The sequence below is a fragment of the Cupriavidus sp. FW306-01-F10A genome (assembly GCF_058782785.1).
Genome location: NZ_JBYSYA010000010.1, coordinates 1 through 54,128, shown reverse-complemented (window position 1 = coordinate 54,128; position 54,128 = coordinate 1). Strand labels below are relative to the sequence as shown.

General features: G+C 68.7%; 57 protein-coding genes (1 of these 57 running past the window's edge). 31 read left to right on the top strand and 26 right to left on the bottom strand.

What is annotated here, in order from left to right:
- The 8 genes from AC3WLF_RS16250 to rfaE2 form a co-directional block, all read left to right on the top strand.
- Positions 1-664: the 3' portion of a Bug family tripartite tricarboxylate transporter substrate binding protein gene (locus tag AC3WLF_RS16250; protein ID WP_492320773.1), read on the top strand. Its footprint begins 335 nt before the window's first position; 664 of the gene's 999 nt are visible here — the last part of the coding sequence; the start codon falls outside the window, past its left edge; its stop codon occupies positions 662-664.
- 82 nt (positions 665-746) lie between these two features.
- Complete coding sequence (locus AC3WLF_RS16245) at positions 747-1,727, top strand: fumarylacetoacetate hydrolase family protein (RefSeq protein WP_492358500.1); 981 nt, start codon at positions 747-749, stop codon at positions 1,725-1,727.
- Between the two features lie 118 nt (positions 1,728-1,845).
- Positions 1,846-2,679, top strand: coding sequence for an enoyl-CoA hydratase/isomerase family protein (locus AC3WLF_RS16240; RefSeq protein WP_492320775.1), 834 nt, complete (start codon positions 1,846-1,848; stop codon positions 2,677-2,679).
- 74 nt (positions 2,680-2,753) lie between these two features.
- A complete protein-coding gene (phaM, locus tag AC3WLF_RS16235; protein ID WP_492320776.1) occupies positions 2,754-3,545 on the top strand; it encodes a polyhydroxybutyrate granule multifunctional regulator PhaM in 792 nt (263 codons plus the stop codon).
- Positions 3,546-3,581: 36 nt separating this feature from the next.
- Positions 3,582-4,847 carry a patatin-like phospholipase family protein gene (locus tag AC3WLF_RS16230; protein ID WP_492320777.1) on the top strand — a complete coding sequence of 422 codons (1,266 nt, stop codon included), beginning with the start codon at positions 3,582-3,584 and terminating at the stop codon, positions 4,845-4,847.
- A gap of 200 nt (positions 4,848-5,047) precedes the next feature.
- Positions 5,048-5,911 (top strand): ferritin family protein, encoded by an 864-nt coding sequence (locus AC3WLF_RS16225; RefSeq protein ID WP_340525810.1) that lies wholly within the window; start codon positions 5,048-5,050, stop codon positions 5,909-5,911.
- Between the two features lie 404 nt (positions 5,912-6,315).
- Positions 6,316-6,561, top strand: coding sequence for a hypothetical protein (locus tag AC3WLF_RS16220; protein WP_492320778.1), 246 nt, complete (start codon positions 6,316-6,318; stop codon positions 6,559-6,561).
- A gap of 102 nt (positions 6,562-6,663) precedes the next feature.
- Positions 6,664-7,158 (top strand): D-glycero-beta-D-manno-heptose 1-phosphate adenylyltransferase, encoded by a 495-nt coding sequence (gene rfaE2 / locus AC3WLF_RS16215; protein WP_010811504.1) that lies wholly within the window; start codon positions 6,664-6,666, stop codon positions 7,156-7,158.
- Between the two features lie 15 nt (positions 7,159-7,173).
- Here rfaE2 and AC3WLF_RS16210 read toward each other — a convergent pair whose 3' ends face one another.
- The 3 genes from AC3WLF_RS16210 to AC3WLF_RS16200 are packed head-to-tail and all read right to left on the bottom strand — an operon-like array spanning position 7,174 to position 9,646.
- Positions 7,174-7,884 carry an SPOR domain-containing protein gene (locus AC3WLF_RS16210; protein WP_492358499.1) on the bottom strand — a complete coding sequence of 237 codons (711 nt, stop codon included), beginning with the start codon at positions 7,882-7,884 and terminating at the stop codon, positions 7,174-7,176.
- Positions 7,885-7,925: 41 nt separating this feature from the next.
- A complete protein-coding gene (locus tag AC3WLF_RS16205; protein ID WP_492358498.1) occupies positions 7,926-8,768 on the bottom strand; it encodes a type III pantothenate kinase in 843 nt (280 codons plus the stop codon).
- Positions 8,765-9,646 (bottom strand): biotin--[acetyl-CoA-carboxylase] ligase, encoded by an 882-nt coding sequence (locus AC3WLF_RS16200; protein ID WP_492357221.1) that lies wholly within the window; start codon positions 9,644-9,646, stop codon positions 8,765-8,767. Before AC3WLF_RS16200 ends, AC3WLF_RS16205 begins: the two co-directional genes overlap by 4 nt.
- Before the next feature lie 171 nt (positions 9,647-9,817).
- Here AC3WLF_RS16200 and AC3WLF_RS16195 point away from each other — a divergent pair, with 171 nt between their 5' ends.
- The 5 genes from AC3WLF_RS16195 (at position 9,818) to AC3WLF_RS16175 (ending at position 14,713) form a co-directional block, all read left to right on the top strand.
- Positions 9,818-10,954 carry an MlaE family ABC transporter permease gene (locus tag AC3WLF_RS16195; protein ID WP_492357220.1) on the top strand — a complete coding sequence of 379 codons (1,137 nt, stop codon included), beginning with the start codon at positions 9,818-9,820 and terminating at the stop codon, positions 10,952-10,954.
- A complete protein-coding gene (locus AC3WLF_RS16190) occupies positions 10,951-11,805 on the top strand; it encodes an ABC transporter ATP-binding protein (protein ID WP_492353297.1) in 855 nt (284 codons plus the stop codon). Before AC3WLF_RS16195 ends, AC3WLF_RS16190 begins: the two co-directional genes overlap by 4 nt.
- Positions 11,802-12,743 (top strand): MlaD family protein, encoded by a 942-nt coding sequence (locus AC3WLF_RS16185; RefSeq protein ID WP_492320784.1) that lies wholly within the window; start codon positions 11,802-11,804, stop codon positions 12,741-12,743. Before AC3WLF_RS16190 ends, AC3WLF_RS16185 begins: the two co-directional genes overlap by 4 nt.
- A 70-nt stretch (positions 12,744-12,813) precedes the next feature.
- On the top strand, positions 12,814-13,443 hold the full coding sequence (locus AC3WLF_RS16180; RefSeq protein WP_492320785.1) for an ABC-type transport auxiliary lipoprotein family protein: 630 nt from the start codon (positions 12,814-12,816) through the stop codon (positions 13,441-13,443).
- A 19-nt stretch (positions 13,444-13,462) separates the two neighbouring features.
- Entirely contained in the window at positions 13,463-14,713 is a 1,251-nt protein-coding gene (locus AC3WLF_RS16175; protein WP_492320786.1) for a VanZ family protein, read from the top strand.
- Positions 14,714-14,716: 3 nt separating this feature from the next.
- Here AC3WLF_RS16175 and pcp read toward each other — a convergent pair whose 3' ends face one another.
- From pcp to AC3WLF_RS16130, 9 genes are all read right to left on the bottom strand, one after another.
- On the bottom strand, positions 14,717-15,367 hold the full coding sequence (gene pcp / locus AC3WLF_RS16170; RefSeq protein WP_492353298.1) for a pyroglutamyl-peptidase I: 651 nt from the start codon (positions 15,365-15,367) through the stop codon (positions 14,717-14,719).
- Positions 15,368-15,382: 15 nt separating this feature from the next.
- On the bottom strand, positions 15,383-16,333 hold the full coding sequence (locus AC3WLF_RS16165; protein ID WP_492320788.1) for a DUF979 domain-containing protein: 951 nt from the start codon (positions 16,331-16,333) through the stop codon (positions 15,383-15,385).
- Positions 16,334-16,343: 10 nt separating this feature from the next.
- Complete coding sequence (locus tag AC3WLF_RS16160; RefSeq protein WP_492320789.1) at positions 16,344-17,072, bottom strand: DUF969 domain-containing protein; 729 nt, start codon at positions 17,070-17,072, stop codon at positions 16,344-16,346.
- 100 nt (positions 17,073-17,172) lie between these two features.
- A complete protein-coding gene (pxpA, locus tag AC3WLF_RS16155) occupies positions 17,173-17,913 on the bottom strand; it encodes a 5-oxoprolinase subunit PxpA (RefSeq protein ID WP_492320790.1) in 741 nt (246 codons plus the stop codon).
- 55 nt (positions 17,914-17,968) lie between these two features.
- Entirely contained in the window at positions 17,969-18,988 is a 1,020-nt protein-coding gene (locus AC3WLF_RS16150) for a 5-oxoprolinase subunit C family protein (protein ID WP_492320791.1), read from the bottom strand.
- Positions 18,985-19,632, bottom strand: a complete 648-nt coding sequence (pxpB, locus tag AC3WLF_RS16145) for a 5-oxoprolinase subunit PxpB (protein ID WP_010811490.1) — start codon at positions 19,630-19,632, stop codon at positions 18,985-18,987. Before pxpB ends, AC3WLF_RS16150 begins: the two co-directional genes overlap by 4 nt.
- 241 nt (positions 19,633-19,873) lie before the next feature.
- Positions 19,874-20,869 carry a lipoyl synthase gene (gene lipA / locus AC3WLF_RS16140; protein WP_010811489.1) on the bottom strand — a complete coding sequence of 332 codons (996 nt, stop codon included), beginning with the start codon at positions 20,867-20,869 and terminating at the stop codon, positions 19,874-19,876.
- A 40-nt stretch (positions 20,870-20,909) separates the two neighbouring features.
- A complete protein-coding gene (gene lipB, locus AC3WLF_RS16135; RefSeq protein ID WP_492320817.1) occupies positions 20,910-21,665 on the bottom strand; it encodes a lipoyl(octanoyl) transferase LipB in 756 nt (251 codons plus the stop codon).
- A 170-nt stretch (positions 21,666-21,835) separates the two neighbouring features.
- Positions 21,836-22,204 (bottom strand): DUF2917 domain-containing protein, encoded by a 369-nt coding sequence (locus AC3WLF_RS16130; protein WP_492358497.1) that lies wholly within the window; start codon positions 22,202-22,204, stop codon positions 21,836-21,838.
- A 248-nt stretch (positions 22,205-22,452) separates the two neighbouring features.
- Between AC3WLF_RS16130 and AC3WLF_RS16125 the strand changes: the two genes are divergently transcribed.
- Positions 22,453-23,409, top strand: a complete 957-nt coding sequence (locus AC3WLF_RS16125; RefSeq protein WP_492320793.1) for a transcriptional regulator GcvA — start codon at positions 22,453-22,455, stop codon at positions 23,407-23,409.
- 1 nt (position 23,410) lies between these two features.
- Here the strand turns inward: AC3WLF_RS16125 and AC3WLF_RS16120 are convergent, their stop codons facing one another.
- The 7 genes from AC3WLF_RS16120 to AC3WLF_RS16090 all read right to left on the bottom strand — a co-directional run bounded on the left by AC3WLF_RS16120 (position 23,411) and on the right by AC3WLF_RS16090 (position 31,582).
- Complete coding sequence (locus AC3WLF_RS16120) at positions 23,411-24,490, bottom strand: tyrosine recombinase XerC (RefSeq protein WP_492358496.1); 1,080 nt, start codon at positions 24,488-24,490, stop codon at positions 23,411-23,413.
- Positions 24,491-24,515: 25 nt separating this feature from the next.
- On the bottom strand, positions 24,516-25,202 hold the full coding sequence (locus tag AC3WLF_RS16115; protein WP_010811484.1) for a DUF484 family protein: 687 nt from the start codon (positions 25,200-25,202) through the stop codon (positions 24,516-24,518).
- A 151-nt stretch (positions 25,203-25,353) separates the two neighbouring features.
- On the bottom strand, positions 25,354-26,496 hold the full coding sequence (rodA, locus tag AC3WLF_RS16110; RefSeq protein WP_010811483.1) for a rod shape-determining protein RodA: 1,143 nt from the start codon (positions 26,494-26,496) through the stop codon (positions 25,354-25,356).
- 11 nt (positions 26,497-26,507) lie between these two features.
- A complete protein-coding gene (gene mrdA / locus AC3WLF_RS16105; protein ID WP_492358495.1) occupies positions 26,508-28,814 on the bottom strand; it encodes a penicillin-binding protein 2 in 2,307 nt (768 codons plus the stop codon).
- 53 nt (positions 28,815-28,867) lie between these two features.
- On the bottom strand, positions 28,868-29,380 hold the full coding sequence (mreD, locus tag AC3WLF_RS16100) for a rod shape-determining protein MreD (protein WP_492353007.1): 513 nt from the start codon (positions 29,378-29,380) through the stop codon (positions 28,868-28,870).
- Positions 29,377-30,342 (bottom strand): rod shape-determining protein MreC, encoded by a 966-nt coding sequence (mreC, locus tag AC3WLF_RS16095; protein ID WP_010811480.1) that lies wholly within the window; start codon positions 30,340-30,342, stop codon positions 29,377-29,379. Before mreC ends, mreD begins: the two co-directional genes overlap by 4 nt.
- A gap of 196 nt (positions 30,343-30,538) precedes the next feature.
- Entirely contained in the window at positions 30,539-31,582 is a 1,044-nt protein-coding gene (locus AC3WLF_RS16090; RefSeq protein ID WP_008648066.1) for a rod shape-determining protein, read from the bottom strand.
- 601 nt (positions 31,583-32,183) lie between these two features.
- Here AC3WLF_RS16090 and gatC point away from each other — a divergent pair.
- From gatC to tam, 6 genes are all read left to right on the top strand, one after another.
- Positions 32,184-32,483 (top strand): Asp-tRNA(Asn)/Glu-tRNA(Gln) amidotransferase subunit GatC, encoded by a 300-nt coding sequence (gatC, locus tag AC3WLF_RS16085; RefSeq protein WP_035819367.1) that lies wholly within the window; start codon positions 32,184-32,186, stop codon positions 32,481-32,483.
- A gap of 91 nt (positions 32,484-32,574) precedes the next feature.
- Complete coding sequence (gene gatA / locus AC3WLF_RS16080; RefSeq protein WP_492353006.1) at positions 32,575-34,080, top strand: Asp-tRNA(Asn)/Glu-tRNA(Gln) amidotransferase subunit GatA; 1,506 nt, start codon at positions 32,575-32,577, stop codon at positions 34,078-34,080.
- Positions 34,077-34,553, top strand: coding sequence for a hypothetical protein (locus tag AC3WLF_RS16075; protein ID WP_492353005.1), 477 nt, complete (start codon positions 34,077-34,079; stop codon positions 34,551-34,553). The genes gatA and AC3WLF_RS16075 overlap by 4 nt, the downstream gene beginning before the upstream one ends.
- 17 nt (positions 34,554-34,570) lie before the next feature.
- Positions 34,571-35,656: a dienelactone hydrolase family protein gene (locus AC3WLF_RS16070; protein ID WP_492353004.1), complete on the top strand. Its 1,086-nt coding sequence runs from the start codon at positions 34,571-34,573 to the stop codon at positions 35,654-35,656.
- 89 nt (positions 35,657-35,745) lie between these two features.
- Entirely contained in the window at positions 35,746-37,203 is a 1,458-nt protein-coding gene (gatB, locus tag AC3WLF_RS16065) for an Asp-tRNA(Asn)/Glu-tRNA(Gln) amidotransferase subunit GatB (protein WP_492320799.1), read from the top strand.
- Positions 37,204-37,279: 76 nt separating this feature from the next.
- Complete coding sequence (tam, locus tag AC3WLF_RS16060) at positions 37,280-38,050, top strand: trans-aconitate 2-methyltransferase (protein ID WP_492320800.1); 771 nt, start codon at positions 37,280-37,282, stop codon at positions 38,048-38,050.
- Between the two features lie 4 nt (positions 38,051-38,054).
- Here the strand turns inward: tam and AC3WLF_RS16055 are convergent, their stop codons facing one another.
- Together AC3WLF_RS16055 and AC3WLF_RS16050 are read right to left on the bottom strand one after the other, a co-directional pair.
- Positions 38,055-38,441 carry a VOC family protein gene (locus AC3WLF_RS16055; protein WP_010811473.1) on the bottom strand — a complete coding sequence of 129 codons (387 nt, stop codon included), beginning with the start codon at positions 38,439-38,441 and terminating at the stop codon, positions 38,055-38,057.
- 31 nt (positions 38,442-38,472) lie between these two features.
- A complete protein-coding gene (locus tag AC3WLF_RS16050; RefSeq protein ID WP_492353003.1) occupies positions 38,473-38,910 on the bottom strand; it encodes a PaaI family thioesterase in 438 nt (145 codons plus the stop codon).
- Between the two features lie 174 nt (positions 38,911-39,084).
- On the opposite strand from AC3WLF_RS16050, the gene AC3WLF_RS16045 reads away from it, so the two are divergent.
- From AC3WLF_RS16045 to AC3WLF_RS16020, 6 genes are all read left to right on the top strand, one after another.
- Positions 39,085-39,903 (top strand): CHAD domain-containing protein, encoded by an 819-nt coding sequence (locus AC3WLF_RS16045; protein ID WP_492353002.1) that lies wholly within the window; start codon positions 39,085-39,087, stop codon positions 39,901-39,903.
- Positions 39,904-39,975: 72 nt separating this feature from the next.
- Positions 39,976-41,403: a tRNA uridine-5-carboxymethylaminomethyl(34) synthesis GTPase MnmE gene (gene mnmE / locus AC3WLF_RS16040; protein ID WP_492320804.1), complete on the top strand. Its 1,428-nt coding sequence runs from the start codon at positions 39,976-39,978 to the stop codon at positions 41,401-41,403.
- Between the two features lie 105 nt (positions 41,404-41,508).
- A complete protein-coding gene (locus AC3WLF_RS16035; protein WP_492320805.1) occupies positions 41,509-42,753 on the top strand; it encodes a glycosyltransferase in 1,245 nt (414 codons plus the stop codon).
- Between the two features lie 41 nt (positions 42,754-42,794).
- Complete coding sequence (locus tag AC3WLF_RS16030; protein ID WP_492358494.1) at positions 42,795-43,364, top strand: OB-fold putative lipoprotein; 570 nt, start codon at positions 42,795-42,797, stop codon at positions 43,362-43,364.
- Positions 43,365-43,396: 32 nt separating this feature from the next.
- Positions 43,397-43,600, top strand: a complete 204-nt coding sequence (locus tag AC3WLF_RS16025; RefSeq protein ID WP_492320807.1) for a hypothetical protein — start codon at positions 43,397-43,399, stop codon at positions 43,598-43,600.
- Between the two features lie 139 nt (positions 43,601-43,739).
- Positions 43,740-44,282, top strand: coding sequence for an Sbal_3080 family lipoprotein (locus tag AC3WLF_RS16020; protein ID WP_492320808.1), 543 nt, complete (start codon positions 43,740-43,742; stop codon positions 44,280-44,282).
- A gap of 88 nt (positions 44,283-44,370) precedes the next feature.
- Here the strand turns inward: AC3WLF_RS16020 and AC3WLF_RS16015 are convergent, their stop codons facing one another.
- The 3 genes from AC3WLF_RS16015 to AC3WLF_RS16005 all read right to left on the bottom strand — a co-directional run bounded on the left by AC3WLF_RS16015 (position 44,371) and on the right by AC3WLF_RS16005 (position 47,491).
- Entirely contained in the window at positions 44,371-45,345 is a 975-nt protein-coding gene (locus tag AC3WLF_RS16015; RefSeq protein ID WP_492320809.1) for a M14 family metallopeptidase, read from the bottom strand.
- 110 nt (positions 45,346-45,455) lie between these two features.
- On the bottom strand, positions 45,456-46,424 hold the full coding sequence (locus tag AC3WLF_RS16010) for a Bug family tripartite tricarboxylate transporter substrate binding protein (protein ID WP_340525200.1): 969 nt from the start codon (positions 46,422-46,424) through the stop codon (positions 45,456-45,458).
- A gap of 122 nt (positions 46,425-46,546) precedes the next feature.
- Positions 46,547-47,491 carry a LysR family transcriptional regulator gene (locus tag AC3WLF_RS16005; RefSeq protein WP_492320810.1) on the bottom strand — a complete coding sequence of 315 codons (945 nt, stop codon included), beginning with the start codon at positions 47,489-47,491 and terminating at the stop codon, positions 46,547-46,549.
- Positions 47,492-47,589: 98 nt separating this feature from the next.
- On the opposite strand from AC3WLF_RS16005, the gene AC3WLF_RS16000 reads away from it, so the two are divergent.
- On the top strand, positions 47,590-48,420 hold the full coding sequence (locus AC3WLF_RS16000; RefSeq protein WP_492320811.1) for a MerR family transcriptional regulator: 831 nt from the start codon (positions 47,590-47,592) through the stop codon (positions 48,418-48,420).
- Between the two features lie 103 nt (positions 48,421-48,523).
- Here the strand turns inward: AC3WLF_RS16000 and AC3WLF_RS15995 are convergent, their stop codons facing one another.
- Both AC3WLF_RS15995 and AC3WLF_RS15990 read right to left on the bottom strand, forming a co-directional pair.
- Positions 48,524-49,228, bottom strand: a complete 705-nt coding sequence (locus tag AC3WLF_RS15995) for a tetratricopeptide repeat protein (protein WP_492320812.1) — start codon at positions 49,226-49,228, stop codon at positions 48,524-48,526.
- 154 nt (positions 49,229-49,382) lie between these two features.
- Positions 49,383-50,354: a magnesium and cobalt transport protein CorA gene (locus AC3WLF_RS15990; RefSeq protein WP_492320813.1), complete on the bottom strand. Its 972-nt coding sequence runs from the start codon at positions 50,352-50,354 to the stop codon at positions 49,383-49,385.
- Positions 50,355-50,584: 230 nt separating this feature from the next.
- On the opposite strand from AC3WLF_RS15990, the gene minC reads away from it, so the two are divergent.
- The 4 genes from minC to AC3WLF_RS15970 all read left to right on the top strand — a co-directional run bounded on the left by minC (position 50,585) and on the right by AC3WLF_RS15970 (position 54,012).
- On the top strand, positions 50,585-51,385 hold the full coding sequence (gene minC / locus AC3WLF_RS15985; RefSeq protein ID WP_492320814.1) for a septum site-determining protein MinC: 801 nt from the start codon (positions 50,585-50,587) through the stop codon (positions 51,383-51,385).
- Between the two features lie 67 nt (positions 51,386-51,452).
- A complete protein-coding gene (gene minD, locus AC3WLF_RS15980; RefSeq protein WP_013955180.1) occupies positions 51,453-52,268 on the top strand; it encodes a septum site-determining protein MinD in 816 nt (271 codons plus the stop codon).
- 21 nt (positions 52,269-52,289) lie between these two features.
- Positions 52,290-52,544 carry a cell division topological specificity factor MinE gene (minE, locus tag AC3WLF_RS15975; protein WP_010811451.1) on the top strand — a complete coding sequence of 85 codons (255 nt, stop codon included), beginning with the start codon at positions 52,290-52,292 and terminating at the stop codon, positions 52,542-52,544.
- Between the two features lie 370 nt (positions 52,545-52,914).
- Complete coding sequence (locus AC3WLF_RS15970; RefSeq protein ID WP_492320815.1) at positions 52,915-54,012, top strand: porin; 1,098 nt, start codon at positions 52,915-52,917, stop codon at positions 54,010-54,012.
- Positions 54,013-54,128: the final 116 nt, after the last annotated feature.

The window sequence follows — 54,128 nt, the reverse complement described above, 5'->3', positions numbered from 1 at the left end:
GTACAAGAAGCTGCCGTACAACCCGGACAAGGACTTCGTCTACATCGGCCAGCTTGCGCGCTTCCCGCTGGTGCTGGTGGCCAATCCCAATTTCCCGGCGCGCACGCTCAAGGAAGTGGTCGAGTACGCGCAGAAGAACCCGGGCAAGGTCAATTTCGGCTCGCCTGGCGCGGGCAGCCCGCACCACCTGGCAATGGAACTGTTCATGGACCAGACCCGGGTCAAGATGACGCACGTGCCCTACAAGGGCGCGGCGCCGGCGGTGCAGGACCTGCTCGCGGGCCAGGTCGACCTGATGTTCCTGGACCTGGCCTCGGGCCAGCAGAATGTGCAGGCGGGCAAGCTGCGCGCGCTCGGCGTGGCCACGCCCAAGCGCCTTGCCGTGCTGCCCAGCGTGCCGACCGTGGCCGAGGGCGGCGTGGCCGGCTTCGAGGCTTACGCCTGGCAAGGCATGGTGGCGCCGGCCGGCACGCCCAAGGCCGTGGTCACGCGCCTGAACGCCGAACTGGTCAAGGCGCTGAAGACGCCCGAGGTGCAGAAGAAGCTGGAAGGCGTGGGCGTGGAGGCGGTCTACAGCACGCCCGAGGAATTCGCCAGCTACGCGCGCGCCGAGGGCGAGCGCTGGGGCAAGCTGATCAAGGCCAAGGGCATCACCGTCGACTGACTGGCGCGCGGGCGCGCCACGGTAGACTAGCGGCCGCCGCGCCTGCGATGCAGGCGCCCCTGATCCCTACCCCATCGCACCCATGAAACTCGCAACCCTGAAGGACGGTTCGCGCGACGGCCAGCTGGTGGTCGTGTCGCGCGACCTGAAGCAAGCCCACTACGCCACCGACATCGCCGGCAAGCTGCAGACCGTGCTGGACGACTGGAATTTCTACGCGCCCCAGCTGCAGGACCTGTGCGACGCGCTCAACGCCGGCCGCGCACGCCACCCCTTCGCGTTCGTCCCCAGGGACTGCATGGCGCCGCTGCCGCGCGCCTACCAGTGGGCCGACGGCTCGGCCTACGTCAACCACGTTGAACTGGTGCGCAAGGCGCGCGGCGCCGAAATGCCGCCCGAGTTCTGGACCGACCCGCTGATGTACCAGGGGGGCTCGGACGACTTCGTCGGGCCGCAGGACGATATCGTCTGCGCCAGCGAGGCGTTTGGCATCGACTTCGAGGCCGAGGTGGCCGTGATCACCGGCGACGTGAGGATGGGCGCCACGCCCGAGCAGGCCGGCGAAGCCATCCGGCTGGTGATGCTGGCCAACGATGTCTCGCTGCGCAACCTGATTCCGGCCGAGCTGGGCAAGGGCTTCGGCTTCTTCCAGAGCAAGCCGGCCACGGCGTTCTCGCCGGTGGCGGTGACCCCCGACGAACTCGGCGAGGCCTGGCGCGAGCGCAAGGTGCACCTGCCGATGACCGTGCACTGGAACAGCAAGAAGGTGGGCCAGCCCGACTGCGGCACCGACATGGTGTTCGACTTCGGCCAGCTGATCGCGCATATCTGCAAGACGCGCAATGTGCGCGCCGGCAGCATCGTGGGCTCGGGCACGATCTCCAACGTCGACCGCAAGAAGGGCTACTGCTGCATTGCCGAGAAGCGCATGCTGGAAACCATCGATGAGGGCGAGCCCGCGACCGAGTTCATGAAGTTCGGCGACGCGGTCAAGATCGAGATGTTCGACGCACAGGGCCATTCGGTATTCGGCGCGATCGACCAGTTGGTGGCAGCGGCCTGACGCACGTTGGGGCCGCGGGGTGCGGTGGCGAGCCGGATGTGCATATAATTAACCGACCGATCGGTTGGCAAATAACGATGCATGCGGCGCGCCGCTAACCCCTTCCTCTCAGGCCCCAATGACTACCCCCACCGCTGACTCCACCCCCCTCTCCCCCCGCTACGAGCGCTATCGCGCACTGACGCTGCGCCGCCACGGCCCCATCCTCGAAATCATCATGGGCGCGGCCCAGTCGGCCAACCAGAAGCTGGCCACGGCGGACGCCAGCATGCACCGCGAGCTGGCCGAGATCTGGCGCGACGTATCCGCCGACCCCGAGGTGCGCGTGGCGCTGATCCGCGGCGAGGGCAAGGGCTTCTCCGCCGGCGGCGACCTGGCGCTGGTGGAGGACATGGCCAACGACTTCGAGACCCGCACCCGCGTCTGGCACGAGGCGCGCGACCTGGTCTACAACGTCATCAACTGCGACAAGCCGGTGGTCTCCGCCATGCACGGTCCCGCTGTCGGCGCCGGGCTGGTGGCGGGCCTGCTGGCCGATATCTCGATCGCGGCCAGGAGCGCGCGCATCGTCGACGGCCATACCCGGCTGGGCGTGGCCGCGGGTGACCATGCCGCGATCGTGTGGCCGCTGCTGTGCGGAATGGCCAAGGCCAAGTACTATCTGATGCTGTGCGAGTCGGTCAGCGGCGAGGAAGCCGAGCGGATCGGCCTGGTCTCGCTGGCGGTGGAAGAGGACGAACTGGTGGCGCGCGCGTTCGAGGTGGCCAACCGGCTGGCGGCCGGGTCGCAGACCGCGATCCGCTGGACCAAGTACGCCCTCAACAACTGGCTGCGCATGGCCGGCCCCGCCTTCGATACCTCGCTGGCGCTTGAATTCATGGGCTTTGCCGGCCCCGACGTGCACGAAGGCGTGGCGAGCCTGCGCCAGAAGCGGCCGCCACAGTTCAGGTAACGACGACGCAGCCGCCGGCCCGACGGGCCCTCCTGGCCAATCCCGGGGCTGCGCCGCACACGGAGCGCTCGACCATGTTCGGACAGATTCCCGATTTCACCAACGGCTTCGACTTCATGCGCCGGCTGTGGGGCAGCGGCAGCGGCATGCCCGCCGGCATGATGCCCGGCCTGCAGGCAATGACGCCGCCGATGGACCTCGACGACCTCGACAAGCGCATTGCCGACCTGAAGGCCGTGGAGAGCTGGCTGCAACTGAACACCAACCTGCTGCGCACCACCATCCAGGGCCTGGAAGTGCAGCGCGCCACGCTGGTGGCGCTGCAGACCTTCGGCAACGCGCTGTCGCCCGAGGCCATGCAGTCCGCCATGGAAAACGTCGCGCGCGCGGCCAACACGCCCAGCGCCGCTGCGCCGGAGCGCGCCGCCGGCGCGGATGCCGGCAGCGGTGCGCAACCGGAGCCGCCTGCCGCCGAGCACCCGCAAGCTGCGGCAAGCGACACCGATTCCACCTTGCCGCCCAATGCCGCACTGTGGTGGGACCTGCTGCAACAGCAGTTCAACCAGATCGCCAGCAGCGCCGCCGCGGCCAGCATCGCCCCGTTCGGCATGGGCGGCGTGGGCGGCTTCGGCGCCGCAGCCGGCCCCGACGCCGCAGCGCAAGCGGCGGCTGCAAAGCCGAAGACGGACGCGCCTGGCAAGGCCGCCTCCGCCGGCACGGGCAAGCCTGCCGCCAGGAAAGCGCCGGTAAAGAAGGCGCCGGCCAAGAAGGCGGCCAAGGCAAAGCCGGCCAAGGACGCGGGCAACGGCGATGACAATGGCAAGAACGGGGGCAGCAACGGCGCCAACGGCAGCAGCGCAGCCTGACCGCCAGATACCCGACAAATCGTCCACACCAACGCAATGCACCGCGAGTCCTTCCCGCCCCCCCACCGCGCGCTGCAATCCGGACCCAACCCCGCCGCCACCGCGCTGATCATGATGGGCGGCGGCGCGCGCGCCGCCTACCAGGCTGGCGTGCTGAGCGGGCTGGCGCGCATTGCCGCGCGGCACGGCAAGGGCCATGGCGCGATGCCCTTCGGCATCATCGCCGGAACCTCGGCAGGGGCGATCAACGGCGCCGGGCTGGCGATCCAGGCGGGGGACTTCCAGGCCGCCACGCAGAGCCTGGCGGCGCTGTGGCACAGCATCCATGCCGACGACGTCTACCGCACCGACGTGCTGCGCGTGGGCATGTCGGGTGCGCGCTGGCTGTCGACGCTGGCGCTGGGCTGGGCCACGCAGCGGCGCGCGCCCCGCGCCCTGTTCGACAACACCCCGCTGGGCAGCATGCTGGGCGAGCTGTTCGAGCCCGAGCGCGTGCAGGCCAGCCTGGACAGCGGTGCGCTGCAGGCCTTCGCGGTCACCGCGCTGTCCTACAGCACCGGGCGCCACGTGACCTTCTACCAGTCGCACCACCGCATCCATCCGTGGCACCGCAGCCAGCGCATTGCGATCCCGGCGCAGATCACGGTGGACCACCTGCTGGCATCCGCTTCGATCCCGTTCCTGTTCCCGGCGATGCCGCTGGAGCTGGACGGCCACCATGAGTGGTTCGGCGACGGCACCATGCGGCAGATGTCGCCGCTGTCGCCGGCGATCCACTTGGGCGCGTCGCGCGTGCTGGCGATCGGCGCAGCCTCGCGCCAGCGCTCGGGCTGGTACGACACCATGCCGGCCGGCGGCTACCCGTCGCTGGCGCAGGTGGGCGGACAGGCGCTGGCCAGCATCTTCCTGGACGGGCTCAACGCCGACCTGGAACGGCTGCTGCATATCAACCGCCTGCTGGCGCGCATGCCGGAGCTGGCCGGCGACCGCGAGGGCTGGCGCCCGGTGCAGGTGATGACGATCTCCCCCAGCGAGCCGATCGAAGCCATTGCCGCCGAGCACCAGAAGCAGCTGCCGCGCACGGTGCGCGCGCTGCTGGCGCCACTGGGCGGCACCGAGGCGCGCGGCGCCGCCTTCGCCAGCTACCTGCTGTTCGAACCCGCCTTCACCCAGGCCCTGATGGCACTGGGCGAGCGCGATGCCGAGGCCCAGGCGGACGAACTGGCGGCGTTCCTGTTCGGTGTCGTCCCGGGCACGCCACCGGCCGCGCTGCCGGTGGACGAACGCGCGCTTTCGCCCTGAGCACCCGCCCGCACATGGGGTCCTGCCAGGCGCCGCGGCTGGCACATTGGCCCCTCGGCGCTCCGCTGATCGCCCGCAATATGCAGCCCGCTGCGCCAAACCGCGTCAAAAAGCGTTGCATTTGCCCCGATCCGGACTAAAAAAGGAGAAGAGAATAATTCGCATCTGGTAGAATCTGCCCGTAATTTCAAAGGCTTACCATGCTCTACCCCGAACTGTTCAAATCGTTGGAAGCCGTCCGCTGGCACATGGACAAGGACATCCCCTGGGACTCCTTTGACGCCAGCATGCTGACGGACGACCAGGCCAAGACCATTCGCATGAACGCGATCACGGAATGGTCCGCCTTGCCCGCGACCGAGATGTTCCTGCGCGACAACCGCCACGATTCTGATTTTTCGGCGTTCATGAGCATCTGGTTCTTCGAGGAACAGAAGCACTCGCTGGTGCTGATGGAGTACCTGCGCCGCTTCCGCCCGGACCTGGTGCCGACCGAGGAAGAACTGCACGCGGTGCGCTTCGAGTTCGACCCGGCTCCGCCGCTGGAAACCCTGATGCTGCATTTCTGCGGCGAGATCCGCCTGAACCACTGGTACCGCCGCGCCGCCGAATGGCACACGGAACCGGTGATCAAGCATATCTACCGCACCCTGTCGCAGGATGAAGCCCGCCATGGCGGCGCCTACCTGCGCTACATGAAGAAGTACCTGGCGCAGTTCGGCGACAGCGCGCGCGCCGCCTTTGCCAAGATCGGCGTGCTGATGGCCTCGGCCCGCCGCACCGAGAAGCCGCTGCATCCGACCAACCTGCACGTCAACAAGGCGCTGTTCCCCAACGACACGGTGCAGTCGCGCCTGCCGGACCCGGACTGGCTCGAGCACTGGCTGGACGAGCAGATCCGCTTTGACGAAGGCTGGGAGAAGAAGGTCATCGAACGGATCCTGCACAACATGTCGCTGCTGTTCGAACGCACCTTCGAAACCGTGCAGGACCTGAACCGCTACCGCAAGGAACTGAACGCCAGCCTGCAAGGCACGGGCGGAGCCCAGCCGGCGCAAGCCTGAGCGGCCAGTCCGACGGCACGAAAAAAAGCCCCGCCGAAGCGGGGCTTTTCTTTTCCCTTCTTTTGCCTTGACGCATTCCCGACAAATGCGACCCGCCGCGGCGCACCGGACCTGGTCCGGCTGTGGCGGGTATTCCGCAATGCTGATTTCCTTGTCCTGGAAATTCAAGCGCCTGGCAAGATAAACGAGCCAGCTGCCACGCAGGTAGTAGCCGGTTACTACATTGCTCCATTCCCGTCCCGCGCACTGCCGCGCTCTCGCGCGGCGGCGGCAAACCCATCCCTGGCGCCCGCTTATCGAATAGATTTATATCCGGAAATAGAATATTTAAATCACGCTTCAATTACCCTGGCCATCAATTCGATGTAAATCCAGCATTACGAATTCATTTAATTCGCGGTGTAATGCCTCGCATCGGAATTAGCGCCAGCCGCAGCTGGCAATTCTCCGCAGCGCCATTTACCCGGTGGCATCGCGGCACTTGGGGCGGCAACGCGCAGGCCGCGCATATCGACGCCGTGCGGCAGGCGCTGCAGGGCACCTTGCGCGGCATTGCCACCGCGCCGGTGCAGCAGGCCCGGCCGGTCTCCGATCCGGCAGCCAGGGATGTCGCCAACGACGCGGCCATGAGGCTGTGCGTGACGGGGTAACCAGGACCCCGCCGCCGGCGGGGACCCCAAGAAGGGGTACCATCTCGGGCAAGCACGCCGGCTCCGACCAGGGGCCGGCCTCCACTTTCCGATGCCGACCCCATGTCCGTACCCGCTTTCGAATCCAAGCTGACCCTGCCCGACACCCCCGCCGCGCTGGCCGCGCGCATCGCCGCCTTGCCGCGCCCGCTGGTGTTCACCAATGGCGTCTTCGACATCCTGCACCGCGGCCATGCCACCTACCTGGCACAGGCGCGCGCACTGGGCGCAAGCCTGGTGGTCGGCGTCAACAGCGATGCTTCCGTAAAGATGCTGGGCAAGGGCGACGACCGCCCGCTGAACCATGAATCGGACCGCATGGCGCTGCTGGCCGCGCTGGAATCGGTCGACCTGGTGGCGATGTTCCGCGAGCAGACCCCGGTGGAGCTGATCCGCCTGGTGCGCCCCGACATCTACGTCAAGGGCGGCGACTACGATATCGACACGCTGGAAGAAACCCGGCTGGTGCGCAGCTGGGGCGGCCAGGCCTACGCCATCCCCTTCCTGCACGACCGCTCGACCACCAAGCTGCTGACCAGGGTGCGCCAGGGCAGCTAAGGCAGCCCAGGGCGCTCAGGAGCAGGCCAGCACGTCCTCGGCGCCGTAGCGCTGGCGCATGGCCTCGAGCCGGGCACGCGCCGCGTGGTCGGCATCGCGCACGCGCAGCCACTGCCGCGTGAGCGGCCGCGCGGCCTCGGTCAGCATGGCGGTACGCACGCCGTGGCCGCGCAGGGTATCGAGATACTGCTCGGCACGCTCGCGCTCGCGGAAGAGTCCCAGCGACACCGTATAGGTGGCGGTCTCGGGCGTGCCGGCGGTCACGAGCGAGTACTCGGTCACATTACGCCGGCGCAGTTCGGCCAGCTTGCGCTCGGCATGCTCGCGCGTGGGCTGCGCGGGCAGATGGACCCACCAGCGCACCTGTTCCTGCCGCGCGAACGCTTCCACGCGCAGCGCGGCGGCGGCCAGGTCTTCAGTGGCGCGGCGCGCCGCCTGGGCGCTGAAGCCACCGATCTCGATGCAGGCTGCCGCCAGCGTGGCCGACGGCAGCGCGCTGCGCGGTGCGGCACCCGCCGCCGACGCCGGCGCCTGCACCCGCATCCGCTCCCCACGAACTTGCTGCTGCAGCCGCTGCGGTTCACGCGGGGATTCAAACCAGCCGGCCAGCGGGTTCGCGCCGAACACCCCCAGCACCGCTCCCAGCAGCACGGCATTGGCGAGCAGCAGCAACAGCGGGACGATGCGCGGCGAGCGTGGCCGGGCGGGCTGGCCTGGGGCGGTCATGGGTCGGGGCGGATTGAGGCGTGTGGGAAGTTGCGCTGCGGCTAGTCGCCGGACGATGCCATCGCGTGCAGGCCGAGCAGCACCAGATTATCGTGCATCTCGAACGGCACGGCGAGCGCGCCTGCCAGCGCGCCGCGGGCACCGCCGGACAGCAGGCAGCGCACGGCACGACGCGCCGGCCCGCGCTCGCCCAGCGCGCGCCAGGTGCGTTCGATGGCGCCGGCCTGCGCGGCCAGGCAGCCCGCGGCAATGGCGTCGTGCGTATTGTCGGCCCAGCGCAGGTGCGCGCCGGCCACGGTGCCGGCATCGTCCACGTCCAGCGCCGGCAGCTGCGCGGTGTTGCGTGCCAGCGTGCCCAGCATCAGCGCCAGCCCGGGCAGGATCAGGCCGCCCTCGAAGCGCGCGCTGCCATCCGCCGCGGCCGTGACGATATCCAGCGTGGTGGCCGTGCCCGCGGTCACCACTAGCAGCGTGTCGTGCGGCAGCCAGCGGTGCGCGCCGATGGCGCCGACCCAGCGATCCACGCCCAGTTGCGTGGGCTCGCGGTAGCCGTTGGCCAGGTTGCCGTGCGCGGCGGCGCTGCGCACCCATTGCACCGGCGCACAGGACCCGAAGGCGTCGGCCAGCGCGGCATCCACGGCGGCCGCGATCACCGGCCCGGCGACGTTGCTGATCCACACCGACGGCATCGGCCCGCTGCCACGCAGCGCGCGCAGGTCAGCGGCCAGCGCCTGCAGTGCGCCGGCGTCGGCATGGGTAACCGCGCCGCCATGCTGCCACGGCGTGGGCAGCGCGCCGGTGGCGGGCAGCGCCGCACCGGCTTCGCACCAGGCCCACTTGAGGCGGGTATTGCCGATATCGATCAGCAGACGCGGCGCGCTCATGCGCTGTCTCCCTGCCCCGGCGCGGGCCGCAGCGACAGCTCGCCGCTGGCGATGCGCTCGAGCCCCGCCGGCGTTTCCAGCAGCAGGTGGCCAGCCTCGTCGACGCCGCGCGCCATGCCTTCGGCGATCACCTTGCCCTCGTGCAGCAGCCGCACCGGCTGGTCGCGGTAGGCATCGGCCGCGGACCAGCGCCGCGCCATCGGCCCGAAACCGTGCGCCAGGAACGCGGTGCGCATGGCCGCCAGCCGTTCCAGCAGCGCGGCCAGCAGGCGCGGGGCATCGCGCTGCGCGTCGAAGCCGGGCATGGCCTCGGCCACGCCAGCCAGCTCGCGGCCCAGCGCCGCCTCCATCTGCGCGTCGCGCACCAGGTTCAGGCCGATGCCGATCACAGCCCAGACCCGCTGCGGCCCGGCGGGCACCGACTCGATCAGGATGCCGGCCAGCTTGCGGCCATCGATCTGGAGGTCGTTGGGCCATTTCAGCCCGATCCGTGCGCCGAGTCGCGCATCGACATCGCCCAGGGCCTCGGCCAGCGCCAGGCCCACGGCCAGGCTCAGGCCGCTCAGTTGCGCCGGCGCCAGCGCCAGCGGCAGTGCCACCGAGAAGGTCATGCCTGCCTGCCCCTGCCACGGCCGGCCCTGGCGCCCGCGCCCGGCGGTCTGGCGGTAAGCCAGGCGCAGCCTGGCGGCGTCGGTCCACGGCGCCTGGCGGCAGGCCGCGGTCAGGTCGGCATTGGTGGAGCCGGTTTGCTCCACCAGCTCCAGCGTCCAGTCGCTCAGCGCGGGCGACAGCATGCCGCGCAGCGCGCCGGCATCGATGCGCCAGTTGGCGCCGGATGGGGCGGAAGGGTCGGATGGAGTCGGAGGAACGGCGGACATGCGCGGCAAAGGGTTGGGATCGATGGCGATCGTAGAAAACACAGGCGGGGACGGGGTGCGGCCCGGCTGCCTGCGGCAGATGCCGCATTGTAGCCGCGCCGCCGCCTCGGCACGGCGCGGTCGCGCCAGCGGGGCGGGTGGCTTAGAATCGAGACTCGGCCATCACATCGCATGCCCTTGGAACGCCAGACGACGCCAGACTTCCATATCACGCGCGGGGACGGAACCGTCAGCGTAGCGCTGCGTGGCGACTGGACCGCGCTCGCCCTGGCCGGCTGCCGCCAGGCGCGGCAGCTGCGCGCGCAACTGCGCGAGCTGGCGCAGGCGCAGGACGGCGCGCAGTGGTCGCTGGCAGACGTGGAGCGGCTGGACCACATCGGCGCGCATCTGCTGTGGCAGGCCTGGAACGGCCAGCTGCCGCAGCAGCTGGATGCCACCGACGGCCAGCGCCGCGTGTTCGAGCGCATCGCCGCGGTGCACGACGAGGGCTGGAAGAAGCACATGGTGGACCGCTTCAACCCGGTCACGCTGTTCGGCGCCAACGTGCTGTCGTTCGGCGCGCAGCTGCGCAGCGGCATCACCATGCTGGGCCAGCTCGCTTTCGACCTGCTGCGCTTTGCGGGCGTGCCGCAGCGCGGCCCATGGCGCGAGATCTCGGCCAATATCTACAACGTGGGCTACAAGGCGCTGGGCATCACCGCGCTGGTCGGCTTCCTGATCGGCATCGTGCTGTCCTACCTGTCGGCCAACCAGCTGCGCACCTTCGGCGCCAGCACCTTTATCGTCAACATCCTGGGCATGGCGGTGATCCGCGAGCTGGGCCCGGTGCTGGCGGCGATCCTGATCGCGGGGCGCTCGGGTTCGGCCATCACCGCGCAGATCGGCGTGATGCGCGTGACCGAGGAGCTCGACGCGATGCGCGTGATGGGCATCTCGCACGGCTTCCGGCTGATCATGCCGCGCGTGATCGCGCTGGCCATCGCCATGCCGCTGCTGGTGGCGTGGACCGACGTGATGGCGCTGGCCGGTGGCATGCTGGCCGCGCGCATGCAGTTGGGCATCAGTGCCACCTTCTTCCTGCGCGAGCTGCCCGATGCGGTGCCGGTAGCCAACCTGTGGCTGGGGCTGGGCAAGGGCGTGGTGTTCGGCATCCTGATCGCCCTGACGGCATGCCACTTCGGGCTGCGCATCAAGCCCAATACGCAAAGCCTGGGCGAAGGCACCACCGCCTCGGTGGTGACCGCGATCACCATCGTGATCCTGGCCGACGCGGTCTTCGCCGTCCTGTTCAAGGACGTGGGCCTGTGAGCGCCGCGCCAGCTACCGCCACCCAGGACGGGAAGGTCCAAAAGGACCGCACCCCGGTCATCGAGGTGCGCAACCTGGTCAAGCGCTTCGGCAAGGCCATGGTGCATGACCACGTGAACCTGGACGTCTACCGCGACGAGGTGCTGTCGATCGTGGGCGGGTCCGGCAGCGGCAAGACCGTGCTGCTGCGCCAGATCGTGGGGCTGGAGCGGCCCACCTCGGGCAGCATCAAGGTGTTCGGCGAGGACCCGACCCGGCTGCGCCCGGCGCAGCTGCAGGCGCTGCGCAACCGCTGGGGGCTGCAGTTCCAGCGCGGCGCACTGTTCTCGGCGCTGTCGGTGATCGACAATATCGCGCTGCCGCTGCGTGAGCTGCGCGCGCTGCCCGACAACCTGATCTGCCAGGCCGCGCTGCTCAAGCTGCAGTTGGTGGGCCTGTCGGCGCGCGATGCCGACAAGATGCCGTCGGACCTGTCCGGCGGCATGATCAAGCGCGTGGCGCTGGCGCGCGCGCTGGCGCTGGAGCCCGAGCTGCTGTTCCTGGACGAGCCCACCGCCGGGCTGGACCCGATGGCCTCGGACGACTACGTGGCGCTGATCCGCGAACTGCGCCGCGAACTGGGCCTGACCGTGGTGATGATCACGCACGACCTGGACACGCTGGTGGCGTTGTCCGACCGCGTCGCGGTGCTGGCCGACCACAAGGTGATCGCGGCGGCGCCGATCCCTGAAGTGGTGAAGGTGGACCACCCCTTCATCCGCGAGTATTTCCTGGGCGAGCGCGCCCAGCGCGCCATGCAGGCGCTGCAGCTGCACGCGCAGCCGGATGCGCCGCCCCCTGGAGAAGCATGATGGAAAACAAGTCACACGCATTCCTTGCCGGCGTGTTCACCATCGGCCTGGCCGTGCTGGTGCTGTTCGCGATCTTCTGGTTCAGCACCGACCACGCGGTGCGCGTGCCGTATGACCTGATCACACGCTCCACCGTCAACGGTCTGCAGCCGCAGGGCGATGTGAAATACCGCGGGCTTGCGGTGGGCAAGGTCGAGTCGATCAAGTTCGACCCGCAGGTGCCGGGCCAGATCATTGTGCGCGTCAACGTCAACAAGGACACGCCGATCACGCGCACCACCTATGGCACGCTGGGCTTCCAGGGCGTGACCGGAATCGCCTACGTGCAGCTGGACGACAGCGCTACGCACGACGGCGCCACGGCCTCGCCGCCGCTGCCGACCTCGCCCAAGGCGGTGGCGCGCATCGCCATGCGCCCCGGCTTCTTCGAAGAGCTGGAAAAGCGCGGCGATTCGCTGCTAACCCAGACTGAAACGCTGATGGCCTCGCTCAACGACATGTTCCAGGGCGCCAACCGCGCCGAACTGATGGCCGCGATCCGCTCGGTGCGCAAGACCGCCGAGGACTACTCGCGGCTGTCCGATTCGCTGGGCCCGGCCGCCAACCGGCTGCCGAAGGTGACCGAGAACCTGAACGCCACGCTGGAATCGACCCGGCGCCTGACGCAGGAGCTGGCCAACCCCAACGGCACGGTGATGCGCACCGTCGACAGCGTCGGGCGCGACCTGCAGGGCGCGGCCTCGTCGGTGCAGTCCGCGGCGGGCACCTTCAGCGAAGAGACCCTGCCGCAGCTCAATGGCCTGGCCCGCGACGCGCGCCAGACCGCGCGCACCTTCGAGCGCGCCGCCGGCCAGTTCAACGAAAGCCCGAGCAGCGTGCTGTTCGGCGCGCCCGCGCCCGCGCCGGGTCCGGGCGAGCCGGGCTTCAGCGCACCGTAGCGCGGCCCGCATGCCGCCCCTCACCCGATACCGCCAACCGCGAGATACCGCCGTGAACCCTGCGACCGAGATGCCACGCTTGCTCCGATCCGCGCGCTCCCGTCTCCAGGCCGCCCTGCTGCTGGCCGCCGCGGGGCTGGCGCTGTCAGGCTGCGCGCTGACGCGCGGCAACGACCCCACCGTCACCTACGACCTCGGCCCGCCGGCCGCCACCCCACCCGGCAACGGGAACCCTGCGCCGGCGCGGCTGCCCAAACTGCGCGTGGCGCAGACCGACGGGCCCAACTGGCTGGATGGCAACGCCCTCTTCTACCGGCTGCAGTATGCGCAGGCGCAGCGCCTGCAGGCCTACGCCACGCAGCGCTGGGTGATGTCGCCCACGCGCCTGTTCGACGAGCGGCTGCGCGAGGCCGTGGCCGCGCGCGGCACGCTGAGCTGGTTCGGCGACAGCAGCGTGCCGGCGCTGAAGGTGGACCTGATCGAGTTCGACCAGGTGTTCGACAGCGCCACCACCAGCGAAGGCGTGGTGCGGCTGCGCGCCACGGTGTTCCAGCATGGCATGCTCGGCCAGCAGACCTTCGAGGCACGCCGGCCCGCTGCCAGCGCCGATGGCGCCGGCGGCGTCAAGGCCCTGGCCGAGGCCAGCGACGCGGTGATCGCGGCGCTGCTCGACTGGATCGGCACGCTGCAGCTAAAGTAGACACGCAAGGAGAAATGCCATGGAGCCGGCTCCCCCGCCGCCCTCCGCGCCGCCCCCGGCGGCTCAGTCAACGCCGGAAGCCTCCGGCCCGCAGCACTCGCCGCTGGCCCGGGTGGGGCTGATTTGCTTCACGCTGCTGGTCGTGTACGCCAGCCTGTACCCGTTCTCGGGCTGGGTCGACAACGGCGTTTCGCCGTTTGCCTTCCTGAGCGCGCCCAAGCCGCGCTACATCACCGACTTCGATCTGCTGACCAATGTGCTGGGGTACTTCCCGTTCGGCGCGCTGGTGGTGCTGTCGCTGCATCCGCGCATGTCGGGCGGGCGCGCCACGCTGGTGGCGCTGGTGGCCGGGACGCTGCTGGCGGCCTGCATGGAGGCCTTCCAGACCTGGCTGCCAAGCCGCATCTCTTCCAATATCGACCTGATCACCAATGCGCTGGGCGCGCTGCTGGGAGGCGCGGTGGTGGCGCCGTTCACCCGGGCCCTGATCGACGACGGGCGCCTGACCCGCCTGCGCCATGCGTGGTTCGAGCCGCACGCCAGCTTTGCCATCATCCTGCTGCTGCTGTGGCCGTTTGCGCAGGTGTTTCCGCAAGAACACCTGTTCGGCATGGGCGGCATCGTGCGCGAATGGCTGACCGACCCGGAGTCCTGGCCGATGCAGGCGCTGCAGATGGTGTTCCCGCAGCTTGAGGCCTGGCAGGACCATATCGGCCTGCGGCCCGAGGACATGCAGAGCCAGCAGTTGCTGGAATCGCTGGTGACCGCCAGCAGCTGGGTCGGCACCGGCCTGTTCGCCTCGATCGCGATGCGCCGCAGCGCGCCGATGCTGCGCATCCTGGCCGGCCTGCTGGCCGCGGCGCTGCTGCTCAAGGCCACCGCGGCCGAACTGCAGTTTCCGTCCGAGAGCGCCTTTGTCTGGCTGTCCGAGGGCGGCCGCTTTGCCCTGCTGACCAGCTCGCTGGTGCTGGCGCTGCTGCTGTACCTGCCGCGCTGGCTGCGCGCGGTGCTGGCAATGGTGGCGCTGATCGTGCTGGTGGTGCTGACCAATGTGCTGCCATCCAACCCCTATGCGTGGATCTCGGAGCAAGGCTGGCGCATGGGCCGCTTCATCCACTTCAACAGCCTGGCGCAATGGCTGGGCTGGCTGTGGCCATTCCTGGCGTTCTGCTATGTGACCTGGCGCTTCGAACAGGTCAGCCTGCGCCGCCATGCCATGAAAAAAGCCGCGGCGCGCCGTGAGGCGGCCGCGGCCGGTACGCAGGAATAGGCACTAATGCAGTTGCCCGCCTTGCTCGCGCACATCGGCGCGGGTCGACAGCGCCGCCGCCACCGCCGCGCGCAATCCCTTCACCAGCGTTTCCTGCGCCAGGCTGGGCTGGCCCGGATGGCGCGCCGCCTGCTCGGGCAGGTAGGGGATATGGATAAAGCCACCGCGCACGTCGCCATCCGGCTGCTGCGCCAGCCGGTGCATCAGCCCATAGAAGACATGGTTGCAGACGAAGGTGCCGGCGGTCTGCGACACCGAGGCCGGCACGCCCGCCGCGCGCATGTCGCGCACCATCGCCTTGATCGGCAGCGTGGCAAAGTAGGCGGCCGGGCCGCCCGCGACGATGGCGGTATCGATCGGCTGGGCGCCGGCGTTGTCGGCAATGCGCGCATCGTCGACATTGATCGCCACGCGCTCCACCGACATTTCGGCGCGCCCGCCGGCCTGGCCCACGGCAATCACCAGCGCGGGCCCCAGCACGTCGACCAGCTCGCCGATGGTATCGATCGCCGCGCCGAACACGCACGGCAGCTGCCGCGCCACGATCACCGCGTCGCCCACGCGCTCGCCGTCGAGCACGCGCACGGCCTCCCATGAGGGATTGATCGGTTCATTCTCGAACGGCTCGAAGCCGGTCAGCAGCACAGTACGCATGGCAGGGCTCCGCGGTTACATCAGGAAGTACAGCAGCGCGATATTGGCCACCAGGATCGCCAGCGCGGTCGGCACCTGCGCGCGGATCACGGCGTTCTTGTCGTCGAGTTCCAGCAGCGCCGCCGGCACGATATTGAAGTTGGCCGCCATCGGCGTCATCAGCGTACCGCAATAGCCCGAGAACATGCCGATCGCCGCCATCACCGCCGGGTTGCCGCCGAACATGCCGACCAGGATCGGCACGCCCACGCCGCCGGTCATCACCGGGAAGGCCGCGAAGCCGTTGCCCATGATCACGGTGAACAGCGCCATGCCGACGCAATAGACCGCCACCGCCACCAGCTTGTAGTCCATGTTGATATAGGCGGTGGACAGGTGCGCCACGGCCTTGCCCACGCCCGCGTCGGCGAACACCAGGCCCAGCATCGCCAGCATCTGCGGCAGCACCAGCGCCCAGCCCAGCGACTCGGTCAGCCGGCGCGACTCGCGCAGGCCCTGCGCCACGGTGTCGCGCGTGAGCCAGCACACCACCGCCAGCGAGATCAGGCAGCCGATCCCGAGCGAGACAAAGGTCACGTTCTTGGGATCGAGCAGCGGCAGGCCGGCGATCTTGACGTCCTTGAACAGCATGGTGCCGATCACCGTCACCAGCGGGATCAGCAGCGCCGGGATGAACAGCTTGTTGCCCAGGCGGCGCGCACTGGCGCGGCGTTCTTCCTCGGGCAGGCTGTGGTGCTTGCCGTGGCCGACGCCGCCGAAGCCCGCAATCAGCGCCATCACCACCGCGCCGATGCCGACCGCGGCCGGCGGCAGCCGGTCGCCAATCAGGAACACGATCGCGTACAGCAGCCAGAACAGGCCGGTGCTGAGGCGGCGCGGATGCTCGCGGTCGGCGAAGGTCATCAGCGCGGTGATCGCCAGCACCAGGCCGGCGAGCCAGTAGAGATATTCGATGGAAACGATCATGGCGGGCTCCTTACTCCGCGCTCTTGGCAGGCACGGCGGCCGCGGCGGCCTTGCCGCCCAGTTCGCGCTCGAGCCAGCGGTCCAGGCGCTTCAGGCGCACGGCGTGGATCAGGAAGGCGCAGATCGCCGTGGGGATGCCCCACACGGCAATATGCAGCGGCTCCACGTCGATGTTCGACGACAGCAGGAAGGTATGCATCAGCGCGATCGCGCCGAAGGCCACGAAGATGTCCTCGCCAAAGAACAGGCCGACATTGTCGGTGGCGGCGCAGAACGCCAGCACGCGCTGGCGCACCGGCTCGGGCAGGTGGCCGAAGCGGTTCTCGGCCGCACCCTCGGCCATCGGCGCCAGCAGCGGGCGCACCATCTGCGGGTGCCCGCCCAGGCTGGTCAGGCCGATCGCGGCGGTCAGCTCGCGCACGCCCAGGTAGACGATCAGCAGGCGGCCAACCGTGGCCGAGGCAATGCGCGCGATCCATGCCTGCGCATGCTCGCGCAGCCCGTGCCGCTCCAGCAGGCCGATCACGGCCAGCGGCAGCAGGATGATCAGCGGCAGGTTGCGCGCCTTGACGAAGGCGGTGCCGATCGCCGAGAAGATCTGCATCAGCGGCATCGGCGCGGCCAGCCCCGTGGCCAGCGCGGCGAGCACCACCACCAGCATGGGATTGAAGCGCAGCACGAAGCCGATGATGATGACGCCGACCCCGACAAGGGGCCAGAGATTGACTGCCTGTTCCATAAGAGACACCAAACGAATGTGACGGAGGCGAGCGGACGGCAGCCGTGTCAGCGCACGACGGCGCCGGCCGCAGTGGATGCTGGCGGTTGAGACGGAGTGCTCAGTCGCCGGCGCGGACCGCGATGCCTTCCGCGCCCAGCCGTTCCCGGATGCGCCGCGCAAAGGCCAGCGCGTGGGCGCCGTCGCCGTGCAGACACACGGTTTCGGCTTGAATCGGTACCCAGGTGCCGTCGATGGCGCGCACGCGTTTCTCGCGCACCATGGTCAGGGTCTGGTTCAGGGCGACTTCCTCGTCCTCATGCAGCGCGCCCGGCGTGCCGCGCTTGACCAGCGTGCCGTCGGGGTTGTAGCCGCGGTCGGCAAAGACCTCCTGCTTGACGCGCAGGCCGGCCTCTTTGGCGATATCGATCATCTGGCTGCCGGCCAGGCCGAAGAACACCAGGTCGGCATCGAAGTCGCGCACCGCGCGCACGATGGCGCGGGCCAGCGCGGGGTCGCGCACGGCCTGGTTGTACAGCGCGCCATGCGGCTTGACGTGATGCAGCTCGCCGCCCTGCGCGCGCACGATCGCGTCGAGCGCGCCGATCTGGTACAGCACGTCGGCGTAGACGTGTTCCGGGTCGCGCTGCATCTCGGTGCGGCCGAAGTTCTCGCGGTCCGGGTAGCTCGGGTGCGCCCCGATCGCCACGCCGCGCTCCAGCGCCCACTTCACCGTCTGCAGCATGGTGGCCGCGTCGCCCGCGTGCCAGCCGCATGCGATATTGGCCGAACTGATCAGCGCCAGCAGCGCCTCGTCGTTGGCACAGCCTTCGCCAAGGTCAGCGTTCAAATCGATCTGCATTGCCATTCTCCTGTGCGGCGCACTGCGTCGCCCGATTGATGTTGCGCGTGCGCGCCTATGCCGCCACGCGCGTGCGTGCGCGCCGCCGCGCGGCGATGGGCATGCCATCGCCCTGCCACCGCAGCGCCTGGTCGATCTGGCGCAGGTAGCGCTCCAGCTCGGCCTGCGCCGCCTCTGCCTGCGCCAGCGTCACCTGCACGAAACGCACCGGCGCACCCAGCGGCACCTGCGCCAGCCGCCACAGGTCCGCGCCGATCACCACGCCGATCTTGGGATAGCCGCCGGTGGTCTGCGCATCGGCCATCAGCGCGATCGGCTGGCCGCCCGGCGGCACCTGCATCACGCCCGGCACCACGCCATGCGACAGCAGGTCGGCGCTGCGCTCGGCGCGCCGCGCCAGCGCGGGCCCGTTCAGGCGCAGCCCCATGCGGTTGCTGTTGGGCGTGACGGTCCAGTCGGCCTGCCACAGCGCGGCCTGCGAGGCCGCGTCGAAGTCTTCATATTCAGGCCCCGGCAGCATCCGGACCGGCGTGGCCTTGCCCGCGATGCTGGCGGGCAGGGCCCACGCCGGCGCCTGCACGCCGATCCAGTCGGTCTCGGCCGCCAGCCCCGGGCGCCCCGCCGCCAGGCGGTCGCCTTCCTGCAGCGCGCGCCCGCCCAGCCCGCCAAAGCCTGACTTCAGGTCGGTGCTGCGCGAGCCCATCACCGGCTCGACCTCGATGCCGCCCGCCACGCACAGGTACACGCGCGTGCCGCCGCGCGTCGACGGCAGCGTCAGCGTCTCGCCCTTGTGCACGTCAAAGGCATGCCACGACCACACCGGCACGCCGTCCAGGTTGGCGCCGCATTCGGCACCAGCCAGCGCCACGCGCATATCGGCATGGAAGCGCAGCGCGGCGCGGCCCAGCGTGAATTCAATGGCGGCGCAGCCCGGCGCATTGCCGAGCAGGCGGTTGCCCACCTCCACCGCCAGCATGTCCATGGCCCCGCAACGGCCCACGCCAAAACGGCGAAAGCCGGTACGGCCCAGGTCCTGCACCGAGGCGAGCGCACCGGGACGAATGATTTCGATCACGCGATGATTTCCTCGGCAACAAAGCGCACGGTATCGCCGGGCGCAAACAGGGACGGCGGATCCCGGTCCGCCACGAAGAGCTCGGCATCGGTGCGCCCGATCAGCTGCCAGCCGCCCGGCAGCACCGCCGGATAGATCCCGGTCTGCTCGCCGCCAATGCCGACCGACCCGGCCGGCACCGCCACCCGCGGCTCACGCCGGCGCGGCGTGGCCAGCTCCGGCGCCAGCCCGCCCATATAGGCAAATCCCGGCTGGAAACCCAGGAAGTAGACGACGTACTCGCCGGCAGCGTGGCGGCGCACCACTTCCCGCGGCGTCAGCCCGGTATGGGCCGCCACATCGCCCAGGTCCGGGCCATGCTCACCGCCGTAGCGCACCGGGATCTCCACCAGCTTGCCGGTGGCATTGCGCGCCTCGCCGGAGGCCCAGGCGAGCTTCAGGTTGCGCTCCAGCGCGTCCACATCGGCGCTGCCGTCGAAGATCACGGTCAAATTGTTCATGCCCGGCACCACGTCCACCACCCCGCGCCAGTCCTCGGCCCGGGCAGCCATCGCCCAGATCCGGCGCTGGACTTCCAGCGAGGCGGGGGGAGCCACGCTGTACAGCAGCGCCTGCTCGGCGAGTCGGTGGACGGTGCAGTTCATGAGATTCCCGGTAGCGCACTTGCTACCAGTTTAGGCAGGCAAGCCGGAATGTGACGTGCTTGTATTTCATCGATAATTTATCGATGAATTCATCATATCGAAATGAGACGAGGAGAAACAGTCAGGATTGACCCTAGGGGCGCAAGGGCCACTGCGACCGGCTGCACCATGGCCGGGCACCAAAGAAAAACGGCCGGGAAATCCCGGCCGTCTCTGCTCGATCAGTGTGCAACGCTGTCGTTCAGGCAAACCCCGCCTGATGCGCCTGCTGGTCAGCATGGTACGAACTGCGCACCATCGCCCCCACCGCAGCGTGGGTGAAGCCCATCTTGTAAGCCTCTTCCTCGAACATCTTGAAGGTGTCGGGATGGACGTAGCGCAGCACCGGCAGGTGGTGGTTCGACGGCGCCAGGTACTGGCCGATGGTCAGCATGTCGATATCGTGGGCGCGCATGTCGCGCATGACTTCGAGGATTTCCTCGTCGGTCTCGCCCAGGCCCACCATCAGGCCGGACTTGGTCGGCACGTTGGGGTTGCGGCGCTTGAATTCCTGCAGCAGCTTGAGCGAGTGCTCATAGTCCGCGCCCGGGCGGGCCTGCTTGTACAGGCGCGGCACGGTTTCCATGTTGTGGTTCATCACGTCCGGGGGGCACGCCTGCAGGATGTCCAGCGCCTTGTCCAGGCGGCCGCGGAAGTCGGGCACCAGCACTTCGATGCGGGTGGCGGGCGACAGCTCGCGCGTCTGCGAGATGCAGTCGACATAGTGCTGGGCGCCGCCGTCGCGCAGGTCGTCGCGGTCGACGCTGGTGATCACCACGTAGTTCAGCTTGAGCTGGGCGATGGTGCGGGCCAGGTTGCCCGGCTCGTTCACGTCGAGCGGATCGGGACGGCCGTGGCCGACGTCGCAGAACGGGCAGCGGCGCGTGCACTTGTCGCCCATGATCATGAAGGTGGCGGTGCCCTTGCCAAAGCATTCACCGATGTTGGGGCAGCTCGCTTCCTCGCACACCGTCACCAGGTTGTTGGCACGCAGGATGTCCTTGATCTCGTAGAAGCGTGAGCTGCCAGTGGCGGCCTTGACGCGGATCCAGTCCGGCTTCTTGAGCTTTTCGGCCGGCACGATCTTGATGGGGATGCGTGCGGTCTTGTCGGCCGACTTCTGCTTGCGGGTCGGGTCATACTGCTCCGCGGGGGACTGCGGGGCTTCGCTGGAAGTGGCGATCAGGGCGTCGCTCATACATTTCTCCGCACGCGCTCAGCGTGCATTTCGCTTTTGACTAGGAGGCCGGGGCCGTCTCACCCGGCTGCTTCGCTTCAGCCGGGGCGGCAGTTCCTTCGGCAGCCAGCGCACGGGCTTCGTGCGCTGCCAGCACCTCGCACAATGCTGCCGCCAGGCGCTGTGCGATTTCCGGTTGTTGTGCCGCGGTCACGGGCAAGGGGGCGCCGTTGGCATCCGCCGCCGCGAAGGTGGCGCCCGCGCTGGCCATGTCGACTGTTTCCAGCCCGGCATAGCCGCAGGGATTGATGCGCAGGAACGGCGACAGGTCCATCTGCACGTTGAGGCTGACGCCGTGGTAGCTGCAGCCGTTGCGGATCTTGAGGCCGAGCGCGGCAATCTTGGCGCCCTGGCGCGGCCCGTTGGACAAATAGATGCCGGGGGCGCCGGGCTTGCGTTCGGCTGCGAGATTATACGCCGCGAGCGTGTCCAGCACCGCCTGCTCGATGCCGTGCACGAGTTCGCGCACCATCAGGCGGCGGCGGCGCAGATCGAGCAGCAAATAGGCCACGACCTGGCCGGGACCGTGATATGTGATCTGCCCGCCACGATCGATCTGCACGACGGGAATCTGGTCGTCCGGGGCGAGCAGGTGCGCGGGGTCGCCCGCCTGGCCCAGGGTGTAGACCGGCGGATGCTCGACCAGCCAGACCTGGTCGGGCGTCTCGGGCGTGCGTGCGGCGGTGAAGGCGCGCATCGCGTCGAAACACGGCTGATAGTCCTCGCGGCCGCGTTCGATGACTTGAATCGGATGCATGGCGAGAGTGTAACGAAAAGGGCCGGCTTGCGCCGGCCCTGCCTCGGTCACTTCTGCTGCCCGCTCAGGGCGTGGTCCGGCGGGAATCGTCCGATGCGTCACGCGACCAGACCAGGCGCAGATGCCCGCGACCGCGGTGTGATGCGGACGATGCCCCGCCGGGCTTCGGCTCAGGATGCGGTGACCTGGTCCTGGTTAGGCGTCCATTCGGTGCCTCGAACCAGACGGCGCAGGCTGCGATACACCAGGTGCGGCACATCAGCCAGCGCCAGCGCCGGGCGACGCGCTTCCGCGATCAGGGCGAGGCGCACTGGTTCCGGCGCACGCGGGTCAACGCTCAGCACCACCTCGTCACCGGAGCGCAGCAGCAGGCTGCCGCCACAACGCAGCCAGTAGTCCTCCGAATCGTTCTCGCGGGTCAGCCATACGTCGGTGCCGCGGGCCTCTTCGACATGCAGGCGCTGGGCAGCATGCACCGACAGCGTGGTGACTTCGCCAGGATTCAGGGTGAACACGGTCGTTGTGAGCACGGTTTTCATGGTGGTTCTCCGTTCAGCCGGCCTCGGCGGGGATACGCCAGACACAGTACGAATTCGCGGCGGGGCACCGGAACTGGCCCGGCAAGGGGACCAGGCCAGTTAAATCCTATGAATATCGCCGTGAAGTAAATGACTACTGCGGGGGCCGGTGATGGAATATTAGTGATTGCCCGACCACTATCAAAACGATATATTTTCTTTGTTCTTGTTAGACAAACTCACATACACACGACCGCCTGGAGACCACCATGGCCTGGAAAAGTGCCTGGGAAAAGGACCTGCCGCGCGGCTGGCACCGCGAGCTGCCGCGCCTGCCGGCGCTGACCGCGCTGCGCGCCTTCGAGGCCGCGGCGCGGCACGAGAGCTTTTCGCGCGCGGCCACGGAGCTGTTTGTCACGCACGGCGCGGTCAGCCACCAGATCCGCGCGCTGGAAGACGAACTGGGCATGCCGCTGTTCGAGCGCCACGGCAAGCGCGTCGCGCTGACGCCGTCGGGGCGCCTCTATGCCGAGCGCGTGCGTGACGCGCTGCTGCAGATCGCCGATGCCACGCGCGCGCTGCAGGCCGGCAACCGCGACAAGCGCCTCACCATCAGCACCATGCCGTCGTTTGCCGCGCGCTGGCTGACGCCGCGCATCGGCAGCTTTATCGAGCGCCACCCGGAGCTGGATGTCGAGCTGCTGTCGTCGAACACGCTGGTCAACTTTGCGCACGAGGAAGTCGATATCGCGCTGCGCATGGGCAGCGGCGACTATCCCGGCCTGTACGTGGAACGGCTGCTGGACGATGTCTTCTTCCCGGTCTGCAGCCCCGGCTTCAATGGCGGCCGCCTGCCCGGGCGGCCGCAGGACATGGCGGGGCTGCCGCTGCTGCGCGGCGAGGGCGATCCGTGGAAGCCGTGGTTCGAGGCCGCCGGGCTGGGCTGGCCCGAGCCGCGCAAGGGCCTGCTGCTGGAAGATTCCTCGCTGCTGCTGCAGGCCGCGTCCGAAGGCCAGGGCATTGCGCTGATCCGCTCCTCGCTGGCCTACAACGACCTGCTGGCCGGGCGCGTGGTGCGGCTGTTCGATGTCAGCATCCCCTGTCCATGGCTGCTGTACTTCGTATGCGCGCCGGGCTCATTGAACCTGCCCAAGGTGCAGGCATTCCGCGGCTGGCTGCTGCCCGAGATCGAGCGCTTCCGCGAGGTGCTGGCGCAGTGGGAGTGAACTAGTCTTCCGGCGCTTCGCCGGAGTCAGCAGGATCGGCGGCTGCGTCCGCCGCCGGCGTGGCGCGCGCCCGGCCGGCCCGCGGATGGGCCTTGTCGTAGACCTTCGCCAGATGCTGGAAATCGAGCGCGGTATAGACCTGCGTGGTCGAGATGCTGGCATGGCCCAGCATCTCCTGCACCGCGCGCAGGTCGCCCGACGACTGCAGCACGTGGGTGGCAAACGAATGCCGCAGCATATGCGGATGCACATCGGCCGGCACGCCGGCGCGCAGCGCCTGCTGCTTGAGCCGCAACTGCACGGTGCGCATCGACAGGCGCCGCCCGCGCGGACCGAGGAACAGGGCGTGGGCATCTTCCGGCAAGGCGCCGGGGCGCAGCATCGTGTCGCGCACCGCCAGCCAGGCGTGCAGCGCCTCGATGGCCTTGCTGCCGACCGGCACCGAGCGCTGGCGCGAACCCTTGCCGGTCACGGTGACTTCCGCCCCGGCCAGGTCGAGCCAGCCGCTGGAGCGGTAGCCGTCGGCATCGGCATAGCGCAGGTCCAGCTGCACCAGCTCGGACAGCCGCAGCCCGCTTGAATAGAACAGCTCATGGACCGCATGGTCACGCAGTGCCTGGGCATCCGTGCCGGCAGGATGCGCGACCAGTGCCACCGCATGTTCGACCGACAGGGCCTTGGGCAGCGCGTGGCCAGAGCGCGGCGCGCGCACGCCGTCGACCGGGTTCACCGTGACGCCATGGCCGTGGCGCGCCGCCCACTGGAAGAAGCCGCGCCAGGCCGACAAGGTGCGCGCGATGCTGGTGCCGACCAGCCCGGCGCCATGCAGCCGCGCGGCAAAGTTGCGGATATGGTGGGTCTGCAGTGCCAGCAGGGCCACGCCGGGCGCATAACGCGCCGCGTGCCCCTGCAGCACGCGCAGGTCGCGGCTGTAGCTGGTCAGCGTGTGCTCGGCCAGCTTGCGGCTGCCGCGCAGCCAGTCCAGGTAGCGCGTGACCAGCGGCTCGGGTGCCGGCGGCGGGCCGTCGCTGGCAGGAGCGATATCCGCAACCACGCTGCGGGGCGGCCGGCGTGCAGTCATGGCGTCAGGCGTGGGCCGCCGCGCCTCAGTCGCGCAGCCGGTGCAGCGCGGCGCCGGCGACTTCGCCGATCTGCGACAGGTAGGCGGTGCCCATGCCTTCGTGGAAACGGCGCGGATCGGGCGAGCCCAGCACCAGCAGGCCAAAGGCTGCGCCGCGCACGTCGGCACCGGCCTCGGCATCGCCGGCACGCACCGGCACGCGCAGCGTCACCATCGCCAGCGAGGTGATATCGTCGCGCTCCAGCAGCCCCGCGGCCTCGAAGCCGCCGTTGCTGCCGCAGTACGGCGCACGCAGGCCTTCGGCAAAGATGCGCAGGTCTTCGCTGGCGCCCTGCGCCACTTCCATATGGACGTATTGCTCGGCCACATCCCACAGCCTGAGCGCCACCGCCGGCACATCGAACACCTGCTGCAGGCCGTCCTGCACCGCATAGGGCAGCGCGTGCGAATCGGCCTCGGCCAGCAGGCGCAGCTGCCAGGCATGCATGCGCTGCTGGGTGCGGTCGTTGTCATGGCCGTGGCGGACCAGGTCCGCCAGGCGCAGCTCCAGGCCCTTGTTCTTCTCGCGCAGGATTTCCATCTGGCGTTCCTGCAGCGACACGGCGCGGTGGCTGTGCGGGCTGGTCAGCTGCACCGCGGCCAGCAGCTCGGCGTGTTCTTCGAAGAATTCGGGGTGGCTCTGCAGGTAGGCGGCAACGTCTTGGGCGTTCATGGGGCGTGGACCGGTAGAGGTAAAGTGGGTGGCAGTTTAGCAAAGGGGACCGGCGGCACAGCCGCGGCCCCCTTTTTACAGGCTGCGCTAGTGTCCTGTTCCGCAAGTAACTTGCCAAAATTTCATGGCAAGGTATTTGCAGAACAGGACACTAGGTCTGGATCAGCCGCTTCTGCCGCGAAATGCTCATCAGAATGCCGATGCCCGCGCCCAGCGTCACCAGCGCGGTGCCGCCATAGCTCATCAGCGGCAGCGGCACGCCCACCACTGGCAGGATGCCGCTGACCATGCCCATGTTGACGAAGGCATAGGTGAAGAAGATCAGCGTGATCGATCCCGCCAGCAGCCGCGAGAACAGCGTCGGCGCATTGGCCGCGATAAACAGGCCGCGGAAGATCAGCAGCAGGTACAGCACCAGCAGCACCGCATTGCCGATCAGGCCGAACTCTTCCGAGTACACCGCGAAGATAAAGTCGGTGTGCTTTTCCGGGATGAATTCCAGGTGCGTCTGCGTGCCCTTGAGCCAGCCCTTGCCTTCGACCCCGCCGGAGCCGATGGCAATGATCGACTGGATCGTGTGGAAGCCCTTGCCGAGCGGATCGCTGGTGGGGTCCAGCAGCGTGCAGACGCGGTGCTGCTGGTAGTCGTGCAGCACCGGCCAGTTCACGCCCGGCGCGCACATATCGTTCTGGAACGTGATCAGCAGCGTGATCGCTACCACCAGCAGCCCCAGCAGCGGCAGGATCAGCCGCCACGACAGGCCGGCGAAGTAGATCACGTACACGCCCGCGGCCATCACCAGCAGTGCCGTGCCCAGGTCAGGCTGCTTGGCGATCAGGCCGACCGGGATCAGCAGCAGCCCCAGCGCCACCACGAAGTCGAACCACTTGATCACGCCCTCGCGCTTCTGGAAATACCAGGCCAGCATCAGCGGCATCGAGATCTTCATGATCTCGGACGGCTGGATCACCATGCCGACATAGAGCCAGCGGCGCGCGCCCTTGCGGATCAGGCCGAACATGGCCACCGCGATCAGCAGCGCCACCCCGACCGTGTAGATCGGCACCGCCACCCGCATCAGCGTCTGCGTGGGCAGGTAGGCGATCACGATCATCACCACATAAGACAGCAGGATATTGCGCAGCTGGTCCTCGACCCGGCCCGGCATGTCAATGGCGGCCGAGTACAGCGCCACGATGCCGGTGGCGAACAGCAGGAAGACGATCAGCGAGAGTGGTTTGTCAAAACCGGTCAGCGCGGTCTTGATCAGGGACAGGACGCGGCGTCGATCCATGCGCGTCTCCTTCAGCGAGTGGCGTCGGCACCGCTGGCTGCCTTGGCAGCCACGGGCTTGACGCGTGGTTTGGGCGCGGGCGCCTTGGCCGGCACGACCGGCGCGGAAGCCGGCGGCGGCACCTTCGGCTTGCTGTGGCCCAGCGCCTGCAGCATGCGTTCATCCAGCGTCTGCACGGCCGAGGCCGGTGCGATCGCGGCCGGGTCCAGCGCCGCCGCGATCGCGTCAGACGCCCCGGCACGCGCGCCCGACGCCGCGGCGACCGCGCTGGCGGCCGCGCCGCTGGCCGGTGCGCTGCCGCTCGACATCACCGTGGCGCTGGCAATGCTGGCGGTCTGGCCGGTGGTGAACACGCTCGGCGTAGCCACCGGCGGGCGGCCCGCCATGCGCTCGGCTTCCGGCGGCGCGATCGCCTCCAGCTCCGCAGGCCATTTGCCGGTCAGGTAGTAATCCATCACCTTGCGCGCGATCGGCGCGGCCACCGCCGCCCCGAAGCCGGCGTTCTCGACGATCAGCGCAATCGCGATCCTGGGGTTGTCCGCGGGCGCGAAGGCCGTGTACAGCGAGTGGTCGCGCTTGCGCTCGTCCAGCGCGTGGTGGTTGTACTTCTCGCCCTTGGCCAGGCTGTAGGTCTGCGCCGTGCCGGTCTTGCCCGCCGACTCATAGGCGGCGCCGGCAAACACGCGCGCGGCCGTGCCGGAATGCGTCACCGCCACCATGGCGCGCTTGATCACGTTGATGTCGGCCTGCTTGAGCGGGATCGTGTAGCTTTCCTTGGGCACGGTCAGCGTGCGCTTGCGCGTGACCGCGTCCTCCACGGCCTTGACCAGGTGGGGCTTCATCACCTTGCCGTCGTTGACGATGACCGAGGTGGCCTGCGCCAGCTGCAGGATGGTGAAGCTGTTGTAGCCCTGGCCGATGCCCAGCGAGATGGTCTCGCCGTCGTACCACCTCTGCTGCTCGGGCTTGCGGTATGCCTTGCGCTTCCAGTCGGTGGACGGCAGGATGCCGCGGCTTTCGCCCTCGATGTCGATGCCCGTGATCTGGCCGAAGCCCAGCGGCTTCATGAAGTCATGGATGCCGTTGACGCCCATGTCGCGCGCCAGCGCGTAGTAGTAGGTGTCGCACGAATGCACGATCGAGCTGTGCATGTCGACCCAGCCATGGCCGCCCGGCTTGTCGTCGCGGAAGGTATGGTTGCCCAGCGTGAAGAAGCCGGGGTCGGACATGCCCCAGGCCGCGGTGCGCTTGCCGGTGGTCAGCGCGGCCAGCGCCATGAACGGCTTGTAGGTCGAGCCCGGCGGGTAGGTGCCGCGCAGCGGGCGGTTCAGCAGTGGCTTGTCGGGCGAGTTGTTGAGCTCGTTCCAGGTATTGGTGTCGATGCCTTCGACGAACAGGTTGGGGTCGTAGGTCGGCTTGGAGACAAAGGCCAGGATGTCGCCGGTGGACGGCTCGATCGCCACCAGTGCGCCGCGGCGGTTGCCGTAGAGCGCCTCGGCCAGCTGCTGCAGGCGGATGTCCAGCGACAGGATCAGGTTGTTGCCAGGCGTGGCGGGTGAGGTCGACAGCGTGCGGATGGGGCGCCCGCCCGCGCTCACTTCCACTTCCTCGAAACCGGTCAGGCCGTGCAGCTCGCTCTCGTAGCTCTGCTCCAGGCCGATCTTGCCGATGTAATTGGTGCCCTTGTAGTTGTCGGCATCCTTGCGCGGATCGTATTTGGCGCCGTCGGCATCGTTGGCCTCGTCCATGGCCTCGATGCGTTCCTGGTCGCGCTGCGAGATGCGGCCCAGGTAGCCGACCACGTGCGAAGCCGATTCGCCCAGCGGGTACTGCCGGAACAGCCGCGCGCGCACATCCACGCCCGGGAAGCGGAAGCGCTGCGCTGAGAAGCGCGCCACTTCCTCGTCGCTCAGCTGGCTGCGGATCGGCAGGCTTTCAAAGCTGCGCGATTCTTCCATCAGCCGCTTGAAGCGGCGCCGGTCGCGCGGCTGGATATCCACCAGGCCTGACAGGCTCTCGATGGTGTTGTCCAGCGTATCGGTCAGCTTGGACGGCGTGATCTCCAGCGTGTACGCCGAATAATTGCGCGCCAGCACGATCCCGTTGCGGTCCATGATGATGCCGCGGTTGGGCTCGATCGGCGCCACCGAGATGCGGTTGTCCTCGGCCTTGGCCGAGTACTGGTCATGCTTGTACCACTGCAGCCACAGGAAGCGCGTGAACAGCAGGCCAAAGCAGATCACCGTGAACAGGGCCGCGGCCGCCACGCGGATGCGGAAGCGGCCGATTTCCAGTTCGACGTTGCGGATTTCGGTCATGGTACTGCGTTGGCCAGGGATGAGCGTTTAGGTGCGGTCAGGTGCGTGCGGCGTCAGATCGGACGGGTCTCGTCGACATCGCTCGAACGGCGCTGCGGCGCCAGCAGCAGGCTGGTGGCCAGCGGCCACAGCAGCGCCTCGATCGCCGGTGCCAGCAGCAGATGCCAGCCCGGCAGCGGCGCGCCCATGGCCAGCCGGATCAGCACCGGCACCGCGTGCACGATGAACAGCAGCGGCAGCACGTGCAGCGCCTGGGTATAGACGGTGAACCACAGCACGCGGCGGTGGATGGTGATGGCAAAGTAGGCCAGCAGAGTGTAGGCCAGCGCGTGCTCGCCCAGCAGCCGGGCATCGTGCACGTCCATCAGCAGGCCCAGCAGGAAGGCCACGCCCATGCCCACCTTGCGCGGCTGGTGGATGTTCCAGAACACCAGCACCAGCGCCACCATGTCGGGGACCCACAGCGTGGTGCCCCAGGGCATCAGGTTGAACAGGAACGCCAGCACGAAGCTGAAGGCGATAAAGGCGGGATTGACCGGCCGCAGCAGGTATTGGGGATTGGTCACCGTGGTGCCTCCTTGGCGGGCGCGGCCTTGGCAGCCGCTGCGCTATCGGCGGCAGCGCGTGCCGCAGCGGACTTGGCGCCCTTGACCGGCGCCTCCGGCTTGGCCTCGACCGTTTCCCGCGCGGGAATGGCCGCGTCGTAGCGCACCACCAGCAGCAGGCGGTGCGCGCGCACGCCGGCCACCGGCTCGCAGTACACGCGCGAGAACGCGGTATCGGCCTTGCGCTCGATATGGACGATCTTTGCCACCGGCAGGCCCGGCGGGTAGGTGCCGTCCAGGCCCGAGGTCACCAGCAGGTCGCCCTGCTGCAGGTCGGCGGCGGCGGCCATGAAGCGCAGGTCCAGCTGGCCCGCGCGCGCGCCGCCGAAGGCCACGCTGCGCAGCCCGTTGCGCACCACCTGCACGGGGATGGCCTGGTCCTTGTCGGTGAGCAGCGTCACCTCGGACTGGAACGGCGACACGCGCGTGACCTGCCCCACCACGCCGCGCTCGTCGATCACCGGGTAGCCGGCGCGCAGGCCGTGCTGGCTACCCTTGTCGATCACGATGCGCTGGGTGTAGGGATCGCGCGCGTCATACAGGATCTCGGCGGCCGTTACCGGCGTGGCCGACTGCTGCGCCAGCCCGAGCAGCTTGCGCAACTGGTTGTTCTCGGACTCCAGCTGCGCCTGGCGCACCGAGGCCTGGGCCTGCTGCACGGCGTTCTGGCGCAGTTCGCGGTTTTCGGTGGCGAGCATCGCCGACGACTGCGCATAGTCGAACATCGTGCGCAGCGCGTCGCGCGGCGTCAGCACCAGGCGTTCGACCGGCATCAGCACGGTGGCGGCAACCTGCCGGCCCACGCTGAGCGCGTCGAAACGGGCATCGACCACCAGCAGCGCCAGCGCGATACCCACGTACAGGACCAGCCTGGCGACAGCCGAGGTGCCTTGCTTGAAGAGCGGCGGAGGGGAGTAATCCATTTACCCGAACAAAGGCCGAAGCCCACGCGGAAACGCCCCGCCGCCCGCCGTGCCGCGCCCGGGTCCCTTGCGGGGACGGGAGCGGCAAGGCCGGGCGGCGGGAACTGCCAGGGCCTGGCCCCGGCGGATGAGGCGCCGCGACGCCGCCCTGATCGCTGGATCCGGCAGGCCGCGCATCGCCACGTGAGCGTCCTTCTTACTCGTAGGAGAAGATGCTGCCGAGCTTGTCCATGCGTTCCAGTGCCATGCCGGAGCCGCGCACCACGCAGGTCAGCGGGTCTTCGGCCACCAGCACCGGCAGGCCGGTTTCTTCCGCCAGCAGGCGGTCCAGGTCGCGCAGCAGCGCACCACCGCCGGTCAGCATCATGCCGCGTTCGGCGATGTCGGCGCCCAGTTCGGGCGGGGTCTGTTCCAGTGCGATCTTCACCGCCGACACGATCTGGTTCAGCGGATCGGTCAGGGCTTCGAGGATTTCATTGGACGACACGGTGAAGGCGCGCGGGATGCCTTCGGACAGGTTGCGGCCCTTGACTTCCATCTCGCGGACTTCGGAGCCCGGGAAGGCCGAGCCGATTTCCTTCTTGATCGCTTCAGCGGTCTGTTCGCCGATCAGCATGCCGTAGTTGCGGCGGATGTAGTTGACGATGGCCTCGTCGAACTTGTCGCCGCCCACGCGCACCGAACCCTTGTAGACCATGCCGCCCAGCGAGATGATGCCCACCTCGGTGGTGCCGCCGCCGATATCCACCACCATCGAGCCCGACGGCTCGGACACCGGCAGGCCGGCGCCGATCGCGGCCGACATCGGCTCCTCGATCAGGTAGACCTGGCTGGCACCGGCGCCCAGCGCCGATTCGCGGATGGCGCGGCGCTCGACCTGGGTCGAGCCGCACGGCACGCAGATGATGATGCGCGGGCTCGGGCGCAGCAGCTTGCTGTCGTGCACCATCTTGATGAATTGCTTGAGCATCTGCTCGGTCACGGTGAAGTCGGCGATCACGCCGTCCTTCATCGGGCGGATCGCCTCGATATTGCCCGGCACCTTGCCCAGCATCTGCTTGGCTTCCTTGCCCACCGCCGTGATGGTCTTCTTGGCGTTGGGGCCGCCTTCCTGGCGGATCGCGACGACCGAGGGCTCGTCCAGCACGATGCCCTTGTCGCGCATGTAGATCAGCGTGTTGGCGGTGCCGAGGTCGATCGCCAGGTCGTTGGAGAAGTAGCTGCGGAGAAATCCGAACATCAGGAATCCTGTCTGTGGTGGTGTTCGCGGGTAGGCGAAGCGGCCGGCACCGCGAACGGCCCGGCCACGAAATACGTTGTGTTGAATACGGAATGGTTCCCGGCTTCCCGGTCCGCCCGCCGTCCGGCACGGGGCTGCCCGGGCCGGGATGGAATGGGAACGGCAATCGCCGGCGCACCGCGCGCGCCGGCCCTACGGGAACCTTTGATTAGACCCCGCGGAAAAGTTCGCGGAAATGTGCAGGCACCGGCGCACCATATCGAATCACTGCGACATGCGCTGGCCGGCTGCAGAGGCCTAATCAGAGGACCCAGGTCCGCCCTTCGGGCGCCTGAGGATGCCAGGCGCAGGCGCGCCTGCCAGCGGCCGGCTTGCGGCCATGTGGCGTAAGCGTTGCCAAGGGTCGGTAACTCGCAATGATACCTTATAATTCCTGCTGCTTCGGGCGTTTACAGCCTGAAAATACCTGTAATTCCGACGACTCCGGGGCGCCACTCCGGCGCCCCCGGTCAGGCCATGGGCCGTGCGACGCAGCCGCCCCATGAGCCAGCCGCCGGCGCAGCCCGTGCCCCCCGCATCCGAGCATCCGAACCACCACGCCATGGCCCTCGCTCTATCCGACGTCAAGCGCATCGCCCACCTGGCCCGCATCGAAACCAGCGATGACGAGGCCGCCCAGACGCTTGCGCAGCTGAACAACTTTTTCTCGCTGGTCGAGCAGATGCAGGCGGTCGACACCACCGGCATCGAGCCGCTGGCCCACCCGCTGTCTGCCGTGCGCGACATGGTCCAGCGCCTGCGCGAGGACGTGGTCACCGAATCCGACCGCCGCGCCGACTACCAGCGCCCCGCGCCGGCCACCGAAGACGGCCTGTACCTGGTGCCCAAGGTCATCGAATGACCGCCGCCCGGCCCGGACCCGACGCACCCGTGCATGCCTGTCCGGCGCCGGCCACCCGCCAGTACGCCACCCCTGATGCCAACCGACTGTCATGCCCTTTTCCGCTGATTCCGTGACCTCCCTGCGCCAGCTAGCCGATGCGCTGGCCGCGCGCTCCGTCTCCGCCGAGGAACTCGCACGCGAGTACCTGGCCCGCATCGAGCAGGCCGCCGCGCTCAACGCGTTTATCCACGTCGATGCCGAGCGGACCCTGGCGCAGGCGCGCGCCGCCGACGAGCGCCGCGCCCGCGGCGAGGCCGCGCCGCTGACCGGCGTGCCGATCGCGCACAAGGATGTGTTCGTCACGCGCGGCTGGCGTGCCACCGCCGGCTCGAAGATGCTGGCCAACTATGAAAGCCCGTTCGACGCCACCGTGGTCGAGCGCATGGCCGCGGCCGGCATGGTCACGCTGGGCAAGACCAATATGGACGAGTTCGCGATGGGCTCGTCCAACGAGAACTCGCATTTCGGCCCGGTGCGCAACCCCTGGGACACCAGCCGCGTGCCCGGCGGCTCGTCGGGCGGCTCGGCCGCGGCCGTGGCCGCCGGCCTGGCCCCCGCCGCCACCGGCACCGACACCGGCGGCTCGATCCGCCAGCCGTCGTCGTTCTCCGGCATCACCGGGATCAAGCCGACCTATGGCCGCGTGTCGCGCTACGGCATGATCGCCTTCGCCTCGTCGCTGGACCAGGCCGGCCCGATGGCCCATAGCGCCGAAGACTGCGCGCTGCTGCTCAACGCCATGGCCGGCTTCGACCCCAGGGACTCCACCAGCATCACACCCGCGCAGGGCGGCGTGGACGAGGACTACACCCGCCTGCTGGGCCAGCCGCGCGCCGGCGCCACTGCCGAGCGCCCGCTCGCAGGCCTGCGCATCGGCCTGCCGAAGGAATACTTCGGCAAGGGCCTGTCGGCCGACGTCGAGCAGGCCGTGCGCGCCGCGCTGGCCGAGTATGAAAAGCTGGGCGCCACGCTGGTCGAGGTGACGCTGCCCAAGACCGAGCTGTCGATCCCGGTGTACTACGTGATCGCGCCGGCCGAGGCCTCGTCCAACCTGTCGCGCTTTGACGGCGTGCGCTATGGCCACCGCGCGGCCGAATACCGCGACCTGCTCGACATGTACAAGAAGAGCCGCGCCGAAGGCTTCGGCGCCGAGGTCAAGCGCCGCATCATGGTCGGCACCTATGTGCTGTCGCATGGCTACTACGACGCCTACTACCTGCAGGCGCAGAAGATCCGCCGCATCATCGCCGACGACTTCCAGCGCGCCTTCGCCCAGTGCGACGTGATCATGGGGCCGGTGGCGCCGACGGTGGCGTGGAAACTGGGCGAGAAGACCTCGGACCCGGTGCAGATGTACCTGGCCGACATCTTCACGCTGTCCACCAGCCTGGCCGGCCTGCCCGGCATGAGCGTGCCGTGCGGCTTCGGCGAGGCCGGCATGCCGGTGGGCCTGCAGCTGATCGGCAACTACTTCGACGAGGCGCGCCTGCTGCAGACCGCGCACGCGTTCCAGCAGGCGACCGACTGGCACCTGCGCCGTCCCGGCAAGGCATGAACATGACCGCGCGCTCCCCGCTGACCCTGCGCCTGATGGCCGCGGCCGCGCTCGCCGCGGCGGTGGCCGGCTGCATCCCGCTGCCGGGCGGGCTGGGCCGGCCCGCTCCAATCGCCAGCCGCGACATCGACCTGGCCGGCGACTGCCGCCGCACCGAGGAAGACGGCTTCCGCGAAGACGCCCAGCTGCGCGTGTCGGACAACAGCGTGCAGCAGCTGTCGTGGAAGCTGTGGGTAGGCAAGCGCGGCTCGTGCAGCTTCAACCTCGCTGACTTCCGCCAGGTCCAGAAGAAGCCGCATATCGAGCTGCGCGCCAATGACGGCAGCGGCTGCAAGCTGATGGTCTGGCAGGACCCGCGCCGCGTTACGCTGGCGCACGCCAACTGCCAGCAGCGCTGCACCCCCGGCATCTACGAAGAAGCCTGGCCCGTGATGTTCGAGCCAGGCAGCGGCGCCTGCGCCCGCACGCGCTGAAGCCACCGAAGCCGGCCATGACCCACGCACCCGCCACCCCGCAACGCCCGCCGCGCACCGCCCGTCCGGCGGTGGCGGTGCTGCGCGCCGCGGTGGCACTGGGGCTGGGCGCATGGCTGGCCGGCGCATCCGCGCATACACCGGAACTGCCCGCGCCCGCGCTGGCGCAGCCGGCGCCGCTGACGCCCGCCGGCGTGCTGGCGCCGAATGCGGTGAGCCGGGCCGCGCCAGGATCCGCGGCCACGGCACCCATGCCGGCGCAGCGTGTCCAGCTGCGCGGCGATGCGGCCACGCCCGCGCTCACCGCCTACTGGTTCCTGCCGCGCGAGGGCGCCACCCCGCGCGCGCTGCCGGTGGTGGTGGCGTTGCACGGCTGCGGCGGCCTGCTATCCGCGCGCCCCGCGCGCGCGGCGGGTGCCGCCGGAACCGCCCAGGCGGACGTTTCCGGACTGCTGCAGCAACGCTACCGCGAATACGCGCACTGGCTGAACGAGCGCGGCTATGCCGTGCTGATGCCCGACAGCTTCAGCGCGCGCGGCAGGCCCCACGGCATCTGCTCCGAACCCATCGACGCGCGCGGCATCGACGACCGTACGCGCCGCGCCGATGCGCTGGCCGCGCTGCGCTGGGTGGCGCAGCAGCCGGCGGTCGATACCGCGCGCATCGTGCTGCTGGGCTGGTCCAACGGCGCGCAGGCGGTGCTGGCCACCGTCGATGCCAGCCGCCCGTGGCCGGCCGGCACGCCCCAGGTGGAGCGCGCGGTGGCGTTCTACCCGGGCTGCAAGCGCGCCGTGCAGCAGCACAACTTCCGCCTGCGCGCGCCGATGCTGCTGATGATCGGCGGCGCCGACGACTGGACCCCCGCCACCCGCTGCGCCATGCTGCAGAGCGCGGTGCTGGCGCGCCAGCCGGGCGCGCGCTTCCGGCTGGAGATCTACCCGGGCGCCTATCACGGCTTCGACGGCACCAGCGAGCTGCATATGCGCCGCGACGTGCCGGCGGGCATGCGCAAGACCCAGGGCGTCACCGTCGGCGGCGATGCGGTGGCCCGCGTGGCCGCGCTGGCCCAGCTCGACTCATGGCTTGCCAGCCCCGACCCCTGACGGCCGGGGCAAGACCAGACTGAACCCGGGGCGGCTGCGCCGCTCCACCGCTACAGACAGAACCGAAAGAACCGAACAGGAATACCGCCATGCAATGGGAAGTGGTGATCGGCCTCGAAACGCACGCTCAGCTTTCGACGGCCTCCAAGATTTTTTCCGGCACCTCCACCGCCTTCGGGGCCGAGGCCAACACGCAGGCCTCGCCGGTGGACCTGGCTCTGCCGGGCGTGCTGCCGGTGCTCAACAAGGGCGCGGTCGAGCGCGCCATCCAGTTCGGCCTGGCGATCGGCGCCACTATCGCGCCGCGCAGCGTCTTTGCGCGCAAGAACTACTTCTACCCCGACCTGCCCAAGGGCTACCAGATCAGCCAGTATGAGATCCCGGTGGTACAGGGCGGCACCATCACCATCCAGGTCGAAGGCAAGAAGGGCGAGTTCTACGAAAAGACCGTCAACCTGACCCGCGCCCACCTGGAAGAAGACGCGGGCAAGTCCCTGCACGAAGACTTTGCCGGCATGACCGGCATCGACCTGAACCGCGCCGGCACCCCGCTGCTGGAAATCGTCACCGAGCCCGACATGCGCAGCGCCGCCGAAGCCGTGGCCTACGCCAAGGCGCTGCACTCGCTGGTGGTGTGGCTGGGCATCTGCGATGGCAACATGCAGGAAGGCAGCTTCCGCTGCGACGCCAACGTGTCGGTGCGCCCGCTCGGCCAGAAGGAATTCGGCACCCGCCGCGAGATCAAGAACCTGAACTCGTTCCGCTTCCTGCAGCAGGCCATCGAGTACGAAGTGCAGTGGCAGATCGCCGAGATCGAGGACGGCCGCAAGATCCAGCAGGCCACCGTGCTGTTCGACCCGGAAACGGGCGAAACGCGCGCCATGCGCACCAAGGAAGACGCGCACGATTACCGCTACTTTCCCGACCCCGACCTGATGCCGCTGGAAATCGACGCGAGCTGGGTCGAGCGCGTGCGCGGCGAGCTGCCGGAACTGCCGGCGGCGATGCAGGCGCGCTTTGTCTCGCAGTACGGCCTGTCGGCCTATGACGCCACCACGCTGACCGCGACCAAGGCCTTCGCCGCCTACTACGAGGCCGTGGTGGCCGACGCCGGCGCCGCCAACGCCAAGCCCGCGGCCAACTGGCTGATGGGCGACGTGGCCTCGCAGCTGAACCGCGAAGGCATCGCCATCGACGCCGCACCGGTCACGCCGGCGCAACTGGCCAGGCTGCTCGCGCGCATCGCCGACGGCACGGTATCGAACAACACCGCCAAGAAGGACGTGTTCCCGGCGATGTGGGCCGGCGAGCACGGCGGCGATGCCGACACCATCATCGCGGCCAAGGGGCTGAAGCAGATGTCCGACACCGGCGAGCTGGAGAAGATCATCGACGACGTGCTGGCCGCCAACGCCAAGTCGGTCGAGGAATTCCGCGCGGGCAAGGAGAAGGCGTTCAATGCGCTGGTCGGGCAGGCGATGAAGGCGACCAAGGGCAAGGCCAATCCGGCGCAGGTGAATGAGCTGCTGAAGAAAAAACTGGGGTAAGGGCTGGCTGACAGGGCCAGCGAACCGCTGCGGCAGGCGTATCCTACTGGCCTGCTCTAAAAGTCAGGAGATCCCCATGAGCTGGTCCGCCCATCAATACGTCGCCTTCGAAGACGAACGCACCCGCCCGGTCCGCGACCTGGTGGCTGCCATCCCCAATGAGATCGCGCGCAGCGCGGTGGATATCGGCTGCGGGCCGGGCAACTCCACCGAGGTGCTGCTGGCGCGCTATGCGGGGGCGTCGGTGACCGGGCTGGACAGCTCGCAGGACATGGTCGACGCGGCGCGCAAGCGCCTGCCCGAGGTGCAGTTCCGCGTGGCCGACATCGGCACCTGGGACGAGGCCGGGCCCTATGACGTGATCCTGGCCAATGCCGTGCTGCAGTGGCTGCCTGACCACGCCAGCCTGTTCCCGGCACTGGTATCCAGGCTCGCCCCCGGCGGCACGCTGGCCGTGCAGATGCCGGACAACCTGGAAGAACCCGCGCACCGGCTGATGCGCCAGGTGGCGGCGGAAGGCCCGTGGGCAGAAAAGCTCGCCGGCGCCAGCAAGGCCCGCGCCGAGCGCGCCCCGGCGCAGTGGTACTACGAGCTGCTGCGCCCGCTGTGCCAGCGCGTGGACGTATGGCTGACCACGTACCACCATCCGCTGGCGGGCGGCCCGGCCGCGGTGGTGGAGTGGTTCAAGGGCAGCGGCCTGCGCCCCTTCCTGCAGCCGCTGGACGAGGCCGAGCGCGCCGCCTACCTGGCGCGCTACCAGACCGAGATTGCCAAGGCGTACCCGGCGCTGCCGGACGGGTCGGTGCTGCTGCCGTTCCCGCGCCTGTTTATCGTCGCGACGCGCTGAGGCCCTACGCCGGCTTGTGGCACACCGCTTCGATGTTGTGCCCGTCCGGGTCCAGCACGAAGGCGCCGTAGTAGTTGGGGTGGTAGTGCGCGCGGATGCCCGGCGCGCCGTTGTCGCGCCCGCCCGCGGCCAGCGCCGCGCGATGGAAGGCATCGACGGTCTCGCGGCTGTCCACGCGGAAGGCCACGTGCAGCGGCGGCTGGTTGGGCGTGCCGCGGTGGATCCAGAAGTCGGGTTGCCCCGGCGGGCCGAAGCCTGCGACATCGGTGCTGCCGGTGACGCTGGCCGGGAATTCCTTGTCCAGCACATAGCCGATGGCGCCCAGCGCCGCCTGGTAGAAGGCACGGCTCTTGCCGTAGTCGCTGACGCTTACGCCGGTGTGGTCGATCATGGGTCGCTTCCTTTCAACGGTGGGAGGGGGCTCAGGCCAGGTCCAGCACGCTCATGGTGGCGTTCAGGCGGCTGACCAGCACCGATTCACCGTGGAGGTCGGCAAAGACATCCGCCTCCACCACGATGATCGAACGGCCGGACTTGAGCACATCGGCACGGCAGCGCAGCCGTTCGCTGCGCACGGCCCTGAGCAGGTTGATCTTGAACTCCGCGGTGACCACGTGCTGGCCTGCCTCCAGGATGGTGGATGCCGCCGCGCCCGCGGTGTGGTCTGCGATGGTGGCCTGCACGCCCGCATGGACGATGCCGCCGTGCTGCAGGTGGCGCGGCGCAATGTCCAGCGTGGATTCGCACCAGCCGGGCCCGCAGTCCGCCAGCGTGATGCCGACATCGTTGACAAAGGCGGCCTGGCGAAAGCCCGCCTCGATGGTGTCGCGCAGCAGAAGCCGTTCCTGTTCAGTGGTCATGGCTGTTCCTTGTCGGGTCCCTGCATCACCGGGATGTGCGCATTGCAGCGTGAAGGCGCGGGGCTGTCAACCATCCATGCGCCTGTTACGCCGCGCGGAAGCGGGCCGGCGTGCTGTCGCCTACACTGGAAGCATCCGCGACCCGCGTGCGCGCCTGAGCGCATGCAGCCCGCAATGATCGCCGACACCCATCCCCCCACACTGCGCCGCAAGACGCGCCCCGCCGCGGCCTTTGCCGCGCTGACGCAGGCAAGCCTGGCGCGCATCGAAGCGAGCCTGGCCCAGTTGCTGCGCCGCGACGAGCCCGAAGACCTGCACGCGCTGCGCGTGGCGGTGCGCCATGCGCGCGCGGTGCTGTGGGCGCTGGGGCCGTCGTTGCCGCGGCAGGAGCGCGATCGCTGGAAGCATGACCTGCGCATGCTGGCGCGCGCCACCAGCGACGTGCGCGACTGGGATGTATTCCTGGCCGAAACCATTGCACCGGCGCGCAAACTGGAACCTGACGATACCGTGCTGTCGGCCATCGCCGATACCGCCCGGGAGCGCCGCGACACCGCGCGGCAAACCATGCTGGCGGCCCTGGCCGGCTACCGTGACTGGCCGCTGCCCGCGCTGCATCGCGACCTGGCGCACCTGGCCCACCTGGCCGCCCGCGCCCGCAGTGACGGTGGCCGCCTCGGGCCCCTTGCGCGCAAGCGCGTGCGCCGCGGCCGCAAGCGCCTGCGCGCGCTGGCAAAGGCTGCACGCCGCGGCGATCCCCGCGCGGTGCATGAGCAGCGCATCGCCGGCAAGCGACTGCGCTATGTGATCGAGGCATTCGAGCCGGTGCTGCCCTCCCGCTACACCAGGGACCTGCATCGCAAGCTGGTCAAAGGGCAGGCGAAGCTCGGCCGCTTTGTCGACGGCATCGTCGCGCGCCGGCTGCTGGCCGAATGCCTGCAGGCGCAGGCAATGCCGGACGAGGCGCCGCGGCCGCTGCCCGGCGCCGGCTGACCACCCCGCCCGCCACGGCGGCCTGCCCACCGCGTGCCACGCCAACTGCACCCGATCTGCGACAATACCGCCATGACTGCTCCCCAGGTTCCCATTGCCGCCATCGCCACCGCGCCCGGACGCGGCGGCATCGGCGTGGTGCGTGTGTCGGGCCCCGATGTCGGCCCGGTGATGCGCGCCGTCTGCGGCCAGGCGCTGAAGCCGCGCCACGCCACCTACCTGCCGTTCCTCGATGGCCATGGCAAGGTCATCGACCACGGCCTGGCGCTGTATTTCCCGGCGCCCAATTCCTATACCGGCGAGGAAGTGCTCGAGCTGCAGGGCCACGGCGGCCCGGTGGTGATGCAGATGCTGCTGACACGCTGCCTGCAAGCGGGCGACGGCATCGGCCTGCGCCTGGCAGAGCCCGGCGAGTTCACGCGGCGCGCCTTCCTCAACGACAAGCTCGACCTGGCCCAGGCCGAGGCCGTGGCCGACCTGATCGAAGCCAGCACCGAGGCCGCGGCGCGCTCGGCGGCGCGTTCAATGGAGGGCGAATTCTCCAACGCTATCCGCCAGCTTGTGGATAAGGTCATCCACCTGCGCATGCTGGTCGAAGCCACGCTGGACTTCCCCGAAGAAGAGATCGATTTCCTGGAGCAGTCCGACGCGCGCGGCCAGCTTGCCACCATCCGCACCGAACTTGGCGGCGTGCTGGCGCAGGCGCGCCAGGGCGCGCTGCTGCGCGAGGGCCTGTCGGTGGTGCTGGCGGGCCAGCCCAACGTGGGCAAGTCGTCGCTGCTGAACGCGCTGGCCGGCGCGGAGCTGGCCATCGTCACGCCCATCGCCGGCACCACGCGCGACCGCGTGCGCGAGACCATCCAGATCGACGGCATCCCGCTGCATATCATCGACACCGCCGGCCTGCGCGAGCACGCCGCCGACGAAGTCGAGCGCATCGGCATCGAACGCACCTGGGACGCCATCCGCCGCGCCGACATCGTGCTGCACCTGGTCGACGCCACCGACTACCTGCGCCATGGCCTGTCGGAGACTGACGACGCCATCGACGACCAGCTCAGCGGCCAGCTGCCGCCGGGCTCGCCGATCGTGCGCATCGTCAACAAGATCGACAAGGCGCCCGCGGTCGGCGATGTCATCTTCGGCGGCAACCGCCCGCACGTGGTCGCCGCCAACGGCCCCAACCCGACCGAGATCTGGATCTCGGCGCGCACCGGAGCCGGCATTGAACTGCTGCGCCGCGAGCTGCTGCGGCTGGTGGGCTGGCAGTCAGGCAATGAAGGCAACTTCCTGGCGCGCGAGCGGCACCTGACGGCGCTGCGGAATGCGCAATCGCACCTGGATATCGCAGCCGAGCAGGCCGAGCACCAGGCGCAGGCGCTGGACCTGTTTGCCGAAGAGCTGCGGCTGGCGCAGGATTGCCTGAACAGCATTACGGGTGAGTTCACCAGTGATGATCTGCTGGGGACGATCTTTACGCGGTTCTGCATCGGCAAGTGATACCCGCAGGCGCAGCCCCATGTCGCTGCGCGGAAAGACACCGGAAAGTAAACTGCAAGCCACTCGCTGACATGCCCGCGCCAGCCCGTCGGCGCCTCTCCCGCCATGCGTCTGACCCTCATCACCTTCGGTACCCAGGGCGACTGCCGCCCCATCGTCTCGCTGGGCCTCGGCCTGCGCGCCGCCGGCCATGACGTGCTGATGCTGGGCGAACGCTCGGCAGCCACGCTCGCGGCAGAGCACGGCCTCGCCTTTGCACCGATGGCAGGCGACATCAAGCAGACGCTGGCGCCGGGCGGCGCGCTGCACAAGCTGATGACCGAAGGCGGCAACGTCGCCGAGGCCACGCGGGCATTCGGGCGCATTGCCGAGGACAACACCGAGGCGTGGATGTCGCAACTGGCGCAGGCCGCGCGCGCTGCCGACGGCATCGTGTTCTCGGGGCTGACGGCGTATGTGGCGCTGTCGGTGGGCGAGCAGTTGGGCAAGCCGGTGATCGGCGCAGGCATGTTCCCGATCTCGCCGACGCGGGCCTTTCCGTCCGCGCTGCTGCCGCCGTTCAGGATGCCGGGGTGGGCCAATCGCGCCAGCCACCACGTGATCAACTTCGTGCTGTGGCGCATGTTCCGTAGCGCGACCAATGCTGCGCGCTCCAGGCTGTTCGGCGCGTCGGCGCGCAAGGCGATGTGGGCGGACTTTCCGACGCTGTACGCGATCTCGCCGCAACTGGTCCCGCGTCCGCATGACTGGCATGACGACTGGCTGGTGAGCGGCGCGTGGACCATGCCGCCGCAGCCGGACTGGCAACCGGACGCGCCGCTGCGCGACTTCCTGGCGGCCGGCGAGGCGCCGCTCTATATCGGCTTTGGCAGCATGGCGGGCTTTGACCGGCACAAGGTGGTGACGGCGCTGGTGCAGGCGGCCGATGGCCGGCGCGCGCTGTTCTATCCGGGCTGGAGCGGCATCGACGTGGCGGCGTTGCCATCCAACTTCCACGTGGTGGGCGCCACCCCGCATGACTGGCTGTTGCCGCGCGTGTCGGCGGCAATCCATCACGGCGGTGCGGGCACCACGCATGCGGCCGCGGCGGCGGGCGTGCCGGCGATCGTGCTGCCGTTTGCGGGCGACCAGTTCTTCTGGGCGGGCCGGCTGGCGGCGCTGGGCGTGGCGCCGCGTCATGTCGCCGGGCACAAGATCGACGCGCCGCGGCTGGCGTCGATGATCGCCTTTACCGAGCAACCGGCCACGCGCGAACGGGCCGCCAGGCTGGGCCGCGCGATGGCCGCCGAACGCGGCGTCGACCATGCCGTGGCGGCGATTGAGCGCTTTTGCGGCAGGCAGGGCGCATAATCCCGTTCCGCCTTTCGCATTCACTGACGCAGGACCTTCCGATGTTGAACCGTACCCAGCAAATCCTTATTGCCATCGTCGCCGTGGCTGTCCTTGGCATGTTGTGGTTTGCCGGCAATGACCGCCGCGGCGATGTCGGCGGTGCCGCGCCCGAAACGCAGGCCGAAGCCAGCGCGGTGCCGGCCAGCGTCGTGCGCGGGGTGCCGCGCGACGGCACGCTCGACCCGATCAGCATCGACCCCGAGCGCCCCGCTGACCGCCTGCCGCAGCTCCAGGCCGACACGCTGCTGAATGACTACCGCGGCAATCCCAAGGAAGCCGACACCCGCTACCTGGGCCAGTACCTGATCGTCGAAGGCGTCGCCAGCGGCATTCGCCGCGAGGGCGACCAGGTCTTTGTCGATATCCGCACCAACGATCCCGGCGTGAATGTGCGCGCACTGCTGCTGCAACGCCAGATCTGCGGCCCGGCAGGGCGGGTGTGCGAGGTGGAGGCCCGCGCCACCATGGTGCGGCGCGGCCAGAAGGTGGCGCTGGAATGCAACGGCGCCGGGCTGGCCGATGGCGCACCGCTGCTGCGCGACTGCCTGCTGCGCGGCGGCGCCAACTGATCGCGCTTGTCTCAAGATTCCGGAGTCCCGCCATGCAATCCGTTCTGTCCGTCCTTGCCATCCTGATCATGGTGGCCACCATCGTCGGCGTGGTCTCGCCCGCCTGGCTCAGCCAGACGCTGTTTGGCGGCAGACCCGTCACGCGGCTGCAGGTCGCCGTCATCGGGGTCTGCCTTGCCGGGCTTTGCCTGGTCCTGGTAGGCCGGCTGGCGCAAGGCGGCAGCGCGGGCGGCTGAGGCGCCACGCCGGCGCAGAAGCGGCCGTTTTGCGCTTCTGTTTGGGCGATTGGATCTGCGTGCCGGCGCCTACAGTGTGAAGGTATGCGGTGGCCACTGTGTCTTGCATGGCAGCCCGCCCCAGCCACACAGGACATCCATGTACAAAGCTCTGCTGGCCGCAGGCCTTGGCCTGCTGATCACCGGTTGCTCGACCTACCAGGCAGTGACCCCGGTCGACCGGCCCGACCGCACCGATCCCCTTGTCGCGTTCCAGGTGCCCGCTGGCGGCGGCCCGCTGGGCAACTACGGCGCCAACGGCACGCTGCTGTGCGTGGTGGTGAACCCGGTCACGGGCAATGACTTTGTCGAGAACTTTCTCTCATCGCTGCGGCGGCGCAATTTCGAGGTGAAGGTGCTGCAGGCGCAGACCTCGATCGCGGCGTGCCCGGTGGTGGCGCTGTACACGGCGCGCAGCGCCTGGTACTGGACTGCGTACCTGAACAGCGCGGACATCACCGTGTTCCGCAACGGCGACCGTGTCGGCAAGGCCATCTATAACGCCAACCGCAGCGCGGGCGGGCTCAACCTGAGCAACTTCGTGCAGCCTTCGTCCAAGCTGGATGAGCTGGTCGAGCAACTGTTCCCCGGCATGCTGCCGCCGCCCCAGCCGCCGGCGGGCACGGCCGCCCCGGCGGCCTAGCCTGTCCGCACTCGACCGGAGGGCCGGGCCATGCCTGTCTGCGCAGCATCTTGCCGGGCGCAGCCGCGCCCGGCCCAGCGTACCCGGATCAGCGCTCCAGCCGCCCCAGGCGCACCACGGTCACGCCCGGGCGCAACTGGCGCAGCGACGGCATCACCAGCACGCAATCCGGATACGGCGTCACCACTGGCTCGCCGTCGCGCCAGCCGATTACGGTCCCGGCCTCGGTAAAGGTCTCCAGCCCGGTATAGGGGCCGGCAAAGCGGAAGTCCATGCTGGTGGCCACCACCGGCTCGGTCACGCGCACCACGCGCTGCGTGGCGGGCAGCCGCTGCAGCCAGCCTGCGGGCAAATCGCTTTCATCGATCACGCCGGCATGCAGCAGGAAGCGCGCGGTGCTGTCCTGCGCCACGGTCACGGCGGCGGGCTCCCAGTGCTGGCCGCACTCGATCAGCAGTGCGTTGCGCGGGCTGGCGGCATCGCCAAAGCCATCGTAGTCGCGCATGCGGCGGCCTTCGGGGTGGCCTTCGTCGACGATCACGTCGGCCGGCGCGCCCAGCGCGCGCGACAGGGCGATGCCCTTGTCGAGCGGGCCGGAGACGATCAGCGGCCGGCTTTTCTCGTGCATCGAATGCAGGTCCAGCAGCAGGTCGATGGTGTCGATCACCGGGCGCATGGCACGCGCGCGGCGCAGCTCGGATGAATCGAGGCTGGCATCATCGAGCACCCTGGCGGTCCACACGCGGTTGAAATCCTGGTCGACAAAGCGCGATGCGTCGGGCCTGGCGGCATCGAAGCTGTGGTACGCGTCGACGTTGGCAAACGCCAGCGTCAGCCGGCCGCGGCGCGGGCGCAGTCCGTGGTCCAGCAACGCCTTGACGGCGATGGCGCCGCAGACCTCGTTGCCGTGGGTCAGCGCATTGACCATCACGTGCGGGCCGGGCTGGCCGCTGTCGAAGGTGTACAGGTAGGGGATGCCGGTGTTGCCGGCGGCGTAGGCGCGGATGTCGGGGAACGCGACATCGACTGGGTAGGCGTCGATCGGTGCGGTGGACTGGGTCATGGGAATCGGTGCGTTCAGGGCGCCTGGCGGGTCGGTGCCGCCGGGTCGTGTTCTTGGGATCAGGTTGAGGATGGGCGGCGGGGCCTTGCCAGCGCCGCCCGCCCCAGCTCTTACTCGTGAATGCCAGCCGTCTGCACGATGGTGCGATAGCGCCCCGTCTCGCGCTTGATAAAGCTGCCGAACTGCGCCGGATTGGCCGGCGCCACTTCCACGCCGGCTTCTGCCAGCTTCTTCTTCACATCCGGCATGGCCAGCACGGCCTGCATCTCGGTGTTCAGGCGCTCCACCACCGCTTGCGGCAGCTTGGCCGGGCCCATCAGGCCGAACCACACGCCCATGTCGACGCCCTTGAGCGCGGGCGTCTCGGCCAGCGCGGGCACGTTCGGCGCCACCGGCGAGCGCTTGGCGTTGGTCACGCCGTAGGCCTGCACGCGGCCGGCCTGGATATGCGGCAGCGCCGACGACAGCACCATCACCGCCAGGTCGATCTGGCCGCCGAGCAGGTCGGTGGCCATGGCCGACGCGCCCTTGTACGGCACGTGCGTGATATTGACCTTGCCCTGCTGCTTGATCAGTTCGCCGGCCAGGTTCAGCGGCGTGCCCACGCCCGACGAGGCATACGACAGCTTGCCCGGCTGGGCCTTGGCCAGCGCGATCAGCTCGGCCGCGTTCCTGGCCGCCAGCCCGGGCTTGCCGACCAGCACCATCGGCTGGGTGCCGACGAAGGTCACCGGCGCCAGGTCCTTCTCGCCGTCGTAGCGCACGGCGGGGTTGGTCAGACGGGCAATCGACACTTCACTGCCCGAGCCCATCAGCAGGGTGTAGCCGTCGGCCTCGGCCTTGACCACCTTGGCCGCGCCGATGGTGCCGCCGGCGCCACCCAGGTTCTCGATCACCACGCTCTGGCCCAGGCGCTTGCCCAGTTCCGGGGCGATGGTGCGGGCCACCAGGTCGACGCTGCCGCCGGCGGTGTAGCCCACCACCAGCGTGATCGGCTTGGCGGGCCAGGCGGAGGCAACGGCGCCGGCGGAAGCGGCAAGGCAGAGTGCGGCAGCGGCCGCGCGCAGGATGGTCTTCATGGTCTTGGCTCTGGGGGTCCCGGAATGGTTGTTGTGGAGCGATGGTAGTGAGCGCGGAAGCGGCCCGGCGTGCAGCTTTGGCAAGGGCGGTTGCCGATTCGGCAATGGTCGCCGAAGGCGCATCAGCGCGGTGCCTGCACCGCCGCCTGCCAGAAGGCCTCGGCCAGCGGGCGCATCGGCGCGCGCGGGCGGTACAGGCGGATATCGAGCGCCAGGTCGCCGCCATCATCGCTGCGCGCGCCGCTGATGGCACGCACCAGGCGCCCGGCGTGCAGGTCGTCGGCAATCAGGCGGGCCGGCAGCCAGGCCAGGCCCATGCGCTGGCGCACCATCTCGTGCACCGACTCGGCAAAGTCGCTGACCGCGATCACGTCCAGCCGCGGCGCCAGCTTGCGGCGCGCGATCTCCTGGTTGACCATGCGGCCGAGTGTCAGGGTCTCGGCGTAGGCGATCATGGGCACCGGCTTCGCCGCAGCCTTGCCGGTCGCCAACCGGTGCAGCGGCGCGCCGCGCTCGTCGGCGGCGCTGACGCACACCAGCCGCTCCACGCCGGCCAGGTGGAACTGGTAGCGCGCGTCATCCAGCATCACCGGCAGGTCCGGCGGGCTGTAGCAAAGCAGGAAATCGGCATCGCCCTCGGCAAACATGGCCAGCGCGTCATGCATCGGGAAGGTCGACAGCTGCGTGCGGAACCCGGCCGCCGCGGGGTCGTGCCGCAGCGCCTCGCGCAGGCCCGCCAGCCACGCCGGCACCATCGAGCGCGCCAGGGTCTTGCCGGTGGCAATGGTGACCGTGCTGGCGTCGGCGCGGTGCGCGGCGCGCAGCGCCACGCGGGTCTCGTCCAGCGTGCGCAAGGCGCTCTGCGCGGCTTCCAGGAACTGGCGCCCTTCGGCGGTCAGCCGCACCGGGAACGCGCTGCGGTCGATCAGCGGGGCGCCGGCCCAGACCTCAAGCGCCTGCATGCGCCGGCCAAACGCGGGCGGGGTCACGTTGCGCAGCTCGGCGGCACGCGCCAGGCTGCCGGCCTGGGCCAGGCAGACGAAGTCTTCGAGCCAGCGGATATGCATGGAAGGCGGACCGTTGAGGGTGGGGCGGCAATGCCCTCATTATCGGCAAAACCGGCCGCCACCTTTGCCTGCCGCATTCCTCGGTTAGAATTTTTCGCATGACACTGATCCGGCGCCGCCCTCCCTCGTCCCCGACCAGCCAGGCGTCCGACACCACGCCGCCCGCCCCGGAATACACCATCGACGAGCTGGCGCGCGTGGCCGGCACCACGGTGCGCAACGTGCGCTCCTACCAGGACCGCGGCCTGATCGATCCGCCGCAGCGGCGCGGGCGCGTGGGCATCTACACGCAGGCGCACCTGGGGCGGCTCAAGCTGATCCACCACCTGCTGGCGCGCGGCTATACGCTGGCCAATATCACCGAGCTGCTCAAGGCCATCGTCGAAGGGCACGACCTGCGCTCGATCCTGGGGCTGGAGACCGCCATCAGCAGCCCGTGGACCAACGAGACGCCGCGGCACTACTCCTACCTGGCGCTGGCGCGGCTGTTCGGCCGCGCGATCTCGCGCCCGGCCCTGGCCAAGGCGATCTCGCTGGGGCTGCTGGAACCGGACGGGCTGGGCTATCTCGCACGCAGCCCGCGCGCGCTGGCCGCGGGCGCGGAGATCGCCCAGGCGGGCTTTGCGCTGGAAGACGTGCTGGAGATCATCGCGCAGTCGCGCGGGCATTTCCAGGCGGTATCGGACCATATCGTCGCTACCGTGGTGCGCGAGCTGGACCGCTTTGGCATTGGCAAGCTGCCGCCGCCGCAGGACGTGCCGCGGCTGGTGGAGATCCTGTGGCGCATCCGCCCGCTGGCGCTGGTGATGGCGGAGACGGAGATGATGCGGGCGCTGGAGATCTCGGCCAACAAATACCTGGGGGACCGGGTGGCGGCGATCATCGAGCATCTGCATGATGAGGAAGGTGGCAGCGGCGGGAAGCCATGATCCCGCGCCGGTCTGGCCCCTCCCCCGCCGTGCAGACCGGGCACACAGGTGACAGGTGTGCGAAGACATGGTTGACGCTTCCCGGCATAGTCATCCCGCCGCTCTACCTCGCCGCCCTTCCCCGCACCGATTCCTCCAGCAACGACCGCAACTTCGCCAGCGCGCCCGGATCCCCGTGCGCGGCTGAGCGCGCATACCAGATCTTGGCCTGCTCGAGATCCCGGTCGACCACGCCGGGCTCGCCGTGCTCATAGAAGCTGCCGACGATGTATTGCGCGCCGCCGTCGCCGGCACTGGCCGCGCGGCTGTACCACGTGAACGCGTGCCCGTAGTCGCGCGGCACGCCCCGGCCAGTGAAGTAATTCGTCGCCAGCGCCATCTGCGCCTGCACATGCCCGCCCTGCGCCGCCAGCGCATACCAGCGGTTGGCTTCCTCCAGTGACTTCGGCACCAGTTCGCCGCGCTCATAGAGGTCGCCCCAGGTGTACTGGGCATGCGTCATCTGGTTGTCGGCCGCTTTTTTCAGCCAGACCAGTGCCTCCTGCGGGCGGGCGGCAGTGCCCTCGCCGCGCAGCAGCATCATTGCGTAGTTGAATTGGGCCAGGCGGTTGCCCAGCCTGGCCGCATTGGCGAAGCCGCGCAGGGCCTGGTCGAAGTTGCCCGCTTCATATGCGGTGACCGCGTCGCGGGTCTGGGCCTGCGCGGGGGCAGGCGGCTGCGGTGCGGAGGCCGCCGGCTGCGTGCACAACAGCCATGCGGCGGTGGCGCCGGCGAGCAAGGCGGCAATCGGGGGGTGGGCAATCGACATGGCGGACTCCGGGCACAGCGCCTTCCTGATTCCAGTGTAGGAGTCAGGGCACCGCGCCGGTAGGCAGGCGCGGAATCGCCGGAATATCCATGCGAATAATCAATCGACCATAATATCTGCCACGATCATTCCTCGCACAGATAATACCAGGTCTTCAGATCCACCCGGCCCGATGCAGCCGCCGCCACAGTCCCCCGCAGGCGACCGCGGTCACGCCGATCACGGCCGGGTAGGCGAAGGGGATTTTCAGCTCAGGCATGAAATCGAAGTTCATGCCGTACAGGCTGAAGATCACGGTCGGGATCGCCAGGATCGCGCCCCAGCCGGCCAGGCGCTTGACCACCTCGTTCTGGCCCACGGTGACCAGCGCCAGGTTGACCTGCACGGCGGTGGTCAGCATTTCGCGCACCACGTCGAGCGTGCGCACCAGCCGGCTGGCGTGGTCTTCGATGTCGCGGAAATAGGCGCGCAGCTCCTTCGGCACCAGGTCTTCGTGCAGCCGGATCAGCTGGCCGCACATGTCCTCCACCGGGCTGACCGCATTGCGCAGGCGCAGCACCTGGCGCTTGATCCGGTACAGGCGCTCGATCGCGGCGCGGTCGAACTCATCGCGGAAGATGCCCTGCTCCAGCGCCTCGAAGGTGTCTTCCAGGCGCGTGACGATGGGCATGTAGTGATCGACGACAAAGTCCATCAGCGCGTACAACACATAGCCCGGGCCGTTGGCCAGGCCGTGCGGGTCGTGCTCGCAGCGCTCGCGCACGGGCGCATAGGTGCTGCTGGCACCGTGGCGCACCGAAACCACGTAGTTGGGGCCGACAAAGAGATGGGTCTCGCCGACCACCACTTCATCTTCCACCAGTTGCGCCGTGTTGAGCACCACGAAGACCGAATCGCCGTAGGCCTCGAGCTTGGGGCGCTGGTGCGCATCGAGCGCATCTTCCACCGCCAGGTCGTGCAGGCCGAACGCCTGCTGGGCCTGGCGCAGCAGCGCGAGGTCAGGCTCATGCAAGCCCAGCCAGACAAAGGTACCCGGCACGCCCAGCACGGTGGGAATCTCCTCCATGCCCACCGTGCTGAGCCGCTTGCCCTGCCGGTAGGCCACGCAATTGACAATGGCGCCCATGGAAACTCCGCTGATCAGATGGCGCAATCGTAACAAGCCTTTACGCTGCGACGGACGCCATGCGTGTTGCCGCGCACGGCAAACCACGCTGGCCGCACTTGCCCGGCGCTACGATGTGCCGTGCACGCGCATATGGAACCCACGCGCCACCTGCTGTACATATCGATCCAATTGTTACAGTTCGCGACAGATACGACGTTAGAATGTGGCATTTCCACGGTCACCCGGCTATGTCCCAGAAGAAATCGCCACGCTTCGAGCTGCGCAGTGGCAACGTAGACGCCCTCCTTCTCGCCCTCCAGACCGCCGACATGGCTGCGCTGCGGGATGACCTCCTCTCCCGCTTTGAAGCCACCCCTGACTTCTTTTCCAATGACGTGATCGCGCTGGACCTGCGCGCGCTGGAAGATGACAGCGAAGTCGCGCTTGGCACCGTGATCGACACGCTGGCCACGCTCAAGGCCCGCGCCATCGGTGTGGTGGCCCGCCCTGCCCAGCGCGAGTGGGCCGAGCGCTTCGGCCTGCCGCTGCTGGACAGCCAGGCGCGCCGCGGCAGTGGCGCCGACCGCGCCGCCGAGGCCCAGGCCGCAGCCGCGGCGGAACAGGCCGCCGCCGAACAGGCCGCGCGCGAGGAATCCGTCCGCGCCGCCGCGCAGGCCAGCACCGACGCCGCCGTGGCCGCCGCCATCCGCCAGACCCAGACCATGCTGATCGACAAGCCGCTGCGCTCGGGCCAGCAGGTCTACGCGCAGGGCGACGTGGTCATCCTGGACGTGGTCAGCTACGGCGCCGAGGTGATCGCCGAAGGCAACATCCATGTCTATGCCCCGCTGCGCGGACGCGCGCTGGCGGGCGTCAAGGGCAACACCGGCGCGCGCATCTTCAGCACGTGCATGGAGCCTGAACTGATTTCCATCGCCGGCATCTACCGGACCGCGGAGCAGACGCTTCCGGCCGATGTGCTCGGCAAGACCGCCCAGGTGCGCCTGGCCGATGAAAAACTGATCCTAGAAGCGCTGCGGCTCAAGTAACCGCGGCAGCCCCCGGGACCGAATCGCAGAGAGCGCAAGCTTCAACTTATTACTGGACCAAAGAGCCATGGCAAAAATCATCGTTGTGACCTCCGGCAAGGGAGGCGTCGGCAAGACCACCACCAGCGCCAGCTTTGCCGCCGGCCTGGCCCTGCGCGGCCACAAGACTGCCGTGATCGACTTCGACGTCGGCCTGCGCAACCTTGACCTGATCATGGGTTGTGAGCGCCGCGTGGTGTACGACCTGATCAACGTGGTGCAGGGCGAAGCCAACCTGCGCCAGGCGCTGATCAAGGACAAGAAGTGCGAGAACCTGTTCATCCTGCCGGCCTCGCAGACGCGCGACAAGGATGCGCTCACGCGCGATGGCGTCGAGAAGGTCATCAACGGCCTGATCGAGATGGATTTCGAATTCATCATCTGCGACTCGCCCGCCGGCATCGAGTCGGGCGCGCTGATGGCGATGTACTTCGCCGACGAGGCGCTGATCGTGACCAACCCGGAAGTGTCGTCGGTGCGCGATTCGGACCGCATCCTGGGCATCCTGGCGTCCAAGACCAAGCGCGCCAGCGAAGGCGGCGACCCGATCAAGGAACACCTGCTGATCACGCGCTACAACCCCAAGCGCGTGCATGGCGGCGAAATGCTGTCGCTGACCGACATCCAGGAAATCCTGCGCATCAAGCTGATCGGCGTGGTGCCTGAGTCGGAAGCCGTGCTGCACGCCTCGAACCAGGGCACGCCCGCCATCCACCTGGAAGGCAGCGACGTGGCCGACGCCTATGGCGACGTGGTGGACCGCTTCCTCGGCAAGGACAAGCCGATGCGTTTCACCGACTACCAGAAGCCGGGGCTGCTCTCCCGCATCTTCGGCAACAAGTAACGGTCAAGGAGGGCTCACCCCATGTCGATCCTTTCCTTCCTGCTGGGAGAGAAGAAGAAGTCCGCGTCGGTCGCCAAGGAGCGGCTGCAGATCATCCTGGCGCACGAGCGCACCGGCCATTCCGCGCCCGCCGACTACCTGCCCGCGCTGCAGCGCGAGCTGGTGGCGGTGATCTCCAAGTACGTCAAGATCGGCGACCAGGACCTGCGCGTCAGCCTGGAACGCCAGGACAACCTCGAGGTGCTCGAGGTCAAGATCGAGATCCCGCAGAACTGAGGACGGATCCCGGCGCTGCCGGATTCGTTCCTCCTCCTTCGGTTTTCCCGCACTTCCCGTCTTTCCGCCGACCGCGGCGCCGCTTGCGCGCCGCGATCGGCCGGCCCCCTTTCTCCCTGCCGTGATTCCCCGCCAGCCCAGTGTGCAGGCCAGCTCGCCAGCGCTGCCAAAATGCCCCAACTCGGAATTCTGTAGCGGCGAGACAACGGATTTGCACCAAAATCCTGCTTGAAAGCGCAGCTTGGCGGAGTTTTGTGTCCTTGTAGCTTACGTTTTGTTAAATTTTCGCGGCGTCTGCAACGAAACGTAGACAAAATCGTCCACGCCGTGATCCGGCGGAGAGAACAGTACAAGACAGAAAAGGAGCACCATGAAGAAATCGGCCATCGTCCTCGCAGCCGGCAGCCTGTTGGCAGGTTCGGCGTTCGCACAATCGTCCGTTACCCTGTACGGTATCGTTGACCAGAGCATCCGCTTCCAGACGAACTCCAACGCCAACAACGACAATCTGTGGGAACTGACCAACGGCGCCGTCACCAACAGCCGCTGGGGCCTGAAGGGCAGCGAAGCCCTCGGCAACAACCTGAAGGCAATCTTCCAGCTGGAAGGCGGCTTCGATCCGGACACCGGCCGTTCCAACCAGGCCAGCGCCACCAACCCGAACGGCCGCCTGTTCGGTCGTCAGGCTTACGTTGGCCTGTCGGGTGACTTCGGCACGATCAAGCTGGGCCGCCAGTACACCGAAGGCTTTAACTTCTTCGGCGACTACGATCCGCTGACCATCGGCAACTACACCAACAACGCCTGGCCGTTCTTCCTGACCCAGTTCCGCAGCGACAACGTGGTCAGCTACGCCGGCAAGTTCGGCGGCCTGGACGTGGGCGCCAGCTACGGCTTCGGCGAGCAGCCGGGCAGCATGACCAAGAACCAGTACTGGGGCACCCGTGCCGCTTACTCGTTCGGTCCGTTCGGCATCGGCGGCGTGTACCAGGAAATCCGCGACATCAACGGCAACAAGCAGCAAATGTGGGGCGCGGCCGGTAAGTACGCCTTTGGCCCGGCCAAGCTGTTCGTGGGCTACGTCGGCGGCAAGGACCGCACTGGCGTGATCGACAACGGCTTCCTGAACAACTCGGCTGCCGCGCCTGCTCCGGCCGTGGTCACCGCCGGCGCTGCCAGCAACCCGCGCAAGGACACCATCGGCTACATCGGCCTGACCTACCAGGCCACCCCGGCCCTGGCGCTGACCGGCGTGTTCTACGGCGACTACGTCGAGAACAAGAACGGCGTGAACGACAACAACGGCCGCCGCTACACCGGCGTGCTGCTGGCCGAGTACTCGCTGTCCAAGCGCACCCAGGTCTACGGCACGGTTGACTTCAACAAGGTTTCGGGCGGCACCACCACCGAAATGCCGGGCCGCAACAACCAGACTGGCGCTGCACTGGGTATCCGCCACATCTTCTGATCGACACCCGATCAGCAGTTCCTGGCAAAAGGCACCTTCGGGTGTAATGCCGTTCAGTTAAGACTGAACGGCATTTTTCATTGTTAGCCGCCGAAGCAGTTGTAAACCGCAAGCCG

What these genes read in the sequence shown, in the direction of transcription:
- AC3WLF_RS16125 (WP_492320793.1), top strand. Translation starts at nt 22,453, where the DNA reads ATGGCCTGGAAAAGTGCCTGGGAAAAGGACCTGCCGCGCGGCTGGCAC.
- AC3WLF_RS16200 (WP_492357221.1), bottom strand. Translation starts at nt 9,646, where the DNA reads ATGTCCGCCGTTCCTCCGACTCCATCCGACCCTTCCGCCCCATCCGGC.
- AC3WLF_RS16240 (WP_492320775.1), top strand. Translation starts at nt 1,846, where the DNA reads ATGACTACCCCCACCGCTGACTCCACCCCCCTCTCCCCCCGCTACGAG.
- mrdA (WP_492358495.1), bottom strand. Translation starts at nt 28,814, where the DNA reads ATGACCGAAATCCGCAACGTCGAACTGGAAATCGGCCGCTTCCGCATC.
- AC3WLF_RS16020 (WP_492320808.1), top strand. Translation starts at nt 43,740, where the DNA reads ATGTACAAAGCTCTGCTGGCCGCAGGCCTTGGCCTGCTGATCACCGGT.
- pxpB (WP_010811490.1), bottom strand. Translation starts at nt 19,632, where the DNA reads ATGAACTGCACCGTCCACCGACTCGCCGAGCAGGCGCTGCTGTACAGC.
- rodA (WP_010811483.1), bottom strand. Translation starts at nt 26,496, where the DNA reads ATGGATCGACGCCGCGTCCTGTCCCTGATCAAGACCGCGCTGACCGGT.
- minD (WP_013955180.1), top strand. Translation starts at nt 51,453, where the DNA reads ATGGCAAAAATCATCGTTGTGACCTCCGGCAAGGGAGGCGTCGGCAAG.
- lipB (WP_492320817.1), bottom strand. Translation starts at nt 21,665, where the DNA reads ATGCATCCGATTCAAGTCATCGAACGCGGCCGCGAGGACTATCAGCCG.
- AC3WLF_RS15995 (WP_492320812.1), bottom strand. Translation starts at nt 49,228, where the DNA reads ATGTCGATTGCCCACCCCCCGATTGCCGCCTTGCTCGCCGGCGCCACC.
- AC3WLF_RS16050 (WP_492353003.1), bottom strand. Translation starts at nt 38,910, where the DNA reads ATGACCACTGAACAGGAACGGCTTCTGCTGCGCGACACCATCGAGGCG.
- AC3WLF_RS16035 (WP_492320805.1), top strand. Translation starts at nt 41,509, where the DNA reads ATGCGTCTGACCCTCATCACCTTCGGTACCCAGGGCGACTGCCGCCCC.
- AC3WLF_RS16005 (WP_492320810.1), bottom strand. Translation starts at nt 47,491, where the DNA reads ATGCATATCCGCTGGCTCGAAGACTTCGTCTGCCTGGCCCAGGCCGGC.
- AC3WLF_RS16030 (WP_492358494.1), top strand. Translation starts at nt 42,795, where the DNA reads ATGTTGAACCGTACCCAGCAAATCCTTATTGCCATCGTCGCCGTGGCT.
- AC3WLF_RS16010 (WP_340525200.1), bottom strand. Translation starts at nt 46,424, where the DNA reads ATGAAGACCATCCTGCGCGCGGCCGCTGCCGCACTCTGCCTTGCCGCT.
- pcp (WP_492353298.1), bottom strand. Translation starts at nt 15,367, where the DNA reads ATGCGTACTGTGCTGCTGACCGGCTTCGAGCCGTTCGAGAATGAACCG.
- AC3WLF_RS16160 (WP_492320789.1), bottom strand. Translation starts at nt 17,072, where the DNA reads ATGGAACAGGCAGTCAATCTCTGGCCCCTTGTCGGGGTCGGCGTCATC.
- mreC (WP_010811480.1), bottom strand. Translation starts at nt 30,342, where the DNA reads ATGGATTACTCCCCTCCGCCGCTCTTCAAGCAAGGCACCTCGGCTGTC.
- gatC (WP_035819367.1), top strand. Translation starts at nt 32,184, where the DNA reads ATGGCCCTCGCTCTATCCGACGTCAAGCGCATCGCCCACCTGGCCCGC.
- gatB (WP_492320799.1), top strand. Translation starts at nt 35,746, where the DNA reads ATGCAATGGGAAGTGGTGATCGGCCTCGAAACGCACGCTCAGCTTTCG.
- minE (WP_010811451.1), top strand. Translation starts at nt 52,290, where the DNA reads ATGTCGATCCTTTCCTTCCTGCTGGGAGAGAAGAAGAAGTCCGCGTCG.
- tam (WP_492320800.1), top strand. Translation starts at nt 37,280, where the DNA reads ATGAGCTGGTCCGCCCATCAATACGTCGCCTTCGAAGACGAACGCACC.
- AC3WLF_RS16090 (WP_008648066.1), bottom strand. Translation starts at nt 31,582, where the DNA reads ATGTTCGGATTTCTCCGCAGCTACTTCTCCAACGACCTGGCGATCGAC.
- AC3WLF_RS16070 (WP_492353004.1), top strand. Translation starts at nt 34,571, where the DNA reads ATGACCCACGCACCCGCCACCCCGCAACGCCCGCCGCGCACCGCCCGT.
- AC3WLF_RS16195 (WP_492357220.1), top strand. Translation starts at nt 9,818, where the DNA reads ATGCCCTTGGAACGCCAGACGACGCCAGACTTCCATATCACGCGCGGG.
- AC3WLF_RS16130 (WP_492358497.1), bottom strand. Translation starts at nt 22,204, where the DNA reads ATGAAAACCGTGCTCACAACGACCGTGTTCACCCTGAATCCTGGCGAA.
- AC3WLF_RS16175 (WP_492320786.1), top strand. Translation starts at nt 13,463, where the DNA reads ATGGAGCCGGCTCCCCCGCCGCCCTCCGCGCCGCCCCCGGCGGCTCAG.
- rfaE2 (WP_010811504.1), top strand. Translation starts at nt 6,664, where the DNA reads ATGTCCGTACCCGCTTTCGAATCCAAGCTGACCCTGCCCGACACCCCC.
- AC3WLF_RS16165 (WP_492320788.1), bottom strand. Translation starts at nt 16,333, where the DNA reads ATGATCGTTTCCATCGAATATCTCTACTGGCTCGCCGGCCTGGTGCTG.
- AC3WLF_RS16230 (WP_492320777.1), top strand. Translation starts at nt 3,582, where the DNA reads ATGCACCGCGAGTCCTTCCCGCCCCCCCACCGCGCGCTGCAATCCGGA.
- mnmE (WP_492320804.1), top strand. Translation starts at nt 39,976, where the DNA reads ATGACTGCTCCCCAGGTTCCCATTGCCGCCATCGCCACCGCGCCCGGA.
- phaM (WP_492320776.1), top strand. Translation starts at nt 2,754, where the DNA reads ATGTTCGGACAGATTCCCGATTTCACCAACGGCTTCGACTTCATGCGC.
- AC3WLF_RS16075 (WP_492353005.1), top strand. Translation starts at nt 34,077, where the DNA reads ATGAACATGACCGCGCGCTCCCCGCTGACCCTGCGCCTGATGGCCGCG.
- AC3WLF_RS16210 (WP_492358499.1), bottom strand. Translation starts at nt 7,884, where the DNA reads ATGACCGCCCCAGGCCAGCCCGCCCGGCCACGCTCGCCGCGCATCGTC.
- gatA (WP_492353006.1), top strand. Translation starts at nt 32,575, where the DNA reads ATGCCCTTTTCCGCTGATTCCGTGACCTCCCTGCGCCAGCTAGCCGAT.
- AC3WLF_RS16245 (WP_492358500.1), top strand. Translation starts at nt 747, where the DNA reads ATGAAACTCGCAACCCTGAAGGACGGTTCGCGCGACGGCCAGCTGGTG.
- AC3WLF_RS16120 (WP_492358496.1), bottom strand. Translation starts at nt 24,490, where the DNA reads ATGACTGCACGCCGGCCGCCCCGCAGCGTGGTTGCGGATATCGCTCCT.
- AC3WLF_RS16180 (WP_492320785.1), top strand. Translation starts at nt 12,814, where the DNA reads ATGCCACGCTTGCTCCGATCCGCGCGCTCCCGTCTCCAGGCCGCCCTG.
- AC3WLF_RS16220 (WP_492320778.1), top strand. Translation starts at nt 6,316, where the DNA reads ATGCCTCGCATCGGAATTAGCGCCAGCCGCAGCTGGCAATTCTCCGCA.
- pxpA (WP_492320790.1), bottom strand. Translation starts at nt 17,913, where the DNA reads ATGCAGATCGATTTGAACGCTGACCTTGGCGAAGGCTGTGCCAACGAC.
- AC3WLF_RS15990 (WP_492320813.1), bottom strand. Translation starts at nt 50,354, where the DNA reads ATGGGCGCCATTGTCAATTGCGTGGCCTACCGGCAGGGCAAGCGGCTC.
- AC3WLF_RS16205 (WP_492358498.1), bottom strand. Translation starts at nt 8,768, where the DNA reads ATGAGCGCGCCGCGTCTGCTGATCGATATCGGCAATACCCGCCTCAAG.
- AC3WLF_RS16185 (WP_492320784.1), top strand. Translation starts at nt 11,802, where the DNA reads ATGATGGAAAACAAGTCACACGCATTCCTTGCCGGCGTGTTCACCATC.
- minC (WP_492320814.1), top strand. Translation starts at nt 50,585, where the DNA reads ATGTCCCAGAAGAAATCGCCACGCTTCGAGCTGCGCAGTGGCAACGTA.
- AC3WLF_RS16045 (WP_492353002.1), top strand. Translation starts at nt 39,085, where the DNA reads ATGATCGCCGACACCCATCCCCCCACACTGCGCCGCAAGACGCGCCCC.
- AC3WLF_RS16225 (WP_340525810.1), top strand. Translation starts at nt 5,048, where the DNA reads ATGCTCTACCCCGAACTGTTCAAATCGTTGGAAGCCGTCCGCTGGCAC.
- lipA (WP_010811489.1), bottom strand. Translation starts at nt 20,869, where the DNA reads ATGAGCGACGCCCTGATCGCCACTTCCAGCGAAGCCCCGCAGTCCCCC.
- AC3WLF_RS16115 (WP_010811484.1), bottom strand. Translation starts at nt 25,202, where the DNA reads ATGAACGCCCAAGACGTTGCCGCCTACCTGCAGAGCCACCCCGAATTC.
- AC3WLF_RS16000 (WP_492320811.1), top strand. Translation starts at nt 47,590, where the DNA reads ATGACACTGATCCGGCGCCGCCCTCCCTCGTCCCCGACCAGCCAGGCG.
- AC3WLF_RS16015 (WP_492320809.1), bottom strand. Translation starts at nt 45,345, where the DNA reads ATGACCCAGTCCACCGCACCGATCGACGCCTACCCAGTCGATGTCGCG.
- AC3WLF_RS16025 (WP_492320807.1), top strand. Translation starts at nt 43,397, where the DNA reads ATGCAATCCGTTCTGTCCGTCCTTGCCATCCTGATCATGGTGGCCACC.
- AC3WLF_RS16055 (WP_010811473.1), bottom strand. Translation starts at nt 38,441, where the DNA reads ATGATCGACCACACCGGCGTAAGCGTCAGCGACTACGGCAAGAGCCGT.
- AC3WLF_RS15970 (WP_492320815.1), top strand. Translation starts at nt 52,915, where the DNA reads ATGAAGAAATCGGCCATCGTCCTCGCAGCCGGCAGCCTGTTGGCAGGT.